Source organism: Citrobacter sp. C348, assembly GCF_047467975.1.
Classification (GTDB): Bacteria; Pseudomonadota; Gammaproteobacteria; order Enterobacterales; family Enterobacteriaceae; genus Citrobacter; species Citrobacter gillenii.
On the sequence record NZ_JASJUJ010000007.1, the window covers coordinates 172,850 to 230,305 of the forward strand.

Annotated in this window: 55 protein-coding genes (2 of these 55 only partly in view); 32 read left to right on the forward strand and 23 right to left on the reverse strand. The window is 53.3% G+C overall.

From position 1 onward, the window contains the following. The 3 genes from QNN86_RS14770 to QNN86_RS14780 form a co-directional block, all read left to right on the forward strand. On the forward strand, positions 1-519 hold the 3' portion of the coding sequence (locus QNN86_RS14770; RefSeq protein WP_181618788.1) for a hydrolase. The gene continues 123 nt to the left of window position 1, outside the view; the window shows 519 of its 642 coding nt (coding positions 124-642); its start codon lies off the left edge, out of view; it ends in the stop codon at positions 517-519. A gap of 173 nt (positions 520-692) precedes the next feature. Beyond that, on the forward strand, positions 693-1,238 hold the full coding sequence (locus QNN86_RS14775; protein ID WP_181618789.1) for an antibiotic biosynthesis monooxygenase: 546 nt from the start codon (positions 693-695) through the stop codon (positions 1,236-1,238). Between the two features lie 21 nt (positions 1,239-1,259). After that, positions 1,260-3,128, forward strand: coding sequence for an amidohydrolase (locus tag QNN86_RS14780; protein WP_414211456.1), 1,869 nt, complete (start codon positions 1,260-1,262; stop codon positions 3,126-3,128). A 68-nt stretch (positions 3,129-3,196) separates the two neighbouring features. Here QNN86_RS14780 and QNN86_RS14785 read toward each other — a convergent pair whose 3' ends face one another. Continuing rightward, entirely contained in the window at positions 3,197-3,799 is a 603-nt protein-coding gene (locus tag QNN86_RS14785; protein ID WP_414211458.1) for a peroxiredoxin, read from the reverse strand. 167 nt (positions 3,800-3,966) lie between these two features. Beyond that, the gene (acpH, locus tag QNN86_RS14790; RefSeq protein WP_414211460.1) at positions 3,967-4,548 is read right to left on the reverse strand and encodes an ACP phosphodiesterase; all 582 of its coding nucleotides are present in this window, start codon (positions 4,546-4,548) and stop codon (positions 3,967-3,969) included. 93 nt (positions 4,549-4,641) lie between these two features. Here acpH and queA point away from each other — a divergent pair, with 93 nt between their 5' ends. From queA to secF, 5 genes are read left to right on the forward strand one after another with little or no spacing between them, the layout of a single operon-like run. Beyond that, a complete protein-coding gene (gene queA / locus QNN86_RS14795; RefSeq protein ID WP_414211462.1) occupies positions 4,642-5,712 on the forward strand; it encodes a tRNA preQ1(34) S-adenosylmethionine ribosyltransferase-isomerase QueA in 1,071 nt (356 codons plus the stop codon). Between the two features lie 53 nt (positions 5,713-5,765). After that, entirely contained in the window at positions 5,766-6,893 is a 1,128-nt protein-coding gene (gene tgt, locus QNN86_RS14800; RefSeq protein ID WP_096758093.1) for a tRNA guanosine(34) transglycosylase Tgt, read from the forward strand. Between the two features lie 22 nt (positions 6,894-6,915). After that, on the forward strand, positions 6,916-7,248 hold the full coding sequence (yajC, locus tag QNN86_RS14805) for a preprotein translocase subunit YajC (RefSeq protein WP_052283894.1): 333 nt from the start codon (positions 6,916-6,918) through the stop codon (positions 7,246-7,248). Positions 7,249-7,275: 27 nt separating this feature from the next. After that, positions 7,276-9,123 carry a protein translocase subunit SecD gene (gene secD, locus QNN86_RS14810; RefSeq protein ID WP_181618793.1) on the forward strand — a complete coding sequence of 616 codons (1,848 nt, stop codon included), beginning with the start codon at positions 7,276-7,278 and terminating at the stop codon, positions 9,121-9,123. A gap of 10 nt (positions 9,124-9,133) precedes the next feature. Then, entirely contained in the window at positions 9,134-10,105 is a 972-nt protein-coding gene (secF, locus tag QNN86_RS14815) for a protein translocase subunit SecF (protein ID WP_181618794.1), read from the forward strand. Positions 10,106-10,288: 183 nt separating this feature from the next. Here secF and QNN86_RS14820 read toward each other — a convergent pair whose 3' ends face one another. Both QNN86_RS14820 and QNN86_RS14825 read right to left on the reverse strand, forming a co-directional pair. Further along, positions 10,289-11,167, reverse strand: coding sequence for a nucleoside-specific channel-forming protein Tsx (locus QNN86_RS14820; RefSeq protein ID WP_181618795.1), 879 nt, complete (start codon positions 11,165-11,167; stop codon positions 10,289-10,291). 298 nt (positions 11,168-11,465) lie between these two features. Beyond that, a complete protein-coding gene (locus QNN86_RS14825) occupies positions 11,466-12,005 on the reverse strand; it encodes a DUF3251 domain-containing protein (protein ID WP_414211466.1) in 540 nt (179 codons plus the stop codon). Positions 12,006-12,159: 154 nt separating this feature from the next. Here QNN86_RS14825 and nrdR point away from each other — a divergent pair, with 154 nt between their 5' ends. The 6 genes from nrdR to pgpA all read left to right on the forward strand — a co-directional run bounded on the left by nrdR (position 12,160) and on the right by pgpA (position 16,262). Further along, positions 12,160-12,609 carry a transcriptional regulator NrdR gene (nrdR, locus tag QNN86_RS14830; protein WP_096758088.1) on the forward strand — a complete coding sequence of 150 codons (450 nt, stop codon included), beginning with the start codon at positions 12,160-12,162 and terminating at the stop codon, positions 12,607-12,609. A 3-nt stretch (positions 12,610-12,612) separates the two neighbouring features. Then, the gene (gene ribD, locus QNN86_RS14835; protein WP_414211469.1) at positions 12,613-13,716 is read left to right on the forward strand and encodes a bifunctional diaminohydroxyphosphoribosylaminopyrimidine deaminase/5-amino-6-(5-phosphoribosylamino)uracil reductase RibD; all 1,104 of its coding nucleotides are present in this window, start codon (positions 12,613-12,615) and stop codon (positions 13,714-13,716) included. 86 nt (positions 13,717-13,802) lie between these two features. Then, the gene (ribE, locus tag QNN86_RS14840) at positions 13,803-14,273 is read left to right on the forward strand and encodes a 6,7-dimethyl-8-ribityllumazine synthase (RefSeq protein WP_003021575.1); all 471 of its coding nucleotides are present in this window, start codon (positions 13,803-13,805) and stop codon (positions 14,271-14,273) included. Between the two features lie 19 nt (positions 14,274-14,292). Further along, entirely contained in the window at positions 14,293-14,712 is a 420-nt protein-coding gene (gene nusB / locus QNN86_RS14845; protein ID WP_096758086.1) for a transcription antitermination factor NusB, read from the forward strand. A 76-nt stretch (positions 14,713-14,788) separates the two neighbouring features. Further along, on the forward strand, positions 14,789-15,766 hold the full coding sequence (thiL, locus tag QNN86_RS14850; protein ID WP_181618797.1) for a thiamine-phosphate kinase: 978 nt from the start codon (positions 14,789-14,791) through the stop codon (positions 15,764-15,766). Then, positions 15,744-16,262 (forward strand): phosphatidylglycerophosphatase A, encoded by a 519-nt coding sequence (gene pgpA / locus QNN86_RS14855; protein WP_414211472.1) that lies wholly within the window; start codon positions 15,744-15,746, stop codon positions 16,260-16,262. Before thiL ends, pgpA begins: the two co-directional genes overlap by 23 nt. Positions 16,263-16,373: 111 nt before the next feature. Here pgpA and QNN86_RS14860 read toward each other — a convergent pair whose 3' ends face one another. Genes QNN86_RS14860 through xseB form a run of 4 tightly spaced genes read right to left on the reverse strand, consistent with a single transcriptional unit; the run spans position 16,374 to position 20,433 of the window. Next, the gene (locus QNN86_RS14860) at positions 16,374-17,348 is read right to left on the reverse strand and encodes an aldo/keto reductase (protein ID WP_181618799.1); all 975 of its coding nucleotides are present in this window, start codon (positions 17,346-17,348) and stop codon (positions 16,374-16,376) included. Positions 17,349-17,403: 55 nt separating this feature from the next. Then, on the reverse strand, positions 17,404-19,266 hold the full coding sequence (dxs, locus tag QNN86_RS14865; protein ID WP_181618800.1) for a 1-deoxy-D-xylulose-5-phosphate synthase: 1,863 nt from the start codon (positions 19,264-19,266) through the stop codon (positions 17,404-17,406). 24 nt (positions 19,267-19,290) lie between these two features. Beyond that, positions 19,291-20,190: a (2E,6E)-farnesyl diphosphate synthase gene (gene ispA, locus QNN86_RS14870; protein WP_414211475.1), complete on the reverse strand. Its 900-nt coding sequence runs from the start codon at positions 20,188-20,190 to the stop codon at positions 19,291-19,293. After that, positions 20,191-20,433 carry an exodeoxyribonuclease VII small subunit gene (gene xseB / locus QNN86_RS14875; protein ID WP_096759458.1) on the reverse strand — a complete coding sequence of 81 codons (243 nt, stop codon included), beginning with the start codon at positions 20,431-20,433 and terminating at the stop codon, positions 20,191-20,193. Between the two features lie 194 nt (positions 20,434-20,627). Here xseB and thiI point away from each other — a divergent pair, with 194 nt between their 5' ends. Next, positions 20,628-22,076, forward strand: a complete 1,449-nt coding sequence (gene thiI, locus QNN86_RS14880) for a tRNA uracil 4-sulfurtransferase ThiI (RefSeq protein WP_414211476.1) — start codon at positions 20,628-20,630, stop codon at positions 22,074-22,076. Positions 22,077-22,176: 100 nt separating this feature from the next. Here the strand turns inward: thiI and QNN86_RS14885 are convergent, their stop codons facing one another. From QNN86_RS14885 to panE, 3 genes are read right to left on the reverse strand one after another with little or no spacing between them, the layout of a single operon-like run. After that, positions 22,177-23,259, reverse strand: coding sequence for a hypothetical protein (locus QNN86_RS14885; RefSeq protein WP_414211478.1), 1,083 nt, complete (start codon positions 23,257-23,259; stop codon positions 22,177-22,179). 33 nt (positions 23,260-23,292) lie between these two features. Then, complete coding sequence (gene yajL / locus QNN86_RS14890; protein WP_182270310.1) at positions 23,293-23,883, reverse strand: protein deglycase YajL; 591 nt, start codon at positions 23,881-23,883, stop codon at positions 23,293-23,295. Further along, positions 23,846-24,757, reverse strand: coding sequence for a 2-dehydropantoate 2-reductase (gene panE, locus QNN86_RS14895; RefSeq protein WP_414211480.1), 912 nt, complete (start codon positions 24,755-24,757; stop codon positions 23,846-23,848). The genes yajL and panE overlap by 38 nt, the downstream gene beginning before the upstream one ends. Before the next feature lie 174 nt (positions 24,758-24,931). Here panE and QNN86_RS14900 point away from each other — a divergent pair, with 174 nt between their 5' ends. After that, a complete protein-coding gene (locus QNN86_RS14900) occupies positions 24,932-25,423 on the forward strand; it encodes a YajQ family cyclic di-GMP-binding protein (protein ID WP_182270309.1) in 492 nt (163 codons plus the stop codon). A 94-nt stretch (positions 25,424-25,517) separates the two neighbouring features. Here the strand turns inward: QNN86_RS14900 and QNN86_RS14905 are convergent, their stop codons facing one another. The 8 genes from QNN86_RS14905 to QNN86_RS14940 form a co-directional block, all read right to left on the reverse strand. After that, positions 25,518-26,882 (reverse strand): MFS transporter, encoded by a 1,365-nt coding sequence (locus QNN86_RS14905; RefSeq protein ID WP_182270307.1) that lies wholly within the window; start codon positions 26,880-26,882, stop codon positions 25,518-25,520. A gap of 221 nt (positions 26,883-27,103) precedes the next feature. Then, on the reverse strand, positions 27,104-27,994 hold the full coding sequence (cyoE, locus tag QNN86_RS14910) for a heme o synthase (RefSeq protein ID WP_100194043.1): 891 nt from the start codon (positions 27,992-27,994) through the stop codon (positions 27,104-27,106). Positions 27,995-28,005: 11 nt separating this feature from the next. Next, positions 28,006-28,335 (reverse strand): cytochrome o ubiquinol oxidase subunit IV, encoded by a 330-nt coding sequence (locus QNN86_RS14915; RefSeq protein WP_096758072.1) that lies wholly within the window; start codon positions 28,333-28,335, stop codon positions 28,006-28,008. Beyond that, positions 28,335-28,949 carry a cytochrome o ubiquinol oxidase subunit III gene (locus tag QNN86_RS14920; RefSeq protein ID WP_096758071.1) on the reverse strand — a complete coding sequence of 205 codons (615 nt, stop codon included), beginning with the start codon at positions 28,947-28,949 and terminating at the stop codon, positions 28,335-28,337. Before QNN86_RS14920 ends, QNN86_RS14915 begins: the two co-directional genes overlap by 1 nt. Beyond that, positions 28,939-30,930, reverse strand: coding sequence for a cytochrome o ubiquinol oxidase subunit I (gene cyoB, locus QNN86_RS14925; RefSeq protein ID WP_096758070.1), 1,992 nt, complete (start codon positions 30,928-30,930; stop codon positions 28,939-28,941). Before cyoB ends, QNN86_RS14920 begins: the two co-directional genes overlap by 11 nt. Before the next feature lie 11 nt (positions 30,931-30,941). Beyond that, positions 30,942-31,898, reverse strand: a complete 957-nt coding sequence (gene cyoA, locus QNN86_RS14930; RefSeq protein WP_096758069.1) for a cytochrome o ubiquinol oxidase subunit II — start codon at positions 31,896-31,898, stop codon at positions 30,942-30,944. 725 nt (positions 31,899-32,623) lie between these two features. Further along, positions 32,624-34,099 (reverse strand): muropeptide MFS transporter AmpG, encoded by a 1,476-nt coding sequence (gene ampG / locus QNN86_RS14935; RefSeq protein WP_414211484.1) that lies wholly within the window; start codon positions 34,097-34,099, stop codon positions 32,624-32,626. Between the two features lie 42 nt (positions 34,100-34,141). Beyond that, complete coding sequence (locus tag QNN86_RS14940; RefSeq protein WP_182270305.1) at positions 34,142-34,720, reverse strand: YajG family lipoprotein; 579 nt, start codon at positions 34,718-34,720, stop codon at positions 34,142-34,144. A gap of 307 nt (positions 34,721-35,027) precedes the next feature. Between QNN86_RS14940 and bolA the strand changes: the two genes are divergently transcribed. From bolA to fadM, 9 genes are all read left to right on the forward strand, one after another. Then, positions 35,028-35,345: a transcriptional regulator BolA gene (bolA, locus tag QNN86_RS14945; RefSeq protein WP_096758066.1), complete on the forward strand. Its 318-nt coding sequence runs from the start codon at positions 35,028-35,030 to the stop codon at positions 35,343-35,345. A gap of 346 nt (positions 35,346-35,691) precedes the next feature. Next, a complete protein-coding gene (gene tig / locus QNN86_RS14950) occupies positions 35,692-36,990 on the forward strand; it encodes a trigger factor (RefSeq protein WP_096758065.1) in 1,299 nt (432 codons plus the stop codon). Between the two features lie 247 nt (positions 36,991-37,237). Further along, a complete protein-coding gene (gene clpP, locus QNN86_RS14955; RefSeq protein ID WP_096758064.1) occupies positions 37,238-37,861 on the forward strand; it encodes an ATP-dependent Clp endopeptidase proteolytic subunit ClpP in 624 nt (207 codons plus the stop codon). 251 nt (positions 37,862-38,112) lie between these two features. Further along, positions 38,113-39,387 (forward strand): ATP-dependent protease ATP-binding subunit ClpX, encoded by a 1,275-nt coding sequence (gene clpX, locus QNN86_RS14960; RefSeq protein ID WP_096758063.1) that lies wholly within the window; start codon positions 38,113-38,115, stop codon positions 39,385-39,387. Positions 39,388-39,574: 187 nt separating this feature from the next. Continuing rightward, positions 39,575-41,929, forward strand: a complete 2,355-nt coding sequence (lon, locus tag QNN86_RS14965; RefSeq protein ID WP_182270304.1) for an endopeptidase La — start codon at positions 39,575-39,577, stop codon at positions 41,927-41,929. Positions 41,930-42,119: 190 nt separating this feature from the next. After that, positions 42,120-42,410, forward strand: coding sequence for a nucleoid-associated protein HU-beta (gene hupB / locus QNN86_RS14970; protein ID WP_219352570.1), 291 nt, complete (start codon positions 42,120-42,122; stop codon positions 42,408-42,410). A gap of 203 nt (positions 42,411-42,613) precedes the next feature. Then, on the forward strand, positions 42,614-44,488 hold the full coding sequence (gene ppiD / locus QNN86_RS14975) for a peptidylprolyl isomerase (protein WP_414211488.1): 1,875 nt from the start codon (positions 42,614-42,616) through the stop codon (positions 44,486-44,488). 146 nt (positions 44,489-44,634) lie between these two features. Then, positions 44,635-45,009 (forward strand): helix-hairpin-helix domain-containing protein, encoded by a 375-nt coding sequence (locus QNN86_RS14980; RefSeq protein WP_096758060.1) that lies wholly within the window; start codon positions 44,635-44,637, stop codon positions 45,007-45,009. A 106-nt stretch (positions 45,010-45,115) separates the two neighbouring features. Next, positions 45,116-45,514, forward strand: a complete 399-nt coding sequence (gene fadM, locus QNN86_RS14985; protein ID WP_096758059.1) for a long-chain acyl-CoA thioesterase FadM — start codon at positions 45,116-45,118, stop codon at positions 45,512-45,514. 104 nt (positions 45,515-45,618) lie between these two features. Here the strand turns inward: fadM and queC are convergent, their stop codons facing one another. Together queC and QNN86_RS14995 are read right to left on the reverse strand one after the other, a co-directional pair. Then, complete coding sequence (gene queC, locus QNN86_RS14990) at positions 45,619-46,314, reverse strand: 7-cyano-7-deazaguanine synthase QueC (RefSeq protein ID WP_115259230.1); 696 nt, start codon at positions 46,312-46,314, stop codon at positions 45,619-45,621. 64 nt (positions 46,315-46,378) lie between these two features. Then, positions 46,379-48,079 (reverse strand): SgrR family transcriptional regulator, encoded by a 1,701-nt coding sequence (locus QNN86_RS14995; RefSeq protein WP_414211491.1) that lies wholly within the window; start codon positions 48,077-48,079, stop codon positions 46,379-46,381. A gap of 123 nt (positions 48,080-48,202) precedes the next feature. Here QNN86_RS14995 and cof point away from each other — a divergent pair, with 123 nt between their 5' ends. Next, entirely contained in the window at positions 48,203-49,021 is an 819-nt protein-coding gene (gene cof, locus QNN86_RS15000; RefSeq protein WP_115259227.1) for an HMP-PP phosphatase, read from the forward strand. Positions 49,022-49,072: 51 nt separating this feature from the next. Here the strand turns inward: cof and QNN86_RS15005 are convergent, their stop codons facing one another. Further along, a complete protein-coding gene (locus QNN86_RS15005; RefSeq protein ID WP_219921364.1) occupies positions 49,073-50,128 on the reverse strand; it encodes a PLP-dependent cysteine synthase family protein in 1,056 nt (351 codons plus the stop codon). 112 nt (positions 50,129-50,240) lie between these two features. On the opposite strand from QNN86_RS15005, the gene decR reads away from it, so the two are divergent. From decR to amtB, 5 genes are all read left to right on the forward strand, one after another. After that, positions 50,241-50,699 carry a DNA-binding transcriptional regulator DecR gene (gene decR / locus QNN86_RS15010; protein ID WP_164496612.1) on the forward strand — a complete coding sequence of 153 codons (459 nt, stop codon included), beginning with the start codon at positions 50,241-50,243 and terminating at the stop codon, positions 50,697-50,699. A 44-nt stretch (positions 50,700-50,743) separates the two neighbouring features. After that, a complete protein-coding gene (locus QNN86_RS15015) occupies positions 50,744-52,516 on the forward strand; it encodes a SmdA family multidrug ABC transporter permease/ATP-binding protein (RefSeq protein WP_182296545.1) in 1,773 nt (590 codons plus the stop codon). Then, positions 52,509-54,287 carry a SmdB family multidrug efflux ABC transporter permease/ATP-binding protein gene (locus QNN86_RS15020; RefSeq protein ID WP_414211494.1) on the forward strand — a complete coding sequence of 593 codons (1,779 nt, stop codon included), beginning with the start codon at positions 52,509-52,511 and terminating at the stop codon, positions 54,285-54,287. Before QNN86_RS15015 ends, QNN86_RS15020 begins: the two co-directional genes overlap by 8 nt. Before the next feature lie 255 nt (positions 54,288-54,542). Further along, complete coding sequence (glnK, locus tag QNN86_RS15025) at positions 54,543-54,881, forward strand: P-II family nitrogen regulator (protein WP_096758051.1); 339 nt, start codon at positions 54,543-54,545, stop codon at positions 54,879-54,881. A 31-nt stretch (positions 54,882-54,912) separates the two neighbouring features. Beyond that, on the forward strand, positions 54,913-56,199 hold the full coding sequence (gene amtB, locus QNN86_RS15030; protein WP_096758050.1) for an ammonium transporter AmtB: 1,287 nt from the start codon (positions 54,913-54,915) through the stop codon (positions 56,197-56,199). A gap of 74 nt (positions 56,200-56,273) precedes the next feature. Here the strand turns inward: amtB and tesB are convergent, their stop codons facing one another. Further along, positions 56,274-57,134, reverse strand: coding sequence for an acyl-CoA thioesterase II (tesB, locus tag QNN86_RS15035; protein ID WP_115259224.1), 861 nt, complete (start codon positions 57,132-57,134; stop codon positions 56,274-56,276). Between the two features lie 212 nt (positions 57,135-57,346). On the opposite strand from tesB, the gene QNN86_RS15040 reads away from it, so the two are divergent. After that, positions 57,347-57,456, forward strand: the 5' end (the start) of a protein-coding gene (locus tag QNN86_RS15040; protein ID WP_115259223.1) for a YbaY family lipoprotein. 460 nt of this gene lie beyond the right edge of the window; 110 of the gene's 570 nt are visible here — the first part of the coding sequence; it begins with the start codon at positions 57,347-57,349; its stop codon lies beyond the right edge, outside the window.

Consider the following 57,456-nt stretch of genomic DNA (forward strand, 5'->3'; position numbering starts at 1 on the left):
TTAGCCAAAGCAGGCAAGATATTTAATGTGCCGGTCATTTATACCTCGGTTGAAACGCAAAGTTTTAGTGGTTATATCTGGCCGGAGTTATTAGCCGTGCATCCTGATGTAAAACCGATTGAACGTACCTCTATGAACTCGTGGGAAGATGCGGCTTTCGTACAAGCGGTGAAAGCGACCGGGCGTAAGAAACTGATTATCTCTGCGTTATGGACCGAAGTCTGTCTGACCTTTCCGGCGTTGATGGCGCTGGAAGAGGGTTTTGAAGTTTATGTGGTGACCGACACCTCCGGCGGTACCTCCGTAGATGCCCATGAGCGCTCTATTGACCGTATGGTGCAGGCTGGCGCGGTACCAGTAACCTGGCAGCAGGTGCTGCTTGAGTACCAACGCGACTGGTCACGTAAAGAAACCTATGATGCGGTAATGAATCTGGTTCGTGAGCATAGCGGTGCCTACGGTATGGGCGTGGATTATGCCTACACCATGGTGCATGGCGCGCCGGAACGTAAAGCTTAAATACACTTCATCCTTCATGTTGCATCTTTGTTGGCTTCGTTTGCGTATCCCGGTCACTTACTTATGTATGCTCCCGGGGATACACAATCTTGCCGCCTCGATGCACCATGAATGATTTTGTGTATTGCTTTCCTGGCCTAAGCGGCCTGTTTCCTCTCAACAAGGAATCCTTCATGGCGCAGAACAAACATGTGACGTTGGTGATTACTCACACCCTGTTGCCTGAGCAGGCGCAGCGGTATGAGCAGTGGCTGGGGAAAATTATGCCGGTGGCTGCAGAATTTCCCGGTCATCTCGGGGCGAATGTGATTCGCCCTGCGGATGGCGAGAATCTGTGGAACATTATTATCCGCTTCGACACGCTGGAACATCTGTACAGCTGGACCCAGTCCGATACGCGCCGTGTGCTGGTGGAAGAGATCGCTCCTCTGCTGGCAGAAGGTGATAAAACCGAAATTCGTACTGAAGCGGCGTTCTGGTTTACGCCTCCCACGGCCCATGTACGCCAGCCCAGGCGCTGGAAACAGTTCCTGATAACACTGCTGGTGATTTTCCCCAGCACGAACCTGGTCCCCTGGCTGACCAGCATGGTGCTGCCCTCATTGAAGGGGTCGTTACTTCTGCATCTGATCAATGATGCTTGTGTGGTTGCGCTGGTGGTCTGGCTGTGGATGCCCATCGTAACCCGTCTGTTTGCCGGATGGCTGAAAAAAGCCTGACCGGTTTATCAGGAGATTGTTATGTCTCAAACTGCCACACTGATTCTGACTCACGGAAAAATTCATACTCTCGACAGACAAAGCCCACAGGTCGAGGCGGTAGCGATCGCCAACGGGAGGATCCTGGCTACCGGTAACCACGAGCAGGTAATGAGCTTTGCCGCCGAAGGGACGCAGGTTGTCGATCTGCAAGGTCATACCGTGATCCCGGGTCTTAATGATTCGCACCTGCATCTGATTCGCGGCGGGTTGAATTACAACCTGGAACTGCGCTGGGAAGGCGTACCGTCACTGGCCGATGCGCTGCGTATGCTCAAAGAACAGGCCGACCGCACGCCGTCGCCGCAGTGGGTGCGCGTGGTCGGCGGCTGGAGTGAATTTCAGTTTGCTGAACGGCGTATGCCGACGCTGGAAGAACTGAACGACGCTGCGCCGGATACCCCGGTGTTCGTTTTGCATCTCTACGACCGGGCGTTGTTAAATCGCGCGGCGCTGAAAGCTGTGGGTTACACCAAAGCGACGCCGGACCCGGCGGGGGGTGAAATTGTCCGCGACAGCAACGGTAATCCGACCGGGATGCTAATCGCCAAACCGAACGCCATGATCCTGTACTCAACACTGGCGAAAGGGCCAAAATTACCGCTGGAAATGCAGGTGAACTCGACCCGCCAGTTTATGCGCGAGCTGAACCGTCTGGGATTGACCAGCGCTATCGATGCGGGCGGTGGCTTCCAGAACTACCCGGAAGATTACGAGATAATCGAGCAACTGCATGCCAACAAACAGATGACGGTACGCATTGCCTATAACCTGTTTACCCAGCGTCCGAAGCAGGAGGTCGAAGACTTTGAACGCTGGACCGATATGCTCAAGCCTGGGCAGGGCACGGATTTTTACCGTGCTAATGGGGCCGGGGAAATGCTGGTCTTCTCGGCGGCCGATTTCGAAGACTTCTTGCAGCCACGCCCGGATTTACCTGAAGGCATGGAAGATGAGCTGGAGCGTGTGGTGCGACATCTGGTGGAACATCGCTGGCCGTTCCGTCTGCATGCCACTTATGATGAGTCTATCAGCCGTATGCTCGATGTGTTCGAGAAGGTAAACCGTGATATCCCGTTCAACGGTCTGCACTGGTTCTTCGATCACGCAGAAACGATCACCGGGCGTAACATCGATCGTGTAAAAGCGCTGGGTGGCGGGATCGCGGTTCAGCATCGGATGGCATTCCAGGGCGAGTATTTTGTCGATCGCTATGGGAAAGATGCGGTGAAACATACGCCGCCGGTGGCGAAAATGTTGGCGGCGGAGGTGCCGGTAGGTTTGGGTACCGATGCGACTCGTGTGGCGAGCTACAACCCGTGGACGGCATTGTACTGGCTGGTGTCCGGGCGTACCGTCGGCGGTATGGCGATGTATGACGACGATAATCGCCTGCCGCGCGACGTGGCGCTTGAGCTGTGGACCGCGGGCAGCGCCTGGTTCTCCAGCGAGCAGGGTAAGAAAGGGCGTATTGCCAACGATCAGCTTGCCGACCTGGTGGTGCTGTCAAAAGATTATTTCAGCGTGCAGGAAGAAGAGATCAAAGGTATTGAATCGGTAATGACGGTTGTGGACGGCAAAGTCGTCTATGCCGCCGGGCATTTCATGCCGCTGGCGCCGCCTGCTATTCCGGTGGTTCCTGACTGGTCGCCGGTGGTGAAGGTGCCGGGGCATTACCGTTCTGCGCCGCCGGTGGCCGCAAGAGTTGGCGCGATGGTGCAAATGCATCAGTGCTGCGGCAGCTGCGGCGTACATGGTCATCAGCATGATATCGCGCGTAAGTCGGGAATTCCTGTGTCAGATGACCGGGCTTTCTGGGGCGCGCTGGGTTGTTCGTGCTTTGCGTTTTAATGAAAATACAGATTCGACAGCCATAAAAAAGGCCCGCAATTTGCGGGCCTTGTTCAATTCATGCCAAATTACAGGCTGGAGACATTTTCGGTCAGGTATTTTGCCACGCCGTCCGGAGACGCGTTCATACCTTCTTTACCTTTTTCCCACTGTGCCGGGCAAACGTCGCCGTGCTCTTCGTGGAACTGCAGCGCGTCAACCATACGCAGCATTTCGTCGATATTACGACCCAGCGGCAGGTCGTTAACCACCTGGTGGCGAACAATGCCGTTCGCGTCGATCAGGAAAGAACCACGCAGCGCAACGCCCGCTTCCGGGTGCTCGATGCCGTAAGCTTTCTGGATTTCGCGCTTGATGTCAGCAACCATTGCGTATTTCACTGCACCGATGCCGCCTTTGTCGACAGGGGTGTTACGCCATGCGTTATGGACAAACTCAGAGTCAAAAGAAACGCCAACCACTTCAACGCCGCGCTTCTGGAATTCTTCGTAACGTTTGTCGAACGCGATCAGTTCAGACGGGCAAACGAAGGTGAAGTCCATCGGCCAGAAGAACAGAACGGTGGTTTTACCGTTGGTATGCTGTTTGAAGTTGAAGTTATCAACAATCTCACCGCTACCCAGTACCGCAGCTGCTGTGAAATCCGGAGCCTGACGAGTTACCAGTACCATATAATTCTCCTGCAAAGTTAAGGGTTTTGTGGAACGCAACGCGGGCCAGTATAGAGAGTGTTCGGGAAGAAGACAAAGAGGCGCTGACAATCAATGAGACAGGTTTTGGCTATCAATGTTTTGCCGGATGGTGGCGTCACCTTATTCGGCCCAGTGCTGTCGGGCGATCAAAGTGCTTTACGGCGGGCCTGTTCCATCATCTGCGGATAAAAACGCCAGAAGCGTTCTTCCAGTGCGTCGTAATGTCTGTCCAGGTCATACCACGAGTCGCGCAGGGCATCGAGACGCGGGCGGCGGCTGGCCATGCCATTGAGCACATCCTGGATAAAATCCATATCCTGATAGCGCTCCAGCCATTTCTCTGACCACATGTAATTGTTCAGATTGACAAAGCGCGGCGGCGATTCTGGCAAAATAGTGGCAACCTGGGTGTGGGCGTAGCGGACAAAGTCGGTCAACGGGAAATCCGGCGAGATTTCTGCCCAGTGACGAGATAAAAAGTGATCCCACATCACATCCAGCGTAATCGGCGCGACGCGGCGCGTTTCGCTGCGAAACCACTCTTTAGCTTCACGGACTTCCGGCAGGTTGTCGGTCATGACGTCTATTCGACGATGCATGAAAATGCCGTCCACCACCTCAGGCGCAAAACTGGATGCCGGGTTTCCGCGAACAAAATCCGCCAGCAGGTTGCCGGAGAGTGAACTGTCGGCTAAATGCGCCAGATGTAAATGTGCAAGAAAATTCATTATCGATTATCTGTCCAAAAGCGGGGTAAAGGTTGCAGGGAAAGCGCCCCGGCACTAGACTACCCGCCTCTTATTTTAGTCTGAGTCAGTGTCATGCGCGTTACCGATTTCACCTTTGAACTTCCTGAATCCCTGATTGCCCACTATCCGCAAGCAGAGCGCAGTAGCTGCCGCTTGCTGTCACTGGATGGGCCAACGGGCGCGCTGACGCACGGTACTTTCACCGATTTGCTCGACAAGCTCAACCCCGGAGATCTTCTGGTCTTTAACAATACCCGCGTGATCCCGGCCCGCCTGTTTGGGCGTAAAGCCAGCGGCGGCAAGATTGAAGTGCTGGTTGAGCGCATGCTCGATGACAAACGTATTCTGGCTCATATTCGCGCATCCAAAGCGCCGAAGCCGGGTGCTGAGCTGTTGCTGGGCGATGATGAAAGCATTAAAGCGACGATGGTTGCGCGCCATGATGCGCTGTTTGAAGTGGCGTTTGACGACGAACGCAGCGTACTGGATATTCTCAACGCCATCGGTCATATGCCGCTGCCACCGTATATCGACCGCCCGGATGAAGACGCCGACCGCGAACTGTACCAGACTGTATACAGCGAAAAACCGGGCGCCGTAGCTGCACCGACCGCGGGCCTGCACTTTGACGATCCGCTGTTGGCAAAATTGCGCGACAAAGGCATTGAGATGGCGTTTGTGACGCTGCACGTTGGGGCGGGGACGTTCCAGCCGGTGCGCGTAGACACCATTGAAGATCACACCATGCATTCCGAATATGCGGAAGTTCCGCAGGACGTGGTTGACGCGGTACTGGCGGCGAAAGCGCGCGGTAATCGCGTGATCGCGGTAGGGACGACCTCAGTTCGTTCGCTGGAAAGCGCGGCTCAGGCGGCGAAAAATGATCTGATTGAACCGTTCTTCGGGGATACGCAAATCTTTATCTACCCGGGCTATCAGTACAACGTCATCGATGCGCTGATAACCAACTTCCATCTCCCTGAATCGACATTGATTATGTTGGTTTCGGCGTTTGCAGGTTATAAAAACACCATGAACGCCTATCATGAAGCGGTTAAAGCGGAATATCGCTTTTTTAGTTACGGTGATGCGATGTTTATCACGTACAATCCGCAGGCTATTTCTGAGCGTGTCGGGGAGTAAGTTCCCGGCATGAGTATTTTACGTCGGACTGTTTTTCTGACGCAGGAGTTAAGATGAAATTTGAACTGGATACCACAGACGGTCGCGCTCGCCGCGGACGCCTGGTTTTTGATCGTGGCGTAGTGGAAACGCCTGCTTTTATGCCTGTCGGTACCTACGGTACGGTGAAAGGTATGACGCCGGAAGAAGTTGAAGCGACCGGCGCACAAATTATTCTGGGCAATACCTTCCACCTGTGGCTGCGCCCGGGGCAGGAAATCATGAAGCTGCATGGCGATTTACATGACTTCATGCAGTGGAAAGGCCCGATCCTCACCGATTCCGGTGGTTTCCAGGTATTCAGCCTGGGCGATATCCGTAAGATTACCGAGCAGGGTGTGCATTTCCGCAACCCGATCAACGGCGATCCGATTTTCCTCGATCCTGAGAAATCGATGGAGATTCAATACGATCTCGGTTCCGATATCGTGATGATTTTCGACGAATGTACACCGTATCCGGCTGACTGGGACTATGCTAAACGCTCTATGGAGATGTCATTGCGTTGGGCGCAGCGTAGCCGTGACCGTTTTGATAGCCTCGGCAACAAAAATGCGCTTTTTGGCATCATTCAGGGCAGCGTTTACGAAGATTTACGTGATATCTCTGTTAAAGGTCTGGTAGATATAGGCTTTGATGGCTACGCTGTCGGCGGTTTGGCTGTGGGTGAACCGAAAGAAGACATGCACCGTATTCTGGAACATGTTTGCCCGCAAATTCCGGCAGATAAACCTCGTTACCTGATGGGCGTCGGCAAACCGGAAGATCTGGTTGAAGGCGTGCGTCGTGGTATCGATATGTTTGACTGTGTGATGCCAACGCGAAATGCCCGTAATGGCCATTTGTTTGTGACTGACGGCGTGGTAAAAATTCGTAACGCGAAACATAAAAGCGACACCAGTCCGCTCGATGCTGAGTGCGATTGTTACACCTGTCGCAATTATTCACGCGCTTACTTGCATCATCTTGACCGTTGCAACGAAATATTGGGCGCGCGACTCAATACCATTCATAACCTTCGCTACTACCAGCGCTTGATGGCGGGTTTACGCAAGGCTATTGAAGAGGGTAAATTAGAGAGCTTCGTAACCGATTTTTACCAACGTCAGGGTCGACCTGTTCCACCTGTGAACGTTGATTAATTTTAATAATGAGGGAATTTGAATGAGCTTTTTTATTTCTGATGCGGTAGCGGCAACAGGTGCTCCGGCGCAGGGCAGCCCGATGTCTCTGATTCTGATGCTGGTGGTGTTTGGTCTGATCTTCTATTTCATGATCCTGCGCCCACAGCAAAAGCGTACCAAAGAACATAAAAATCTGATGAGCTCCATTGCCAAAGGTGATGAAGTCCTGACGAACGGTGGTCTGGTCGGTCGTGTGACCAAAGTAGCGGAAACTGGCTACATCTCTATCGCACTGAACGACACCACTGAAGTGGTTATCAAACGTGACTTCGTAGCTGCCGTTCTGCCGAAAGGCACCATGAAGGCGCTGTAATATTCCGTTTTCCCAAAGGGAACTGCCGTGTTAAACCGTTATCCTTTGTGGAAGTACATCATGCTGGTCGTCGTGATTATCGTCGGCCTGCTTTACGCACTTCCCAACCTGTATGGTGAGGATCCGGCTGTTCAAATCACTGGCGTGCGCGGTGCCGCCGCCAGTGAGCAAACGCTGATCCAGGTCCAGAAAACGTTACAAGAAGAAAAAATCACACCTAAGTCTGTGGCTCTGGAAGAGGGCGCTATTCTTGCGCGCTTCGACTCCACCGATACCCAATTGCGCGCGCGTGAAGTGCTGCTGGGCGTGCTGGGTGATCAATACGTCGTGGCGCTTAACCTTGCTCCGGCAACACCTCGCTGGCTGGCTGCTATTCACGCAGAACCGATGAAACTCGGTCTTGATCTGCGTGGCGGCGTTCACTTCCTGATGGAAGTGGATATGGACACCGCGCTGGGTAAACTGCAGGAACAAAATATCGATAGCCTGCGCAGCGATCTGCGTGAAAAAGGCATTCCTTATACTACCGTTCGTAAAGAAGATAACTACGGTCTGAGCATCACTTTCCGTGATGGCAAAGCGCGTGACGAGGCTATCTCTTACCTGAGCAAGCGTCATCAGGATCTGGTTATTTCCAGCCAGGGCAGCAATGCGCTGCGCGCGGTAATGACCGACGCGCGTCTGAGCGAAGCCCGTGAGTACGCGGTACAGCAGAACATCAATATTCTGCGTAATCGTGTTAACCAACTGGGTGTGGCTGAGCCGGTTGTTCAACGTCAGGGTGCCGACCGCATTGTGGTCGAACTGCCGGGTATTCAGGACACCGCGCGTGCGAAAGAGATTCTGGGCGCAACCGCGACGCTGGAGTTCCGTCTGGTAAACACTAACGTGGACCAGTCTGCGGCGGCATCCGGGCGCGTACCGGGTGACTCGGAAGTGAAACAGTCGCGTGAAGGGCAGCCGGTTGTGCTGTACAAACGCGTGATCCTGACCGGTGACCATATCACCGACTCCACTTCCAGCCAGGACGAATACAATCAGCCGCAGGTTAACATCTCGCTGGATAGCGCAGGTGGTAACATCATGTCTAACTTCACCAAGGACAACATCGGTAAGCCGATGGCGACCCTGTTCGTGGAGTACAAAGACAGCGGTAAGAAAGATGCCAACGGCCGTGCCGTGCTGGTGAAACAGGAAGAAGTGATTAACATCGCCAACATCCAGTCTCGCCTGGGTAACAGCTTCCGTATTACCGGTATCAACAACCCGAACGAAGCGCGTCAGCTTTCGCTGCTGCTGCGTGCCGGTGCGTTGATTGCGCCGATTCAGATTGTTGAAGAACGCACTATCGGCCCTACTCTGGGTATGCAGAACATCAAACAGGGTCTGGAAGCATGTCTGGCTGGTCTGGCTGTTTCTATTCTGTTTATGATCTTCTTCTACAAGAAGTTTGGTCTGATTGCGACCAGCGCGCTGATTGCGAACCTGGTACTGATTGTCGGTATCATGTCGCTGCTGCCGGGCGCTACGCTAAGTATGCCGGGTATCGCGGGGATCGTCTTAACCCTTGCCGTGGCGGTCGATGCGAACGTACTGATCAACGAACGTATCAAAGAAGAGTTGAGTAACGGACGTTCGATTCAGCAGGCGATCAACGAAGGTTATGCGGGCGCATTCAGTTCCATCTTCGATGCGAACATTACGACGCTGATTAAAGTTCTGATCCTGTATGCAGTCGGTACCGGGGCAATTAAAGGGTTCGCGATTACTACCGGTATTGGTGTGGCGACGTCGATGTTTACCGCGATCGTCGGGACACGTGCCATCGTAAACCTGTTGTATGGCGGCAAGCGCGTCAAAAAGCTGTCAATCTGAGGAGTGCGAAGTGGCACAGGAATATACTGTTGAACAATTGAACCACGGCCGTAAAGTCATCGACTTTATGCGCTGGGACTACTGGGCTTTCGGCATCTCTGGTTTCCTGCTGATCGCAGCCATCGTGGTGATGGGTGTACGCGGGTTTAACTGGGGTCTCGATTTCACCGGTGGTACGGTGATTGAAATTACGCTGGAAAAACCGGCGGATATGGACGTGATGCGCGATGCGCTGGAGAAAGCGGGCTTTGTTGAGCCGCTTCTGCAGAACTTCGGTAGCAGTCACGACATTATGGTACGTATGCCGCCAACCGAAGGTGAAAACGGTGGGCAGGTGCTGGGTAGCAAGGTGCTGAGCGTCATTAACGAAGCCACCGACCAGAATGCTGCTGTCAAGCGTATCGAATTCGTCGGGCCTAGCGTCGGTGCCGATCTGGCGCAAAACGGTGCGATGGCGCTGATCGTAGCGCTGATCTCCATTCTCGTGTACGTCGGTTTCCGTTTTGAATGGCGACTGGCAGCGGGCGTGGTTATCTCGCTGGCGCACGACGTGATAATCACGCTTGGGATCCTGTCGTTGTTCCATATTGAGATTGACCTGACTATCGTCGCATCGTTGATGTCGGTTATCGGCTACTCGCTAAACGACAGCATCGTGGTTTCTGACCGTATTCGTGAGAACTTCCGCAAAATCCGTCGCGGGACGCCTTATGAAATCTTTAACGTGTCGCTGACCCAGACGCTACACCGTACGTTGATTACGTCCGGTACCACGTTAGTGGTTATTCTGATGCTGTACCTCTTCGGTGGTCCGGTACTGGAAGGCTTCTCGCTGACCATGCTTATCGGTGTGTCCATCGGTACTGCGTCTTCTATCTACGTAGCATCGGCGCTGGCGCTGAAGCTGGGCATGAAGCGTGAGCACATGCTGCAGCAGAAGGTCGAGAAAGAAGGGGCGGATCAGCCGTCTATTCTGCCGTAACTGACGCGGAGCGTAAGGTAAGAACTGGAATCCCGATCGCAAGGTCGGGATTTTTTTGCCTGAAGAAAGCCTACAAATTGTCTATGGGCTTTCAATAGACAAAAAAGCCAGCGATTAAGCTGGCTTTACGTAGGACGGTAGGCCGGATAAGCATCGCGCCATCCGGCAACAAACTCGCGTCGATTAGAAGTTGTAACCGACTACCAGGTAACCACCCCAACCGGTAGAACGAACGTTTTCTTTCATCCAGTTCAGGTCCGCGTCATCGTTCCACTGACCACCGTTGTGCCAGTAACGGGCAACAACAGAATAGTGCCAGTGGTCATAGTTCAGTGCCAGAATATGGCTGGAGGCGATAGAGTCGTTAGTACGCTGTTTAATGCCATTTTCAGCATAGGCGCTCTTATCACCCAGATCGGAACCCCAGTCAAAGTTGGTGAAACCGATGTAGCTCAGGTTACCGCCCCACAGTTCGGTAATGGGTACAAAGTACTTCACTTTGAAACGGTAGCCGTCCCAATCGTTTTCGTTCTCAGCGCCGTAGTTCTGCCATTGGTATTTAGCGTACACGTTCATGGACAGGCTCATTGGCAGGCCGGTGTCGATGTCGGTACCCAGGCCCATGTACCAGGTGCTCTGGCGGCCATCTTTGTTACGACCCATGTCGTAGATGTAGTTGTTGGCGAAATACCACTCTTTGAATGGACCGAAGCTCAGATCGGTACCGGTCAGTTTGTCGATGGAGAAACGGGGTTCGATTTCCATAAACAGTGGTGAACCGTGGTTCCAGATACCTTTCGCATCGGTGTTACCGCCGAAGAATACCGGTGCATCCATGTAGCCATAGAAGTCGAACCAGTCTTTTTTAGCGAAAGCTTCGTATTCCAGGTAGGTATCGTTACGGATCTGCGGTCCGAAACGGGTGTGGTAGCTGCCGACGACGTTAACGCTCTGGTGCCACCAGTCGGACAGGTATTCCGGTTTGTTGTTTTCTGCTGCATTAGCAGTGAAAGACGAGGAGAGCGCCAGCACTGCACCGGCTGCAAGTAATGTTTTTTTCATATGTATGCCACTGTTTGAAATCCCTTTCGGGAGTGAAAAAGGCGCAATTTGCGTTTCTAAATATTTCGTAATTCTTCGGAGCCTATTATAAAAATCATTGTTCACAAAAATATGTCTTGTTTCACAGTTCTATCATTTACGTAATCGATTGCGTTCACGTTTGCGTACTTTAGGCGGCGAATTGTACTGACTCACATGAATGTTGCCAAGTTTTACTAAAAATATCGGTGATGTCAGCGGAGTAACAAAATGACGGGGATGGGTGTTGCGGAACGCACAAAACGCTCCGCAAAAAAGTTTATTGGGTCACAGGCTGGATGTCATGGATGCGTACAAAGCCGAGTTGGTCAAGTGACAGGCCATTGAGCTGCAGCGGAATGTCTACGTCACTGGGGGCAAGAAGGCTTGCCGGAGCGTTGATCAATTCATTCTTAACGTTCACTTCCTGATAGTTGTCCGTGGTGCCCTGGATTTGCCCGTACTCTACGGTGGCGCTAAATGCCGGTAACGGTGTGTTGGATTCTCCCTGAATGCGCAGAGTCAGGCGCGTACCGTCCGCATTCGGTGCAATATTGACCAGTGACATGCGGAGCGTACCAATCTGGCTGTTCAGGCGGGCGGGGGTTTTCGAACCCGGTAATAAATAGACGCCGCGGGTGGATTTCGCATTCAACATATTTTGTTGCGTTATTTTTACCGTTTCCTGATTGAGCTGGGTCATCTCTTTGCTCAAGGTACTTACGGTTTGATGCATCTGTCGTACTTCGGCTTGCTGTGCGCAGGCATTAAGACTAAAGAGGCTTCCCACCAGGAGAATTCTTAGGTAACGTCTTGTCATTATGATTACTTCCTACATTGTCGCGATAGCATAATGGTAGTGTGCTCAGAGCACGAAGGCATCGATCCTTTGTCTCAAAAGCGCTCTGCCTTTGTTGTCGCGCCAGTTCAGGGTAAAATAGATCTCTATGAACCACTGAGGTACAGGACGCCGTATGCATTGCCCATTCTGTTTCGCCGTAGACACTAAGGTAATTGACTCTCGTCTTGTCGGCGAGGGCTCTTCAGTACGCCGCCGTCGGCAGTGTCTGGTCTGTAACGAACGTTTTACCACTTTTGAAGTGGCAGAACTGGTTATGCCACGCGTTGTAAAAAGCAACGACGTGCGCGAGCCTTTTAATGAAGAGAAGCTGCGCAGCGGCATGCTGAGAGCGCTTGAGAAACGGCCGGTCAGCGCAGATGACGTCGAAATGGCGTTAAACCATATAAAATCACAGCTGCGTGGGACGGGCGAGCGCGAGGTGCCGAGTAAAATGATCGGTAATCTGGTGATGGAGCAACTGAAAAAGCTCGATAAAGTGGCCTACATCCGTTTTGCTTCGGTTTACCGGAGCTTTGAAGATATCAAAGAATTTGGCGAAGAGATTGCTCGCCTACAGGATTAAGCCATGCAGGATGAGTTGTACATGGCGCGAGCGCTGAAGCTGGCCGCGCGTGGACGTTTCACGACCCACCCTAATCCCAACGTGGGCTGTGTCATTGTTAAAGACGGGGAAATCGTCGGTGAAGGATATCATCACCGCGCGGGCGAACCCCATGCCGAGGTCCATGCGCTGCGTATGGCCGGTGTTAAAGCGCAGGGGGCAACCGCCTACGTCACGCTCGAACCGTGCAGTCATCACGGGCGTACGCCGCCGTGCTGCGATGCGCTGATTGCTGCGGGCGTGACGCGTGTTGTTGCCGCGATGCAGGATCCTAACCCGCAGGTGGCGGGGCGTGGACTTTACCGCTTGCAGCAGGCCGGTATTGATGTCAGCCACGGCATGATGATGAACGACGTCGAACAGCTGAATAAAGGTTTTCTCAAGCGGATGCGCACCGGATTTCCGTATGTTCAGCTTAAGCTCGGCGCATCGCTTGACGGCCGTACGGCGATGGCCAGCGGCGAAAGCCAGTGGATAACCTCACCACAGGCACGTCGCGACGTGCAGCGCCTGCGTGCGCAAAGCCATGCTATTTTAACCAGCAGCGCCACGGTGCTGGCTGACGACCCCCAGCTTACCGTCCGTTGGTCGGAGCTTGATGAATCGACCCAGGCGCTGTATCCGCAGGAAAACCTGCGTCAGCCAATCCGCATTGTTCTCGATCGTCAAAACCAGGTCACACCTGAACATCGTATTGTGCAGCAGCCGGGAGAAACCTGGATTGCGCGCAGCAGCGACGATTCGCGTGTCTGGCCGGAGAGCGTCCGCACGCTGAATGTGCCGGAGCATAATGGGAATCTGGATCTGGTAGTGTTGATGATGCAACTGGGCAAGCAGCAAATTAACAGCATTTGGGTTGAGGCAGGCCCAACGCTTGCGGGCGCATTATTGCAGGCCGGGGTGGTGGATGAGCTAATCGTCTATGTTGCGCCTAAACTATTAGGCAGTGACGCGCGAGGATTATGTGTGCTGCCAGGCCTTGAGAAACTGGCCGATGCCCCCCATTTCAAATTCAACGAGATACGCCATGTAGGTCCGGACGTTTGCCTGCATTTAGTGAGCGCATGATCTCCCGGTTCGAAAGGGAAGCAGCGCACAGATTATTATGATAAAATCCGCCCCCCTGCGGGGTCTAGTGAATCCGAAGGAAGAATATGAACATTATTGAAGCTAACGTTGCTACTCCGGACGCTCGCGTCGCCATCACCATTGCGCGTTTCAACAACTTTATCAATGACAGCCTGCTGGAAGGTGCGATCGACGCCCTGAAGCGCATTGGTCAGGTTAAAGATGAAAACATTACCGTCGTTTGGGTTCCAGGCGCGTATGAGCTGCCGCTGGCGGCAGACGCTCTGGCAAAAACCGGTAAATATGACGCGGTGATTGCGCTGGGTACGGTTATCCGTGGCGGTACCGCACACTTCGAATATGTGGCTGGCGGTGCTAGCAATGGCCTGGCGCATGTCGCTCAGGACAGCGGTATTCCGGTAGCCTTCGGTGTTCTGACCACCGAAAGTATTGAACAAGCCATCGAACGTGCTGGCACGAAAGCCGGTAACAAAGGCGCAGAAGCTGCACTGACCGCGCTTGAAATGATTAATGTATTGAAAGCCATTAAGGCCTGATTTTTGTAAGGGGAAATCCGTGAAACCTGCTGCTCGTCGCCGCGCCCGTGAGTGTGCCGTCCAGGCGCTCTACTCCTGGCAGTTGTCCCAGAACGACATCTCCGATGTTGAATACCAGTTCCTGGCGGAACAGGACGTGAAAGATGTCGACGTTCTGTATTTCCGTGAACTGCTGTCCGGGGTGGCGACTAACAGCGCGTACCTGGATGGCCTGATGAAGCCTTACCTGTCTCGTCTGCTGGAAGAGCTGGGTCAGGTAGAAAAAGCCGTACTGCGTATTGCACTGTTTGAATTGTCTAAACGTAGTGATGTGCCGTATAAAGTGGCCATCAACGAAGCGATTGAACTGGCGAAAACCTTCGGTGCCGAAGATAGCCATAAGTTCGTCAACGGCGTACTGGATAAAGCAGCACCTGCGATTCGCCCTAACAAAAAGTGATCGCCAGGCCGGCAGGATGGCGGAATCTATTTCCGCTGCCGCCGGCCTTTTCTTTTTTCCTGCTGAGGCATAACGTATGGCATGTGGCGAATTCTCCCTGATTGCCCGTTATTTTGACCGTGTTAGAAGCTCTCGTCTTGACGTCGAAACCGGCATTGGTGACGATTGTGCACTCCTGAATATCCCTGAAAAACAAACGCTGGCGATCAGTACCGATACGCTGGTGGCAGGCAATCATTTCCTTCCCGATATTGATCCAACGGACCTGGCCTGGAAAGCGCTGGCGGTTAATTTAAGCGATCTGGCGGCGATGGGGGCGGACCCGGCATGGCTGACGCTGGCGCTTACGCTACCTGACGTCGATGAAGCCTGGCTTGAAGCCTTCAGTGATAGCCTGTTTGAACTCCTCAATTACTATGATATGCAGCTGATTGGCGGTGATACCACGCGTGGGCCACTGTCGATGACGTTGGGTATCCATGGCTACGTCCCGGTCGGGCGAGCCTTAAAACGCTCTGGTGCGAAGCCGGGTGACTGGATTTACGTTACCGGTACGCCGGGCGACAGCGCTGCCGGGTTAGCTATTCTGCAAAACCGGTTGCAGGTAACGGATGCCAAAGACGCGGATTATCTGCTTAAGCGTCACCTGCGCCCCACGCCGAGAATTTTACAGGGGCAGGCCCTGCGCGACCTGGCCAGTGCGGCGATCGATCTTTCCGACGGTCTGATTTCCGATCTCGGGCATATCGTTAATGCCAGCGGCTGCGGTGCACGCGTTAATGTCGATGCGTTACCGTATTCCACGGCATTTTCCCGGCACGTTGAGCCGGAGCAGGCGCTGCGCTGGGCGCTCTCAGGTGGTGAAGATTATGAGTTATGCTTTACCGTACCGGAAATAAACCGTGGTGCACTGGACGTCGCGCTGGGGCATCTTGGCGTATCATTTACCTGCATTGGGCAGATGAGTGCGGACGTGGAAGGGATGCACTTTACGCGTGACGGTAAGCCTGTCACGTTTGACTGGAAAGGATATGACCATTTTGCTGCGCCTTAAAAAAGATGTCGCAAAAAGCCGTTTGAGTATGCGTAATCCGTGGCACCTGTTGGCCACCGGATTCGGCAGCGGATTAAGTCCAATTATACCCGGTACAATGGGATCGCTGGCGGCGATCCCATTTTGGTATTTGATGACGTTTCTGCCGTGGCAGCTGTATTCACTGGTCGTCATGCTGGCTATTTGTATCGGTGTCTATCTGTGCCATCAAACGGCGAAAGATATGGGCGTACACGATCACGGCAGTATCGTCTGGGATGAGTTTGTCGGGATGTGGATAACCTTGATGGCTCTGCCGACACTCGACTGGCAGTGGGTCGCCGCCGGATTTGTGATTTTCCGTATTCTGGATATGTGGAAACCCTGGCCTATTCGCTGGTTCGATCGTAACGTACATGGTGGTACGGGGATTATGATCGACGATATTGTGGCGGGGATACTTTCCGCAGGGATCCTCTATTTTATTGGTCATCACTGGCCGATGGGCATTATTTAACCCCTTTTCGGGGCCGTTGTAGGCCGGATAAGCATAGCGCATCCGGCACTGATTGCCCGATGGCGCGGCGCTTATCGGGCCTACAATCTGCAATCGCACAAACGTCAATGATTATTTAAATCCCACCACCGGATGCTGTTTGTACGGCATTTCCAGTTCGGCAATCTGTTCCGGTTTTAGCGTTAAATCGACCGCGTTGAGCAACTCATCCAGCTGTTCTTCGCGCGAGGCGCCAATTATGGGCGCAGCGACGCCCGGTTTGCTCAGCAGCCACGCCAGCGCTACCTGCGCGCGCGAAGCGCCGATTTCTTCACTCACCCCGGTTAACCGTTCCGCTATTGTCGCGTCGTTTTCATCACTCTCGCGGTACAGATTCTTTCCGACTTCATCCGACACGACACGCGCGGTCGTTTCTCCCCAGGGGCGCGTCAGACGTCCCCGTGCAAGTGGGCTCCACGGGATCACCGCCACACCTTCCTGGTAGCACAGCGGCAGCATGTCGCGTTCTTCTTCACGGTAGATAAGGTTGTAGTGATCCTGCATGCTGACAAATTGCGCCCAGCCGTGTTGTTTCTGCAAGGCCAGCGCCTGCGCAAACTGGGAGGCGTGCATCGAAGAGGCGCCGATATAGCGTGCTTTGCCGGACTTCACCACGTCGTTGAGCGCTTCCAGGGTTTCTTCGATAGGCGTGTTGTAATCCCAGCGGTGAATTTGCAGGATATCGACATAGTCCATGCCAAGGCGAGTCAGGCTGTCGTCGATAGAACGCAGGATTTGCGCCCGGGATAACCCTTCCGCTAAATCATCTACCTGGTGAAATACTTTTGTGGCGACCACCACCTCGTCGCGGCGGGCGAAGTCACGCAGGGCACGACCGACAATTTCTTCACTGCTGCCGGCGGAGTAGCTGTTGGCAGTATCAAAAAAGTTAATACCGCCTTCAAGAGCATGTTTGATAATTGGGCGACTGCTTTCTTCCGGCAGCGTCCAGGCGTGGTTGCCGCGATTGGGCTCGCCAAACGTCATGCAGCCCAGACAAAGGCGAGAGACCCGAAGGTCAGTTTTTCCTAAGGTGTTGTATTGCATATTCCGCTCCTGCTTAGCGTGATAATGATTAAGCATAGCAGGAGCGGGGAGGGGATTATGCCAGCCAGGCCTTGATTTTGGCCTCAATGCCGGCGGCATTAAGACCAAGATCGGCGCGCGCTTCGTCCTGCGTCCCCTGAGGGATGAAGAAATCAGGCAGGCCAATGTTCAGCACCGGAACCGGCTTGCGATGTGCCATCAGCACTTCGTTTACGCCGCTGCCCGCGCCGCCCATAATGGCGTTTTCTTCCAGCGTAACCAGCACTTCGTGGCGGGCCGCCATCTCCAGAATCAACGTTTCGTCCAGCGGTTTGACAAAGCGCATATCGACCAGTGTGGCGTTCAGTGATTCCGCAACCTGAGCGGCTTCTGGCATCAGGGTACCGAAGTTAAGGATTGCCAGTTTTGTCCCGTGACGCTTCACGATGCCTTTACCAATAGGTAATTTTTCCAGCGGCGTCAGCTCAACGCCCACTGCATTACCGCGCGGGTAGCGCACCACGGCCGGGCCGTTAGCATAGTGATAACCGGTAAACAGCATCTGGCGGCATTCGTTTTCATCGCTCGGGGTCATAATGACCATCTCCGGGATGCAGCGCAGGAAAGAAAGATCGAACGCGCCCTGGTGGGTTTGTCCATCTGCGCCCACGATCCCCGCGCGATCCACGGCGAACAGGACCGGCAGTTTCTGAATGGCGACATCATGCAGCACCTGATCGTAAGCGCGTTGCAGGAAGGTGGAATAAATAGCGACCACCGGCTTATAGCCGCCAATTGCCAGTCCGGCAGCAAAGGTGACCGCGTGCTGCTCGGCAATCGCCACGTCGAAGTAGCGGTCCGGGAATTTACGCGAAAACTCCACCATACCGGAACCTTCACGCATGGCCGGGGTGATCGCCATTAGCTTGTTATCTTTGGCCGCGGTTTCGCACAGCCAGTCGCCGAAGATTTTGGAGTAGCTAGGCAGGCCGCCGCTGCTTTTTGGCAGACATCCGCTGGACGGATCGAATTTGGGTACCGCATGGAACGTAATTGGGTCTTTTTCCGCAGGCTCATAGCCACGACCTTTTTTGGTCATGATGTGCAGGAACTGCGGGCCTTTCAGGTCGCGCATGTTCTTCAGCGTGGTGATAAGTCCCAGCACGTCGTGACCGTCTACCGGACCGATGTAGTTAAAGCCCAGCTCTTCAAACAGCGTGCCCGGCACCACCATGCCTTTAATGTGTTCTTCAGTGCGTTTCAGTAGTTCTTTAATCGGCGGCACGCCGGAGAAGACCTTCTTCCCGCCTTCCCGCAATGAGGAATACAGTTTGCCGGAGAGCAGCTGCGCCAGGTGGTTGTTCAGCGCGCCGACGTTTTCTGAAATCGACATTTCGTTGTCGTTCAGGATAACCAGCATGTCGGGCTTAATATCGCCCGCGTGGTTCATGGCTTCAAACGCCATACCGGCAGTGATGGCCCCGTCGCCAATCACGCAAACGGTACGGCGCTCTTTGCCTTCTTTCTCGGCGGCAACCGCAATGCCAATACCGGCGCTGATGGAGGTGGAGGAGTGTCCGACGCTTAAAACGTCATACTCGCTCTCGCCGCGCCATGGGAACGGATGCAGGCCACCTTTCTGGCGGATGGTGCCGATTTTATCGCGGCGCCCCGTCAGAATTTTGTGCGGGTACGCCTGGTGTCCCACATCCCAGATGAGCTGGTCAAATGGGGTGTTGTAGACGTAGTGCAGCGCGACGGTCAGTTCCACCGTGCCCAGACCGGAGGCGAAATGCCCGCTGGAACGGCTCACGCTGTCGAGCAAATAGCGGCGCAGTTCGTCGCAAAGCTTGGGCAGGCTCTCTTTTGGCAGCAGTCTTAACTCTTGGGTGGAGTCGACCAGCGCCAGGGTCGGGTATTTGGCTATATCAAAACTCATCGCAAGCTCATTGGATATGTAGGTTTATTTATCACGCTGGATTATGTAGTCCGCTAGCGCTTCCAGTGCCGAGGTATCGAGTGACTGCGCGGCCAGCAGACTGAGCGACTGGCGGGCATCCTCGATTAAATCCCGGGCTTTATTCCGGGCTTGCTCAAGACCCAGAAGTGCAGGATAGGTACTTTTGCCAAGCTGCTGGTCGGCACCCTGACGTTTACCCAATGTTGCAGTATCGCCTACCACATCCAGTATGTCATCCTGAACCTGGAACGCCAGACCAATGCTTTCGGCGTACTTGTCGAGTATCGGCAGGACGTTTCGGCCTTGGTCTCCGGCACTTAATGCCCCCAGACGCACGGCGGCGCGAATCAAGGCCCCGGTTTTATGGCGATGGATTTTCTCCAGCGCCTCCAGCTCAACCTGGAGACCTTCAGCCGCCAGATCCAGCGCCTGACCGCCGCACATGCCGGCAATACCGCTGGCCTGAGCCAGTTCCGAGATCATGGCGATGCGATCACGGTCGGCAACTTCCGGCATCGGGGCGTCGCTGATAATAGAGAACGCCAGCGTTTGCAGCGCATCACCCGCTAAAATCGCATTCGACTCGCCAAACTTAACGTGGCAGGTCGGCAGGCCGCGTCGCAGATCGTCGTCGTCCATCGCGGGTAAATCATCGTGCATCAGCGAATAGGCATGGATGCATTCAACCGCCGCGGCGGGCGCGTCGAGCGTACTCAGGCTGACGCCAAACATCTGGCCGGTCGCGTAGACCAGGAACGGGCGCAGACGTTTACCGCCTAATAATGCGCCATACTGCATGGTCTCGACCACGGGAGTGTTCTGAAAGGGCAGTGGCGCGATAAAACGGCTCAGTGCCTGGTTGGCCTGCTCAACGCAAGCCTGTAGCTGCTGCGTAAAATCCATTTACTCATTATCCGGTGTAAAAGGCGTGAGGGCGGCGTCTTCGGTTTCGGACAGCAGGATTTGCACGCGCTGTTCAGCCTGTTGCAACTTAACTTGTCCCTGACGCGCCAGCTGTACGCCACGTTCGAATTCGTTCAGCGCCTCTTCCAGCGGCAGGTCGCCGCTTTCCAGACGGGTAACAATCTGTTCCAGCTCGCTCAGCGCTGTTTCAAAGCTGGCGGGCGCTTCATTTTTCTTCGGCATAATGAATGTCTGACTCTCAATATTTTCAGCCCAAGCTATGGTAACGGACTTCGGGCAATTATCAAATAATGCGCAATGTGCACAGGAAGCTCGCGTAGTGGTATACTTCCGCGCCTGGATGCAGCCGCAGGTATGGGCTGCTGTATTATTCCCCAATACAAGCCTTTGATGCTTGCCAAAGAACCATTGCCGCCATGAAGTTTATCATTAAATTGTTCCCAGAAATCACCATCAAAAGCCAATCTGTGCGTTTGCGCTTTATAAAAATTCTGACAGGGAACATCCGTAACGTTTTAAAACACTATGATGAAGACCTTGCCGTCGTCCGCCACTGGGACCACGTTGAGGTTCGCGCCAAAGATGAAAACCAGCGTCTGGATATTCGTGACGCGCTGACCCGCATTCCGGGTATCCACCATATTCTCGAAGTGGAAGACGTGCCGTTTACCGATATGCACGATATCTTCGAGAAAGCGCTGGTGCAGTACCGCGATCAACTGGAAGGCAAAACCTTCTGCGTGCGCGTGAAGCGCCGTGGTAAGCATGAGTTTAGCTCTATTGAAGTGGAACGTTATGTTGGCGGTGGGCTGAATCAACATATTGAATCCGCGCGCGTGAAGCTGACCAAGCCTGATGTGACCGTCAATCTTGAAATCGAAAACGACCGACTGCTGCTGGTGAAAGGTCGCTACGAAGGTATTGGCGGCTATCCGATTGGCACCCAGGAAGACGTACTGTCGCTGATTTCCGGCGGTTTTGACTCTGGCGTTTCCAGCTATATGCTGATGCGTCGCGGCTGTCGCGTGCACTACTGCTTCTTTAACCTCGGTGGTGCGGCGCACGAAATCGGTGTTCGTCAGGTGGCGCATTACCTGTGGAACCGCTTCGGGAGTTCGCATCGCGTACGTTTTGTCGCCATCAACTTTGAACCGGTGGTGGGTGAGATCCTCGAGAAAGTTGACGATGGCCAGATGGGCGTGGTCCTCAAGCGTATGATGGTTCGCGCGGCATCTAAAGTGGCCGAGCGCTACGGCGTCCAGGCGCTGGTGACCGGTGAAGCGCTGGGGCAGGTTTCCAGCCAGACGCTGACTAACCTGCGTTTGATTGACAACGTCTCCGACACGCTGATCCTGCGCCCGCTGATCTCGCACGATAAAGAACACATCATTAATCTGGCGCGTGAAATTGGTACCGAAGACTTTGCTCGTACCATGCCGGAATACTGCGGCGTGATCTCAAAAAGCCCGACGGTAAAAGCCATTAAAGCGAAGATCGAAGCCGAAGAAGAAAACTTCGATTTCGCCATCCTCGATAAAGTGGTGGAAGAAGCCAATAATATCGATATCCGCGATATCGCTCAGCAGACCGAGCAGGCCGTGGTGGAAGTTGAAACCGTGAGCGGTTTTGGCCCCAACGACGTGGTTCTGGATATCCGCTCTGTGGATGAACAGGATGATAAGCCGCTGAAAGTGGAAGGCGTGGACGTGGTTTCGCTGCCGTTCTACAAGCTGAGCACCCACTTTGGCGATTTGGACCAGAATAAAACCTGGCTGCTGTGGTGTGAACGCGGTGTGATGAGCCGCCTGCAGGCGCTGTATCTGCGCGAGCAGGGTTTTGCAAACGTGAAGGTGTATCGCCCGTAGTGACTTCTGCCTGATGGCGCTGCGCTTATCAGGCCTACAAACTGTACGTCTTTGTAGGCCTGATAAGGTGTTTACACCGCCATCCGGCAATATCACGATATTATTCAAAACGCACGGGAAGCGTCTTCCCGTTCGATTCCCAGATACCCTGATAGACACCGTCTTTCAATTCCAGCGTCATCTTCTCTTGCGCCTGTTCTGTGTCAGAGGTCTTCAGTTCATAATGTTGATTGTTGGCAGTGTCGCACTTGCCGGTTAATTCAATCGGTGCGCCAAATTTCTGGTAGTAGTAAGCCCCTTCAAAATAATCACCGTATTTGCAGTCCACCTTCAACACAATACGCAGGCTTTTTCCCAGCGTGCCGTACATCACCTTGCCGTCGATGCCGGGCGCGGGCTCAACCGGTGTTGTACCCTTTGCACCAGTCAGATACTGGCCGTATGGCGTGAACTGATTATGCAGTTCTGCGGTCGGGATTTTTGTTGTGAAATCGCCCAGTTCGTCACCCGCGCGGTTGGCGTGGTTGCTACAGCGTCCGTTCAGGAAAGTCAGATGATCTTTTTGCAGGGAGAATTTGTCGATGTAGTACAACCCGTCGGTGTAGGTGGCGCATGAGGCGTAGAAGTCGTCATAGCCCAAATCTTCACCTTCTTCCTCTTTTATTGGCTCCGACTTTTGTGATTTCTGTGCGGCAACAAAGGTATCAATTTGGCTGCGGATATCTTTTCTGATGCGGGTGTTTAATTCGGCCATCGTGGCGCGAGAAAAGAGATCGTTAAGGGTAATTGCCGCGCCATTGGCTAAATCGAAGCTCATCGGCACGTTATACGACTCGCAATAGGCCCCGCAGCCTTCGGCAAACATATTCAGGGTCAGCACGTTGGCGTCGCGATACTCGACCGTGTAGTCAAGGTTGGCGGTGGCATTCATCTCTGATTTCGCAAACTGATTCACTGTCGCCTGCGGGTTATTCCCTGGTAACCGATTGATGAAGCTTGCGAAAATATAATCGTTAATGCGTTTTGCAACCTGCGGGTTATCCGTTGAGGAAAACCATGGCAGGCGATACTGCATTTCAGTGCTGTTGGGATAACGGAACTCAAGGCTCTTAATTTCAAGCTGGGTTGCGGCGGTGGTGCTGGAAAGGAGCAGTAAAACCACTCCGCTCAGATATCCTTTCATAACGGTTCCTTTTAGAGGGAGTGGCCTGAAGTGTTACTCGTAGTAGTTATAAATGCCTGCGGGCATCACCAGTTGTGACGCCACCTCATGGGCTTTTTCGCGCCCCACCAACAGATCGATTATTTTTAACCCGAAATCGATAGACGTCCCTGGTCCCTGGCTGGTCAACAGGTTAACGCGAGGGTCCCATACCACGCGCTTATCCTGCCACTGCCCAGCAGGGATATTATCTTTCAGCGCCGGGAAGCCGGTCATATTGCCGATGGGGAAAATGTCATGCGGAACCAGCACGGTGGCGGCTGTGGCACATATGGCTGCCACAATACGCCCGGAGCGATGAAACTGTTTAACGGTTTCAATTAGCAGCGGGCTGTCGCGAAAACATTCTGCGCCTTTAATACCGCCTGGCAGCACGATAATGTCGTAATCGCCGTCGGCGACTTCAACCAGCGGTGCATCCGCCAGCAACTTGACGCCGCGCGAGCAAACAATCGTCAGGTCGCCATCGCTGGCTACACTGGCGGTTGTCACCTGGATCCCGCCTCGAACCAGCAGATCGATAGTGGTGACCGCTTCGGTCTCTTCACTACCAGGGGCGAGACATACCAGTGCTTGAGCGCTCATATTCACTTTCCTTTCGCTTTACCATTTCAAACAGGTGGGCATTTTCCGGGACGGCGATGCCGTGCGCACGCGCGCGTTTCAACAAATAACCGGTAATGTAATCAATCTCCGTATGGCGCAGAGCACGAATGTCCTGCAGCATGGATGAGATATTTTCTGCCGTACTGTCAATTACTTGCTCAACATAATAGCGTAAATCATCCACGGATGTATGATGACCTTCACGTTCGATAACCGCCGCGACTTCCTCGCATATCAGCGCTATTTTTTCAGGATGCTGGCGTAACTCGCCGTTTTGGCAGTTCCACAGCGCGGTGAGTGGGTTAATGACGCAATTCACCGCCAGCTTACGCCACAGTTCCGCGCGGATGTTGTCGTGCCAGGCAACGTCCGGCAGCACCTCTTGCAGGATTTCCGCCAGGTAGCTGAAATCGCCATCCTGTTCACGCGCCGGGCCGATGCGCGTTGTTCCTTTCGCCACATGGATTATGACGTTGCCATCACGGCGAGCGGCCTGCGTGGTGGTGCCTATCAACAGCGGTTGCGTAATGCTTTGCAGCTCATCAATGGTGCCCATTCCGTTGTGAATCAACAGAATTGGGGTGGTCTTTGGCAGAATAGTTGCCAGGCTTTTTACCGCATCAGAAACCTGCCAGGCTTTCAGCGTCACCAGTAACAGATCGCTTTTTGCCAAAAAGTCGGGATCGTTTGCCGTCAGGGATTCATTAAAAACTGACCCATCCGTGTCAATCAAATTCACGCTGCAATAAGGTTGTGGCACGCGTAGCCACCCTTGAACCTCATGTCCATGTTTGCATAGCGCGGTAAGCCAAAGCTGCCCTAAGGCTCCGCATCCCAGTACGGTAATTCTCATTCATCCTCCTCACCTGCAACAGCACCAGGTGCTAATCCATATCGTCTGCATCCCATTATTGTTCGCCGCTACCATTGGCACGTACAATTAGGGGATACAGCCTAGTATAGCGCTGTCTGTTGAGTAACTTTGCAGGTATTATGCTTCGCATCAAAAACGAAGGGAGAGGAAAAGATGCCATCTTTCGATATTGTCTCTGAAGTTGATCTTCAGGAAGCGCGTAATGCGGTCGATAATGCGAGCCGCGAAGTGGAGTCACGCTTTGATTTTCGTGGCGTTGAAGCCACTTTTGAGCTGAATGAAGCCAATAAGACCATTAAGGTGCTGAGCGAGTCTGATTTCCAGGTTAATCAGTTGCTGGATATTTTGCGCGCCAAGCTGCTGAAGCGCGGGATTGAAGGGACGTCGCTGGACGTACCAGAAACCTTTATTCACAGCGGAAAAACCTGGTTTGTGGAAGCGAAGCTGAAGCAGGGCATTGAAAGCGCGGTACAGAAGAAAATCGTCAAGCTGATTAAAGACAGCAAACTGAAGGTGCAGGCGCAAATTCAGGGCGAAGAAATTCGTGTAACCGGCAAGGCACGTGACGATCTGCAATCCGTCATGGCGCTGGTGCGCGGCGGCGATCTCGGCCAGCCGTTCCAGTTCAAGAACTTCCGCGATTAAGTTCTTATGCCGGATGGCGCCACGCTTATCAGGCCTACAGATAGCACACGCTATTGGTAGGCAGGATAAGACGATAGTCGCCATCCGGCAATCATCACGCCTGGCTTATCGCCTGCTCAATTTCGAATCGATTAGTCACTTTGCTGTCGATTTTCACATAGGCAGAGTGCTCTTTTGCCACGATTAACACCTCACTCACGCCTTCTTTTGCCTGCAGTCGCTGTTTTAGTGTGTCATCTGCGGCAATTTCAGGGGGGATTTCCACGCGCAGGCTGCTGACATACGGCGGCTCTTTCATTGTACTTGCCACCGCCAACCAAACTGCCGCCAGAAGTGCACCGGCCAAAAATACCGCCTGACCGTCAAACATCTCGACCACCCAGCCGCCCAACGAACCGCCGATGGCGACGCCGAGGAACTGGCTGGTGGAGTACACACCCATCGCCGTGCCTTTATAGCCAGCCGGAGACTCTTTGCTGATAAGCGAGGGGAGGAGGGCTTCCATCAGGTTAAAGGCGAGGAAGAATATCTGCACGCCTGCAATCAGCCCCCAGAAACGAATGTTCGCGCTCCACAATACAATTTCTGCGATAAGGATCAGTAGTACGCAGGCGAGAAACACCCGCTTCATTCGACGCTTTACTTCGGCGTAGATGATGAACGGCACCACGGAAACAAAGGACAGCAGCATCGTCACCAGATAAATTTTCCAGTGTTCGGCAGCGGGAAAGCCTGCTTTTGCCAGTTGGCCTGGCAGAGCCACGAAGGTGGACATCAGTAAAATATGCAGGCACATGATGCCGAAATTGAGCTTCAGCAGTTTAGGCTCCGCCAGGACTTTACTGAAGCTGCCTTTGACCATGCCTGATTCGCGGTTCAGCACGTGAGTGGTGCTATTGGGAACCACCCAAATGGTCAGCACGATACCGGTGGTTGCCAGTGCGGCAATCATCCAGAACAGTGCGTGTAATCCCAGCGCGTGGGTGACGATCGGCCCCAGCACCATCGCAATAGCGAAGGTGATACCAAAGCTGACGCCGATAAACGCCATCGCTTTCGTTCGGTTTTGCTCACGGGTTAAGTCAGACAGCAGCGCCATTACGGCGGCGGCAATCGCGCCAGAGCCTTGCAGCGCCCGGCCGAGAATAATTCCCCAGATGGAATCTGAGAGGGCGGCAATCACGCTGCCGAGAACGAATATCGCCAGCCCGCCGACGATAAGCGGTTTACGCCCGATACGATCGGAAAGTAACCCGAACGGGATTTGAAAGACGGCCTGTGCCAGACCGTAAATGCCAATGGCAAGGCCGATCAGCGCTTCGCTGGCACCCTGTAGCGCCATGCCATAGGTGGTCAGAACCGGCAGGACCATAAACATGCCAAGCATACGCAACGAGAATACGGTCCCTAAACCCCAGGTGGCGCGCAACTCACCGGGCGTCATTTTATAATCGTTCATTCCCACCTCTGTATTAATTTCGCGCCTAGTGTAAAGCGGTATGCGGGCGGGGTAAATATGCGCTTCATTAACAAATGTTGGGGTTGTGAGGGGCGTCGGCTGGAGACGAAAATGCCGGATGACGATACTAACGTATCTTATCCGGCCTACAAGCAATGTGCTTTTTTGTAGGCCGGATAAGGCGTCAGCCGCCATCCGGCATAGAAGATGTGACGATTAACTTACCAGACGTAAGTCAGCAGGTTCTGCGAGTTTGGCACCATAAAGTCGACGGACATCATGACGCTCAGTGCGGTAATGGCGATGATGGAGAAACCGAACAGCTTACGCGCCCAGACTCTGTCATCTTCCACTTTATATCCGCGTAGCGCCATGCCTAACCACCAGACGCTCACCGCCGCCGCAACAATCAGGTATTTATAACCTGCATAGCCGCCGAGGGTTAGCATCAGCGTGGCGATAGCAAACGCCACGATGTACAGCGTGATATGGTTTTTCGCCACCGAAATGCCTTTCACCACCGGCAGTACCGGGATGTTGGCAGCCTGATAATCCTTGAAGCGGAAAATCGCAATTGCGTAAGAGTGCGGCATCTGCCACAGGCTGAAAATAGCCAGCAGAATCAGCGCACCGCTATCGAACACACCGGTTACGGCGCAGTAGCCAATCACCGGCGGCGCAGCGCCGGAGAGTGAGCCAATCAGCGTACCGTAAACGGAATGGCGCTTCATATACAGGCTATAGACGCCCACATAGACCACGAAGCCCATTACCCCCAGCCAGCAGGCCAGAGGGTTCGCGCCAAACCACAGCAGCATAAAGCCAGCAATACCCAGCAAGGTGGCGTATACCAGCGAGACCGCAGGAGAAATCAGACCTTTAACCAGCACGCGGTTTTTGGTCCTCTCCATCTTCCTGTCGATATCCCTGTCGATGTAGTTGTTAAATACACAACCCGACGCCACAACCAGTGACACCCCAACCAACGTGTAGATAAACAGGGGATAATCAATGCTGCCTTTCGAGGCCAGCAGGAATCCACCAATCACCGAGATCAGGTTGCCAAAGATGATGCCTGGTTTCGTTACTTGCAGGTATTGCTTAAACATCATAATCGCCGCTCTTAGTGCATCATCATGTTGTAGTTCAGGTTCCACATAATCCAGATGGAGCCCACAACCAGAATGGCGATGATTAGCACAGTAAAGACAAAGGCCGTCATGTTCCAACCTTCATCAGATTTGCTATTCATGTGCAGGAAGCACACCAGGTGAACCAGTATCTGTACCACTGCCATAATGAGGATAGTCCCCAGAATAACAGCAGGAGAGGCAGAACCTGTCATCACCATCCAGAACGGAATGACCGTCAGGATGATAGACAGGATAAAACCTGTCATGTAGGTTTTTACGCTGCCATGGGATGCGCCGCCGCTCACATTTGAATGACTCATTACATCGCCCCCATCAGATAAACAACAGTGAACACGCAGATCCACACCACATCCAGGAAGTGCCAGAACAGGCTCAGGCACATGATGCGGGTACGGTTGGTGCTGGTCAGGCCGCGACGGGCAACTTGCACCATCAGCACCGCCATCCAGATAAGACCGGAAGTGACGTGCAGACCGTGCGTACCAACCAGCGCGAAGAACGCCGACAGGAAGCCGCTACGATCCGGGCCCATATCGTTAACAATCAGGTGATGGAATTCATAGATTTCCATCCCGATAAATCCGGCACCGAACAAGAAGGTCAACGCCAGCCAGGAAATCACCTGGCTCTTGTTGTTCTTGTACATGGCGATCGCCGCCATGCCGTAAGTAATGGAGCTGAATAACAGCAGGAAGGTTTCTACCAGTACGAACGGCAGCTCAAAAATGTCCTTACCTGTTGGGCCACCTGCGGTGCCGTTCACCAGAACGGCATAGGTTGCAAACAGAATAGAGAACAGAATGCAGTCGCTCATCAGGTAGACCCAAAATCCGAAGATTTTGTTCTGACCTGCATCGTGGTGCCCGTGTTCGTGCGCGTGGGCATTCGCGTGCGCTAAAGTATCAGTTGCCATTTTTCAGCCCTGCCTTAGTAATCTCATCGAAATGCTGATTTTCCAGTTTTTCGACTTCCGGGACCGGCACGTAGTAATCCACGTCTTCATCAAAGCTTTTCACGATCCAGCTGATAATCATGCCTGCGAAGCTTGCAATTGCCAGCCACCAGATATGCCAGATCATGGCGAAACCAAACAGTGTTGCGAAGGCGGTAATGACGATACCGGCGCCACTGTTCTTCGGCATATGAATCTCTTCATAGTGCGTAGGTTGCTTGTACGCTTCGCCTTTTTCTTTCATTTCCCAGAAGGCATCACGTTCGTGGACGTGCGGCACAACGGCAAAGTTATAGAACGGAGGCGGGGAAGAGGTTGCCCACTCCAGCGTACGACCACCCCATGGGTCACCGGTCAGGTCACGGTTCTGCTCGCGGTCGCGAATAGACACGTAGATCTGAATCAGCTGGCACAGGATACCCAGTGCAATCAGCGCGGCACCACAGGCGGCAACGACCAGCATCGGATGGAACTGCGGGTCAATCTGCTGGCTGAGACGACGGGTCATGCCCATAAAGCCCAGCACGTACAGCGGCATAAAGGCCACGAAGAAGCCGATGATCCACAACCAGAATGCGCGTTTGCCCCAGGTTTCGTTCAGCGTGTAGCCAAACGCTTTTGGCCACCAGTAGGTCATACCGGCGAAGCAACCAAATACCACGCCGCCGATGATAACGTTGTGGAAGTGCGCAATCAGGAACAGGCTGTTGTGCAGTACGAAGTCCGCACCCGGAACCGCCAGCAGTACGCCGGTCATACCGCCGACTGAGAAGGTCACGATGAAGCCAATCGTCCACAGCATCGCTGAGTGGAATACGATCCGGCCTTGATACATGGTGAACAGCCAGTTGAAGATCTTCACCCCAGTCGGGATGGCGATAATCATGGTGGTAATACCGAAGAAGGCGTTAACGTTAGCGCCTGCGCCCATGGTGAAGAAGTGGTGCAGCCAAACAACGAACGACAGAACGGTGATACACACGGTTGCCCACACCAGCGAGGTGTAGCCAAACAGGCGTTTACGCGAGAAGGTCGCTGCGATTTCGGAGAACACCCCGAAGACCGGCAGAATCAGAATGTACACTTCCGGATGGCCCCAGGCCCAAATCAGGTTGATGTACATCATCATGTTGCCGCCCATATCGTTGGTAAAGAAATGGGTGCCCAGATAGCGATCCAGGGTTAGCAACGCGACGGTGACCGTCAAGATTGGGAAGGAGGCGATAATCAGGATGTTGGCGCACAGAGATGCCCAGGTAAATACCGGCATCTTGAACATCGTCATACCCGGTGCACGCATCTTGATGATGGTCACAAAGAAGTTGATACCGGTTAAGGTTGTACCTATACCGGACAACTGCACCGCCCATATCCAATAATCAACCCCGACGCTTGGACTGTACTCTATTCCCGAGAGCGGCGGATAGGCCAGCCAGCCGGTCTGTGCGAATTCACCTACGCCCAGAGACAGGTTAACCAGGATAACGCCGACAACGGTGAACCAGAAGCTCAGGTTGTTCAGGAAGGGGAAGGCAACGTCACGTGCGCCGATCTGCAGCGGAACCACCAGGTTCATCAGACCGATAACAAATGGCATGGCGACGAAGAAGATCATGATCACGCCGTGAGCCGTGAAGATCTGGTCGTAGTGGTGAGGTGGCAAGAAGCCCGCTTCACCTGCAGACGCCAGCGCCTGCTGACTACGCATCATGATGGCGTCAGCAAAGCCACGAATCAACATGACGATGGCGACGATGACATACATGATGCCAAGGCGTTTGTGGTCAACCGAAGTCAGCCACTCTTTCCACAGGTAGGTCCACTTACCGAAGTAAGTAATGAGGCCCAGTAAGGCCGCCCCACCGATGATAATGGCAGCGATCGTAACCATGACGATTGGTTCATGGAACGGGACTGCATCCAGTGTCAATTTTCCGAACATCGTATTCTTCCTCAGCCCCTTGAGTTCGCGGATTCCGCGTGGCTCATGTCCATGCCTTCCATTCCTTCGTGTGCGCTGTGCTCACCTTCTGGTTTGGCCATGTCCATGCTCTTACCGTGAGCCATAAATTTGTTAATAACGTCTTTAAACAAATCCGGTTTCACGTTGGAGAAATATTCCACCTGGTTGTATTCGCTTGGTACAGCAACTTTCTCGAACGCTGCCATGTCACTCATGGTGTTCGTGGACTGTTTAGCTTTAGCAACCCATTGGTCGAATTCTGCGCGGTCCTTTGTTGCGATAGCCTTGAACTTCATACCGGAGAAGCCAGGTCCGCTGTAGCTTGCGGAGATACCATCATAAGTACCGGCTTCGTTGGCGATCAGATGCAGTCGAGTCTGCATACCGGCCATGGCATAAATCTGGCTACCCAGACGCGGGATAAAGAAGGAGTTCATCACGGAGTTGGATGTCACTTTGAATTCAACCGGAGTGTTCGCCGGGAAGGCGATTTCATTCACGGTAGCGATACCCTGTTCCGGATAGATGAAGAACCATTTCCAGTCCATGGAAACCACTTCGATGGTAATGGGCTTCTCGTCATGCGCCAGCGGTTTGCTTGGCTCAAGCGCGTGCGTGGTTTTCCAGGTCAGTACGGCAAGGAAAATGATGATTAAGATAGGCACCGTCCAGACCACAGCTTCCACTTTATTGGAGTGTGACCAGTTCGGGCTGTACTTCGCATCTTTATTGCTTGCACGGTACTTCCAGGCAAAACCAACAGCCATCAAGATGGCAGGAATAACGACGATCAACATCAGGCCAAATGCCGTCAGTATCAATGAACGTTGTTCCAGACCAATCTGTCCTTTAGGGTCAAGCAGCGCAGAATTACAGCCACTGAGTAATGCAGTGCCTGCAATTAATGACAACCATCCCAAACTTTTATTGTATTTCCTGAGTCTCATTTAACGACCTCAATTCCACGGGACCGGGTGGCGTTTAAAGTGTGAGGGCATTTTACGGGAAGGTTACATTACTGTAAACATCATTGGATCTGTGTTACCGGGTTCTGCCGTGCATGTCACATATGTTGCAATATATACCGCGTTGACTTTAAGAACCTGTTGCAACATCACGTTATAACGAAAGCGGGCATGCGGGGGCAGTGCGAAGGGCAATTGGTATAACCAATGCTAAAATAAAACAATTAATTAACAATTGATTATCATTAAAAGGACAATTAGAGAACAAAAAATAGAATGGCGTTGGCTGAATCGAGTAAGGAAAATAGAATTTATAAAAGGCGTCAATAATTTCCAAAATCTATGGCGCACAAAACAACAAATAATATTTTTATTAAGTGTTGTTTATTTAGCCGTTATAATTACGCAGAGTTATTACAACGGCCAAATATGCTCGTCATACTTCAAGCTACGGGTGTGTTGGCAATAACTCGGCCCATCCTGGGCCTCACCCTTACGGGCGCTGTGAACAGCGTTCAAATTCGTTCCCGACGAATTTGTCCTCGCTCACCCCAGTCACTTACTTATGTAAGCTCCTGGGGATTTGCTGCGTCGCCGCGTGATTCGGCCTTTCGGCCTCTCCCCTACGGGGCCAGCGCAAGCGCTGTTCAAAACGCTCACGCCTTTTGTCCCGTAACTCGAATTATTTAGAGCATAAATATGCAACATCACGCCAGACGCGTTTTGCGCAGCGCCAGATAATCCAGCAATCCACCGAATACCACACCGCAGACTGCGACCACGACCGCAACTTCAAGCAGTTCCGGCAGGAAGGAGAAGTTAGTATAGTCCAGGGCGTTCATTGTCAGCAGTAACAGCCAGACCACCAGCAAACAACAGCCCGCCACCAGCGTCATCAATGCCAGGTTGTACGCGCTACGAAACTCCGTGCGCGGGATAAAACTTTCGTTTTTCCAGCTATGTTCCAGCGTCTGGCGACAGACCAGCAACAGAATAAGGCCAGGGATCGCGGCAAAGACGGAGAACAGATAAAACGTGGGCCAACCGTGTGCTTCGACAAACCAGCCTGCGACCGGGCCGACATAAACGCGCCCCACAGCGGAAAGCGCGGAGAGCAGGGCAAACTGCGTTGCGGAGAAGGATTTATTGCACAACGTCATCAGCAAAGCGACAAATGCTGCTGTCCCCATCCCACCGCACAGATTTTCGAAGAATACTGCCGCTCCCATGCTAAACATGTGCTTGTCCGTAATGGAGAGCAACCAGTAACCCGCGTTCGATGCGCCCTGCAAAATGCCGAAAATCAGCAATGCGCGAAACAGCGACAGGCGCTGCATCAGGATCCCGCCGTACAGTGCGCCAACAATTGTTGCCAGCAGCCCCAGCGTTTTATTGACCACGCCGACTTCACCGGCATCAAATCCAACGCCGCGGATTAAAAATGTGGTCGTCAGGCTCATGGCGAAGGCATCGCCAAGCTTGTACAGCACAATCAGCAGCAGGATAAGCCAGGCGTTGTTACGGCCAAAGAAATCGCGCAGCGGCGCGGCAACGGCTTGTTCCAGCGTTTTTGGGACCGGAATCGCATCGGTGGGTTCGGGGGCTAACAGGGTGGCAATAATACACGGTATCAGCAGGGTCGCCATCAGCCAGTACATACCCTGCCAGCCTAACCAGCGATCGGCCATCCACAGCGCCAGTCCACCGGAAACCAGCATCCCTAAGCGGTAGCCGAGCACGCTGATGGCCGCACCGGTACCGCGTTCTTCGGCAGGTAAAACGTCTGTTTTCCAGGCATCAAAGACAATGTCTTGCGACGCCGAGCAAAAGGCGATCACTACCGCCAGTGCAGCCATCCAGCGCAACTGTGTACCGGGTTCGAGAAAACCCATTGCGGCAATAGAAATCAGCAGCAATATCTGCGTGGTCAGCAGCCAGCCGCGACGCCGCCCCAAAAAAGGTGGCGTGTAGCGGTCCATCACCGGGGACCAGAGAAACTTAAAGACATAGGCCTGACCGACCAGAGAAAAGAAGCCGATAGTTTTAAGATCGATGTTCTCGACCGTCATCCAAGCCTGGAGCGTACCGGAGGTCAGCGCGAGCGGTAAACCGGAAGCAAAACCCAGTATCAGCAGAATCGCTGACTTCGGTTGCTGAAAAATACGTAAGTAGTGACTGGACATGGCGTCTTTAGGCCCGACGTGCGCCGGGCCATAGGGCAGAAATTAACGTGCGTTCTGCTTGATGAAATCGTGAACGCTGGTGTCCTGAGACATGTCAGCGATGGTGTCGGTCAGGACGCTGTTAACGGCTTCAGCAATATTTTTGTTAGAGGCCTGCAGCGCGCCTTCAACAGAATAGCTTGCACGGTAGTTTTTGGTCATCTTGTTGCCGTTGGCTGCGGTCGCAATAATGGCGATGTCTGCCTTGGTGGCGATGTTGTAACGCACGCTACCCTGAGACACGTCGGCGTACAGCTGGCTCACGATGATTTGCAGGTTAACAGCACCGTTTGGACCAATCATATAACCGCGCGCGGTCATCTGTTTTTCCAGCACTTCTTGCAGAAGGAAACGCAGATCGCGGGATGCAGTCAGCGTTACCAGTTGATTGTCGCGGGTGACTTTGGCCAGAGCCTGATCCTGACGCTGATCGGCCCCATTAATGCTGAGGGTCACACCCATCAGGCTAGGGTCCTGCTGCGGCAGAGTAATTTTTGGCGAAACGTCAATGGTGGTCGGTGGCGTTGCGCAGCCAGCCAACATAAACAGCGCGACTAACGGAAAGAGGATTTTTTTAAACATGCCAGGGGTTCTCAGTGGATCTACATTTTATGGTTAGAGAAAATTCCCGTCATCATAACATTGCCAGAGACGAGGGGAAGTGGGTAACGCATGTAAATTCATTGCGTTGTCCGTTTATCTACTTTGATGAGACCATTAATGGACTTTTTGCAATAAACCGAACGGTTGAATCAGTGAACTTCATTCGTTTGGCTGAGAAAATCAGATAAACGCTAATTTTTTGTTGCTAAGGTGTAATGGAAACGGTAAAAGCGGCTAGTATTTAAAGGGATGGGTGACATCTCAGCGTTGTCGGAGGAAAAATTTCATGATGATTCGTGAGCAAATAGAAGAAAAATTAAGGGCAGCGTTCCAACCCGTGTTCCTCGAAGTTGTGGATGAAAGCTATCGTCACAATGTTCCGGCAGGTTCTGAAAGCCACTTTAAGGTTGTGCTGGTCAGCGATCGCTTTACAGGTGAACGTTTTCTTAATCGTCATCGGATGATTTACAGTACGTTAACGGCGGAACTCTCCACAACCGTACATGCGTTAGCCTTGCATACCTACACCACCAAGGAGTGGGAAGCGTTGCAGGACACGATTTTTGCATCGCCTCCCTGTCGTGGAGCGGGAAGCATCGCGTAGAAAAACGGATTTGCAACAACCGGCGCTTTTCCAGTATGTTGCTACAGATTATGTGAAAACGGCCTGCGGGCCGTTTTGTTTTGTCTGAATTCTGAGTCAGTCGTACAGTATTCAGACAAAAATTAGCCGGGAATTGTGAAAAAAGCCGCAGCAACGCGCGATAACCGTTCTCGACTCATAAAAGTGATGCCGCTATAATGCGCGTCTTATTTTTCGGAATGTCTTCGGGATGATTCTGACGACAGGGAATGTGATTGATTTTGAGAACATCCCGGTTCCGCGAAGCCAACAACCTGTGCTTGCGGAGAAGAGTTGACCGAGCACTGTGATTTTTTGAGGTAACAAGATGCAAGTTTCAGTTGAAACCACTCAAGGCCTTGGCCGCCGTGTAACGATTACTATCGCTGCTGACAGCATCGAAAACGCTGTGAAAAGCGAGCTGGTCAACGTAGCGAAGAAAGTGCGTATTGACGGCTTTCGCAAGGGAAAAGTACCGATGAATGTTGTTGCTCAGCGTTATGGCGCTTCTGTTCGCCAGGACGTTCTGGGCGACCTGATGAGCCGTCACTTCGTTGATGCAATCATCAAAGAAAAAATTAATCCGGCTGGCTCTCCGAACTACGTTCCGGGCGAATACAAACTGGGTGAAGATTTTACTTACGCGGTAGAGTTTGAAGTTTACCCGGAAGTTGAGCTGAAGGGTCTGGACGCAATCGAAGTTGAAAAACCGGTTGTTGAAGTCACCGACGCTGACGTTGACGTCATGCTGGACACCCTGCGTAAGCAGCAGGCGACCTGGAAAGACAAAGACGGCGCTGCTGATGCAGAAGACCGTGTCACCATCGACTTCACCGGTTCTGTAGACGGCGAAGAGTTCGAAGGCGGCAAAGCGTCTGACTTCGTACTGGCAATGGGTCAGGGTCGTATGATCCCAGGCTTCGAAGAAGGCGTTAAAGGTCACAAAGCTGGCGAAGAGTTCACTATCGAAGTGACCTTCCCGGAAGACTACCACGCTGAAAACCTGAAAGGTAAAGCGGCTAAATTCGTTATCAACCTGAAGAAAGTTGAAGAACGTGAACTGCCGGAACTGACTGAAGAATTCATCAAGCGTTTCGGCGTGGAAGATGGTTCTGTTGCCGGTCTGCGTGCTGAAGTGCGTAAAAACATGGAACGCGAGCTGAAAGGCGCCGTGCGTAACCGCGTTAAGTCTCAGGCGATCGAAGGTCTGGTAAAAGCGAATGACATCGACGTTCCTGTTGCCATGATTGACAACGAAATCGACGTTCTGCGTCGTCAGGCTGCACAGCGTTTCGGTGGCAACGAGAAACAAGCTCTGGAACTGCCGCGTGAACTGTTCGAAGAACAGGCTAAGCGTCGCGTTGTTGTTGGCCTGCTGCTGGGCGAAGTTATTCGTACCAACGAGCTGAAAGCTGACGAAGAACGCGTAAAAGGCCTGATCGAAGAGATGGCTTCTGCTTACGAAGATCCGAAAGAAGTGGTTGAATTCTACAGCAAGAACAAAGAGCTGATGGAAAACATGCGTAACGTCGCTCTGGAAGAGCAGGCTGTTGAAGCGGTTCTGGCGAAGGCAAAAGTGACTGAAAAAGCCACTACCTTCAACGAACTGATGAACCAGCAGGCGTAATTCGTCGCGTTTTTAGCACGAAATTCGCACATAAGCCCGTCACCTTCCGGTGGCGGGTTTTTTTTTGTCACGCATTTTGCATGGGAAGGGTGCGAAAACAGCGTTTCAGTGTTAGCGTTACAACAAAAGATTGTTATGCTTGAATTATGGCGATGTCGTACCCATTACTGAGGGACTAGCTGATAATCCGTCCATAAGGTTACAATCAGCACAGCAGGTTTTTTCAAATTTTATCCAGGAGACGGAAATGTCATACAGCGGCGAACGAGATAACTTTGCACCCCATATGGCGCTGGTGCCGATGGTCATTGAACAGACCTCACGTGGCGAGCGCTCTTTTGATATCTATTCTCGTCTACTTAAGGAACGCGTCATTTTTCTGACCGGCCAGGTCGAAGACCATATGGCTAACCTGATCGTGGCGCAGATGCTGTTCCTGGAAGCGGAAAACCCAGAAAAAGATATCTACCTGTACATCAACTCCCCGGGTGGGGTAATTACCGCAGGGATGTCTATCTATGACACCATGCAGTTTATTAAGCCGGACGTTAGCACCATTTGTATGGGCCAGGCGTGCTCAATGGGCGCGTTCCTGTTGACTGCAGGGGCAAAAGATAAACGCTTCTGCCTGCCTAACTCTCGCGTCATGATCCACCAGCCTCTGGGCGGTTACCAGGGCCAGGCAACGGATATTGAAATTCATGCCCGTGAAATCCTTAAAGTGAAAGGGCGCATGAATGAACTTATGGCGCATCATACGGGTCAATCGCTTGAGCAGATTGAACGTGACACCGAGCGCGATCGCTTCCTCTCTGCTTCTGAAGCAGTAGAGTACGGTCTGGTCGACTCGATTTTGACCCATCGTAATTGATGCCCAGGACGCAAGTGTGTCGCTATACACTTCATCCTTCACGCTACCTCTTTGTTGGCTGCCAGCGCTCCCCCCAGTTACTTACTTATGTAAGCGCCTGGGGAGTCGCTTAGTTGCCGCCTCGATGTAGCTCGAATGATTTTGTGTATATACTAATGAAGGGCGGCACAACGCTGACAAGCGGCTTGCGCCTGAGAATGGCATTTGCGTCGTCGTGTGCGGCACAAAGAACAAAGAAGAGGTTTTGACCCATGACAGATAAACGCAAAGATGGCTCGGGCAAATTGTTGTACTGCTCTTTTTGCGGCAAAAGCCAGCATGAAGTGCGCAAGCTGATTGCCGGACCATCCGTGTATATCTGCGACGAATGTGTTGATTTATGTAATGACATCATTCGCGAAGAGATTAAGGAAGTCGCACCGCATCGTGAACGCAGTGCGCTGCCGACGCCGCATGAAATTCGCAACCACCTGGACGATTACGTTATCGGTCAGGAGCAGGCGAAGAAAGTGCTGGCGGTCGCGGTATACAACCATTACAAACGTCTGCGCAACGGCGACACCAGCAATGGCGTCGAGTTGGGCAAAAGTAACATCCTGCTGATCGGCCCGACGGGTTCCGGTAAAACGCTGCTGGCTGAAACGCTGGCGCGCCTGCTGGACGTTCCGTTCACTATGGCCGACGCCACCACCCTGACCGAAGCAGGTTATGTGGGTGAGGACGTTGAAAATATCATTCAGAAATTGTTGCAGAAGTGCGATTACGACGTACAGAAAGCGCAGCGCGGTATTGTCTATATTGATGAGATCGACAAGATCTCGCGTAAATCAGACAACCCGTCCATCACGCGTGATGTTTCCGGCGAAGGCGTACAGCAAGCGCTGTTGAAATTGATCGAAGGTACGGTTGCCGCTGTGCCACCGCAGGGCGGACGTAAACATCCGCAGCAGGAGTTCTTGCAGGTTGATACCTCTAAGATCCTGTTTATCTGTGGCGGCGCATTTGCCGGTCTGGATAAGGTGATTGCTAACCGTGTTGAAACCGGCTCCGGCATTGGTTTTGGCGCGACGGTAAAAGCCCAGTCTGATAAAGCCAGCGAAGGTGAACTGCTGTCGCAGGTTGAGCCGGAAGATCTGATCAAATTTGGTCTGATCCCCGAGTTCATCGGACGTCTGCCGGTGGTGGCAACGTTGACCGAGCTGAGCGAAGATGCGCTGATCCAAATCCTGAAAGAGCCGAAAAACGCCCTGACCAAGCAGTATCAGGCGTTGTTCAATCTTGAAGGTGTAGATCTGGAATTCCGTGACGAAGCGCTGGATGCTATCGCCAAGAAAGCGATGGCGCGTAAAACCGGTGCACGTGGTCTGCGTTCTATCGTTGAAGCTGCACTGCTCGACACCATGTACGATCTGCCTTCTATGGAAGACGTCGAAAAAGTGGTTATCGACGAGTCCGTTATCGGTGGTCAGAGCAAGCCATTACTGATTTACGGTAAGCCGGAAGCGCAGCAGGCATCTGGCGAATAATTAACCATTTTATACAATCGGTTAATCAAAAAGGGGGGATTTTATCTCCCCTTTTATTTTTCCGTAAACATGGCGTTGAATGTGTGGGAAACATCCCCATATACTGACATACATGTTAAAGGTGGTAATAAGAAGCACAGCAATGCCACCTGATTACCTGGCGGACACTAAACTAAGAGAGAGCTCTATGAATCCTGAGCGTTCTGAACGCATTGAAATCCCCGTATTGCCGTTGCGCGATGTGGTGGTTTATCCGCACATGGTCATACCCTTATTTGTAGGGCGGGAAAAATCTATCCGTTGTCTGGAAGCGGCCATGGACCATGATAAAAAAATCATGCTGGTCGCACAGAAAGAAGCATCAACGGATGAGCCGGGTGTAAACGATCTTTTCACCGTCGGGACCGTGGCCTCTATTTTGCAGATGCTGAAACTGCCTGACGGCACCGTAAAGGTGCTGGTCGAGGGGTTACAGCGCGCGCGTATTTCTGCGCTGTCTGATAACGGTGAGCATTTCTCTGCGAAAGCGGAGTACCTTGATTCGCCGGCCATTGATGAGCGCGAACAGGAAGTGCTGGTGCGTACCGCAATCAGCCAGTTCGAAGGCTATATCAAGCTGAACAAGAAAATCCCACCAGAAGTGCTGACGTCGCTTAATAGCATTGACGATCCTGCACGTCTGGCGGACACCATCGCTGCGCACATGCCACTAAAACTGGCGGATAAGCAGTCCGTGCTGGAGATGTCAGACGTTAACGAACGTCTGGAATATCTGATGGCAATGATGGAATCTGAAATCGATCTGCTGCAGGTTGAGAAGCGTATTCGCAACCGCGTGAAAAAGCAGATGGAGAAGTCCCAGCGTGAGTACTATCTGAACGAGCAAATGAAAGCCATTCAGAAAGAACTCGGCGAGATGGACGACGCGCCGGATGAAAACGAAGCGCTGAAACGTAAAATCGACGCGGCGAAAATGCCGAAAGAGGCAAAAGAGAAAGCGGAAGCAGAACTGCAGAAGCTGAAAATGATGTCTCCGATGTCGGCAGAAGCGACCGTGGTTCGCGGCTACATCGACTGGATGGTGCAGGTACCGTGGAACGCGCGTAGCAAGGTCAAAAAAGACCTGCGTCAGGCGCAGGAGATCCTCGATACCGATCATTATGGTCTGGAGCGCGTGAAAGACCGCATCCTTGAGTATCTTGCGGTTCAAAGCCGAGTCAACAAAATCAAGGGGCCGATCCTGTGCCTGGTAGGGCCGCCGGGGGTGGGTAAAACCTCTCTGGGGCAGTCCATTGCTAAAGCGACCGGGCGTAAATACATCCGTATGGCGCTGGGTGGCGTGCGTGACGAAGCGGAAATCCGCGGTCACCGCCGGACCTATATCGGTTCAATGCCGGGCAAACTCATCCAGAAAATGGCCAAGGTGGGCGTTAAAAACCCGCTGTTCCTGCTCGATGAGATCGACAAAATGTCTTCCGACATGCGTGGCGATCCGGCGTCCGCACTGCTTGAAGTGCTGGATCCCGAACAGAACGTGGCGTTCAGCGATCACTACCTGGAAGTGGACTACGATCTCAGCGACGTGATGTTTGTTGCGACCTCTAACTCCATGAACATTCCGGCACCGCTGCTGGATCGTATGGAAGTGATCCGTCTGTCCGGTTATACCGAAGACGAGAAGCTGAATATTGCTAAACGCCACCTGCTGCCGAAGCAGATTGAGCGTAACGCGCTGAAAAAAGGTGAACTGACGGTCGACGATAGCGCCATTGTGGGCATTATTCGTTACTACACCCGTGAAGCGGGCGTGCGTAGTCTGGAGCGTGAAATCTCCAAACTGTGCCGCAAAGCGGTGAAACAACTATTGCTTGATAAGTCACTGAAACATATCGAGATCAATGGCGATAACCTGCACGACTACCTGGGTGTGCAGCGCTTTGACTACGGCCGTGCGGACAACGAAAACCGCGTAGGTCAGGTCACTGGTCTGGCGTGGACTGAAGTGGGTGGCGATCTGCTGACCATCGAAACCGCCTGTGTGCCGGGTAAAGGCAAGCTGACCTACACCGGTTCTCTGGGCGAAGTGATGCAGGAATCCATTCAGGCAGCGCTGACCGTGGTACGCGCACGTGCGGAGAAACTGGGTATTAACCCGGACTTCTACGAAAAACGTGATATTCACGTTCACGTCCCTGAAGGGGCAACGCCGAAAGATGGTCCAAGCGCAGGTATTGCTATGTGTACCGCACTGGTATCGTGCCTGACCGGTAACCCGGTTCGTGCGGATGTTGCCATGACCGGCGAGATCACCCTGCGTGGTCAGGTTTTGCCGATCGGTGGTTTGAAAGAAAAACTGCTGGCAGCACACCGTGGTGGTATCAAAACGGTCTTAATTCCTGATGAAAACAAACGTGACCTGGAAGAGATGCCGGACAACGTTCTCGCCGATCTGGACATCCATCCGGTGAAGCGCATTGAGGAAGTTCTGACTCTGGCACTGCAAAACGAACCTTCAGGTATGCAGGTTGTGACGGCAAAATAGTGACCTCGCGCAAAGAGCGTCAATAAAAACAGGGCTGGCAGGCCATTTCGGGCTTGCCAGCCTTTTTTTGTATAGCTAATTTAGATGACGGATTAGGCTTGCCATCATTAACGGGTGTTGTAAGGGCATGGCAGGCCTGATATAACTGCTGCGCGTTCGCACTTTGAAGGATTCAGGTGCGATATAAATTATAAAGAGGAAGAGAAGAGTGAATAAATCTCAACTGATCGACAAAATTGCTGCAGGGGCTGATATCTCTAAAGCTGCGGCTGGACGTGCGTTAGATGCAATTATTGCTTCTGTTACCGAATCCCTGAAAGAAGGTGATGACGTAGCGCTGGTAGGTTTTGGTACTTTTGCCGTTAAAGAGCGTGCTGCCCGTACTGGTCGCAACCCGCAAACTGGTAAAGAGATCACTATCGCCGCGGCTAAAGTACCGGGTTTCCGTGCAGGTAAAGCACTGAAAGACGCGGTAAACTAAGTGATTCCCCCTTTGGGGATGTGACTAAGTACAAGGGCGCATCAACAGATGTGCCTTTTTTATTTGTGATTCCGGGACTTTCTACGTGTTGTGGGCTGACAATCGCCCCTGTTTCTTGTCACAATAGACCTTTCCACGCAGCGTTCAGAAAACGCTATGCTGCGTGAGGTATACAGTCACCTACAGCGGAGTGTGGTTACACCATGATGGACAGCTTACGCACGGCTGCTAACAGTCTCGTGCTCAAGATTATTTTCGGTATCATTATCGTGTCGTTCATTTTGACCGGCGTGAGTGGTTACCTGATTGGCGGAAGCAACAACTACGCCGCAAAAGTGAATGGCCAGGAAATTAGCCGCGGGCAGTTTGAGAATGCGTTTAACAGTGAACGTAATCGCATGCAGCAGCAGCTGGGCGATCAGTTCTCTGAGCTGGCGGCGAATGAAGGCTACATGAAAACGCTGCGTCAGCAGGTGCTGAATCGTCTGGTAGACGAAGCGCTGCTGGACCAATACTCTCGCGAACTGAAGCTCAGCATCAGCGATGAGCAGGTTAAACAGGCTATCTTCTCAACGCCTGCTTTCCAGGTTGACGGTAAATTTGATAACAACCGCTATAACGCAATTGTCAATCAGATGGGGATGACCGCAGACCAGTATGCTCAGGCGCTGCGTAACCAGCTCACCACCCAGCAGTTGATCAACGGCGTAGCCGGGACAGAGTTCATGCTGAAGGGTGAAACGGACGAACTGGCGGCTCTGGTTGCACAGCAGCGTATCGTGCGTGAAGCGACTATTGACGTCAACGCACTTGCAGCGAAACAGTCGGTGACCGAGCAGGAAGTTGCCAGCTACTACGAGCAGAATAAAAACCACTTTATGATGCCGGAGCAGTTCCGTGTGAGCTACATCAAGCTGGATGCTGCAGCTATGCAGGAAACAGCCAGCGATGCGGATATTCAGTCTTATTATGACCAGCATCAGGATCAGTTCACTCAACCGCAGCGTAATCGCTACAGCATCATCCAGACCAAAACGGAAGATGAAGCCAAAGCGGTACTGGATGCGCTGAACAAAGGTGGTGATTTTGCCGCCCTGGCGAAGGAAAAATCTGCCGACATTATCTCTGCCCGTAACGGCGGTGATATGGGATGGCTGGAAGAATCCACCACACCAGAAGAGCTGAAGAATGCGGGTCTGAAAGAAAAAGGCCAACTGTCAGGCGTGATCAAGTCTTCTGTGGGTTTCCTGGTTGCTCGTCTTGATGATGTCCAGCCAGCGCAGGTTAAACCGCTGAGCGAAGCACGTGACGAGATTGCGGCGAAAGTGAAGCAGGAAAAAGCGCTGGATGCCTACTATGCGCTGCAGCAGAAAGTCAGCGATGCGGCAAGCAACGATAACGAATCCCTCGCGGGGGCTGAGCAGGCAGCGGGTATGAAAGCCGTTGAAACGGGCTGGTTTAGCCGTGACAGCCTGCCTGAAGAGCTGAATTTCAAACCGGTTTCAGACATCATTTTCAATGGTGGCCTGGTTGGTGAGAATGGCACTCCGGGCAGCAACTCTGACATCATCACCGTGGATGGCGATCGCGCGTTTGTGCTGCGTATTGCAGAGCACAAAGCGGAAGCTGTTAAGCCGCTGGCTGAAGTGAAAGATCAGGTAACCGCGCTCGTTAAGCACAACAAAGCAGAGCAACAAGCGAAGCTGGATGCCGACAAACTGCTGGCTGCGCTGAAAGCCGGTAAAGGCGATGAAGCAATGAAAGCGGCAGGTCTGAGTTTTGGTGAAGCGAAAACCCTGAGCCGTACAGGTCAGGATCCGCTGAGCCAGGCGGCGTTTGGTCTGGCGCTGCCGGCGAATGACAAGCCGAGCTACGGCGTAGCGAACGATATGCAGGGCAACGTTGTTCTGCTGGCGCTCGACGCGGTGAAAGCGGGTTCGATGCCAGAAGAGCAGAAGAAAGCAATGGTTCAGGGGATTACTCAGAACAACGCGCAGATCGTCTTCGAAGCGCTGATGAGTAACCTGCGTAAAGCGGCAAAAATTAAAGTCGGTGACGCGCTGGAACAGCAGCAATAATCGAGACGCTTCGCAAAAAATTGCAAAAAGTTGTATACACCAAAGGCCGCTTTCGCGGCCTTTTCCATTTCTGAATTTTGCCATTTGTCTGCCGTTCTCCACCTCGCTATCGTGATTCCACTGTTAACAAACAAGGAGAAAACAGTATGAAACATGGAATCAAAGCACTGCTTATCACCCTTTCATTAACCTGTGCTGGCGTGAGCCAAAGTACTCTGGCCGCGGAACCGGTCGCTAAAAGCCAGGCAGTCCAGACCAAAGCAGAGGGGGCGGGTGCGGCGCATAGCAAAGCAACGGTACCGACGAAAGCCAGCGATGATGAAGGCACCAGGGTAAGCATCAATACCGCGTCGGCGGAGGATTTAGCGCGGGTCATGAATGGTGTCGGGCTAAAGAAAGCGCAGGCGATTGTCAGCTACCGGGAGGAGTACGGGCCGTTTAAAACGGTTGATGACTTAAAACAGGTGCCGGGAATGGGCAGTTCACTGGTGGAGCGTAACCTGGCTGTTTTAACACTTTAATAACTTGCAGAGCGCTGAAAATTTGCCAGACTGTAGAGGTCATACCAGTTATGACCTCCTTATCCTCAAGTCTATTCCTATAAAAACAAATTAGGGTTCCTGCGCTATGCAAACACAAATCAAAGTTCGTGGTTTTCATCTCGATGTCTATCAACATGTTAACAATGCCCGCTACCTTGAGTTTCTGGAAGAAGCCCGCTGGGACGGTCTGGAAAACAGTGATAGCTTCCAGTGGATGACCGCGCACAACATCGCTTTTGTGGTGGTTAACATTAATATTAACTACCGGCGCCCCGCCGTGCTGAGTGATCTGCTGACGGTCACCAGTCAGGTACAACAGTTAAATGGCAAAAGCGGTGTGTTAAACCAGACCATCACGTTAGAGCCGGAAGGGCAGGTCGTGGCCGATGCGTTGATTACCTTCGTCTGTATCGATTTAAAAACGCAGAAAGCGCTGCCGCTGGAAGGGGAGTTGCGCGAAAAGCTGGAGCAGATGGTGAAGTAAGGGAAGATTGCCGGGCCTGCAAACATCAGGCCTGCAAATGATACCGATTTGTAGGCCGGATAAGACGCATTAGCGTCGCCATCCGGCATTATCATCGCGATAAATTACTTTAACCCGGTTTTCTGCTTCATGGCCGCCATCACTGCCGGTTTATCCGCCAGATAATGGTTCAGGCCGTTGGCACGCAGGTTACAGGCGGCACACTGGCCGCAACCGTCGCCCTTAACGCCGTTATAGCAAGTCAGCGTCTCTTCACGCACCAGATCCAGCTTGCCCCAGTAGTCGGCCAGTGCCCAGGTTTCGGCTTTATCAAGCCACATCAACGGGGTTTCAAAGCGGATATCTTTTGCCATGCCCAGACTTACGGCATGATTCAGCGCTTTGACAAACTCATCGCGACAATCAGGATAGCCGGAGAAATCGGTCTCGCAAACGCCAGTAATGACTGCTTCCGCTTGCACCTGATATGCATAAATCGCTGTCAGCGTTAAGAACAAAATATTACGTCCGGGCACAAAGGTGTTGGGAATGCCGTTGGCTTCCGGTTCGTAATCCGGTACCGGAATGTTATCTCGGGTCAAGCTACTGACCGCCAGTTCGCTAAGCAGCGTGACGTCGAGAACTTTGTGTGCGCGTGCGCCGAGTTTTAAGGCCAGGTCACGTGCGACATCAATCTCAGCGCGATGGCGCTGACCATAATCAAAGGTCACACAGTGCACTTCATCATATTGATGCAGCGCCTGCGCCAGACAGGTGGTGGAGTCCTGACCTCCACTAAATACGACAACGGCACGTTTCATGGTTTTTCCTGACAAATAACGAAAACCCTATGGTAGCGCCTGGGCGCGGCGTCGACCAGCTTCTTCACGATGAAGGCGGCGGCAGCCAGGCCTCGGTGAATTCAAACCAGCCTCTGGGGTTGAGCCGCACGCCGTTGACACCCGGTGGGGCGCTAATGCGGTAATGGTAATTAAACAGCGGCGTTAGCGTGGCGTCATTCATCAGGTTAGTGAAAACCTGCTGTAACGCCGCGTGACGATGATCCTCATTAGCCTGGATTTGCAGCGCATCCAGCGTGGCCTGTAGATGAGAGAATGCCGGGGCGTCCAGAACATGCGGCCAGAGCTGATCACAGCGTAGCCACTGTTCAAGTGTATATTCTGGTGCTTCGCCAATCAGACGGTCGCCCATCATCAGATCTGCCTGGGCCAGCGGATGGTCACCGTCCCAGTTCTTGGCATTGTGAAAAATCAGCGTTAACTCGCAGCCCAGCGTTGCCAGCACCTGGCGAAGCTGTTCGGCCATGGCGTGCAACTCTACTGGCAGGTGATATACCAGCGTCAGTTTTTCCGGCAGGGCCACTTCATCCAACTGATCCCATTGCGGAATGGTCCACCCTGGCAGCAGCGCATTGCTTGGGGTAATCAGATTCTCTTCCACCTCAAGCGTCTGCAACAGGGAAGAGCGGTGGATGATATTGACCAGCCGACGCGCCTGAAGCACGTTCAGTCGCGCGCTTTTCCTGAGTGTTAAATAACAAAATCCGAGGCTGATCCCGCTACTAACCTGGCTAAGCATCGGCAGTTCCTCAGGCTTGCCAATGGCAATTTGCACCGGATGGCGGCAGCTGGTACCCAGATCCTGGTCGAAAAGCTGCGGTGTTATCCAAAATTCAATGGCTTTCAGCAACGGGTGGCTGAGGTGATAGTGGTCATGGCTCTCGATACGGACCAGCTCCGGTGTAAACAGCGTCAGCCTAAACGGACCGGTGCCGACGAGCGGCTGTTCCGGGTGCGCCAGATGACTGCTGTAGCTGGCCAGACGGTGTGCCAGCCAGAAGTCGGGGCGATGTAAAATAAACGTCAGGCATTGAGGGTGAGTCACCTCAATACGCTTCACGCTGATAAATAATTTATTGAGCGCGGGCAGCTCCAGCAGCTGTTGCAGGCGTTGATGTAGCTGCGAGGTGCTAAGCGCGTCACCGTTATGCCAGTGCAGCGTGGAGCGAATATAGAAATCCCAGCGCAGGCCGTCGGCGGAGATATCCCAGTGGTGGGCCAAATCGCCGCAAGGGCGCTGGGTTGTACTGTCAAAACGCGTCAGTCCGGAGAAGACTTGCCCGGCAAGGTGCTGTTCGGCGCGGCCGGGGAGGAAGCCGGGGCGGAGGGGATCAAGTGGGCGGTAATAGGGAATACGCAACGTTGGCGTATCGTTTTGCCACTGGCCACCCATAAACGGCTGCAGCAGCGTTCTTAATTCTCCGGGAGCCAACTGCGCCAGCTCCAGCACGCTACGCTGTTCTCCCTTTTGCAACGCCTGCTCCATCATCGTATTGCGCAGCGAGTCGGGCGTGACCAAAAAGCGCAGTTGCCCTCGTTTCCCGCGTCCTGAGCGTGCTTCCCATGCCAGCCAGCCCGCCTCCTGTGCCTGGCGTAGCAGCGTACGGACATGGCGCTCGCTGCAAAAACAGCGTTCAGCCAGTTCGCCGACGGTGACCGACTGCGGCTCTCCGTTTGAGGGCTGCCAGAGGCGTTGGTACTGATTCAATCGATTCAAAAGCCGCATTTGCACTTTATCCTTCAGGCAACATAAACCCGGAACAATTCGTTTTATCTATTCACTATTACTTCCGTATATCTCAGGTGATACTGAACCACAAGTTAACCGCGTCACAGTGTGGAGAAAGAAATGGCTCGTCTGGCTGCATTTGATATGGATGGCACCCTGCTGATGCCGAATCACCATTTAGGTGACGAAACACTCTCGACGCTGGCGCGCCTGCGTGAACGCGACATCACTCTGACGTTTGCCACTGGCCGCCATGTGCTGGAGATGCGTCATATCTTAGGGACCCTCTCACTGGACGCATTTTTGATAACGGGTAACGGGACGCGTATTCATTCGCTGGAAGGGGACGTACTGCATCGTCAGGATCTGGCACCCGAGGCAGCAGATATCGTCCTGCATCAGAAGTGGGATACCCAGGCCAGCATGCATGTCTTCAATGACAATGGCTGGTTCACCGGGCAGGAGATCCCGTCGATCCTCAAGGCGCATGTGTACAGCGGATTCCGTTATCAGGTCGTGGATGTGAAACGTATCCCCGCGCATCAGGTGACGAAGATCTGCTTCTGCGGCGATCATGACGACCTGATACGCCTGCGCATTCAATTGAATGAGGCGCTGGGTGAGCAGGCAAATCTCTGTTTTTCCGCCGTAGACTGTCTTGAAGTGCTGCCGCTAGGCTGTAACAAAGGCTCCGCGCTGGCGGTACTGAGTGACCATTTAGGTTTTTCTATGGCTGAGTGCATGGCATTTGGTGACGCGATGAACGATCGCGAGATGCTGGGCAGCGTGGGGCGAGGTTTGATTATGGGCAACGCCATGCCGCAATTAATTGCTGAGCTTCCTGATTTACCGGTGATTGGACATTGTCGCAATCAGGCGGTATCGCACTTTTTAACACATTGGCTGGATAATCCGCATCTACCTTATTCCCCCGAATGAGAGATCCCTTCCAGCAAGCCAGACCATTAGGTCTGGCTTTTTTTTGCCGGTTTACTGGGTATTCAGCAGTTGGGCGATTTCCGCTTTCCATGGTGTCAAATCGCCAATGTGCGCATTAACCCACTCTGGGTTGTAGTAGGTCTCAAGATAACGTTCGCCGCTGTCGCACAGTAACGTTACCAGTGAACCTGTTTCTCCAGCCTCACGCATGCGGGCGGCAAGTTGCAGCGTACCCCACATATTGGTCCCGGTTGAAGCTCCGACTTTGCGGCCCAACTGCGTTTCCAGCCAGTGCGCGGTAGCGACGCTGGCGGCATCCGGCACGCGCAGCATTTCATCAACCACGTCCGGAATGAAAGAGGGCTCGACGCGCGGGCGACCGATACCTTCGATTTTACTGCCCACCGGGCTGCGTAATGTGGCGTCACGCGCCTGCCAGTATGGCAGAAAAACAGAGTTTTCCGGATCGACCACCATCAGCCTGGTGTCGTAACCCTGGCAGCGAATGTAGCGCCCAATGGTTGCTGACGTGCCGCCGGTTCCGGCGCTCATCACAATGTGGCGGGGAACGGGATGTGGCTCGCATGACATCTGGCGGAAGATACTGTCGGCAATATTGTTATTGCCGCGCCAGTCGGTAGCGCGCTCAGCGTAGGTGAACTGATCCATATAATGGCCGTTGAGTTCACGGGCCAGCTGTTCAGACGCGGCATAAATTTCGCAGGCGCTTTCCACGAAATGGCAGCGACCGCCGTAAAACTCAATCTGCTCAACTTTGCGTTTTGCCGTGCAGGACGGCATGACGGCGATAAACGGTAGCCCCAGCAGGCGGGCGAAATAGGCTTCAGAAACCGCCGTGGAGCCGGAAGACGACTCAATAATGGTGGTGCCTTCTTTGATCCAACCATTGCACAGTCCGTACAGGAACAGTGAACGCGCCAGTCGATGTTTCAGGCTACCGGTCGGATGTGTACTTTCATCTTTCAGGTACAGCTGAATCCCCGGGAACGCCGGAAGTGACAGGCGGATAAGATGAGTATCTGCGGAGCGTTGATAATCCGCATTGATTTCATTGATGGCGTTTTTAACCCAGGAGCTATTCATCATTAATATCCATTTGTCATTTTGTGCCTAGAGTAACGAAAAGCACGGAAAAAATTGTTGCCATTTAGCCTTTAAAATAGAATGTAGGGAGAAAATTCTTCTCTGTGGAGTGGATATGTTAGACAAAATTGACCGCAAGCTGCTCAGCTTGCTGCAACAGGATTGCACCCTTTCTTTGCAGGCACTCGCAGATGCCGTTAATCTGACAACCACCCCCTGCTGGAAACGACTCAAGCGACTTGAGGATGACGGCGTTCTGCTTGGCAAAGTCGCGCTGCTGGATCCCGAAAAGCTGGGACTTGGGTTAACGGCCTTTGTGCTGATCAAAACGCAGCATCACAGCAGTGAATGGTACTGTCGCTTTGTGACTGAAGTGACCGGGATGCCAGAGGTACTGGGATTCTGGCGCATGGCCGGGGAGTATGACTACCTGATGCGAGTGCAGGTCGCCGACATGAAACGCTATGATGACTTCTACAAACGGCTGGTGAACAGCGTGCCGGGGTTGTCGGACGTTACCTCAAGCTTTGCGATGGAACAGATTAAATACACAACTGCTCTACCTATTGAATAATTCTCCCGGCGCTCATTGTCGGAAATCATGTCAGGACATAACGCGTGCGATTATTTGCTCAATTAAGCTGGTACTTTCGCCGGGAGTGGCGTCGCTACCTCGGGGCAGTGGCCCTGCTTATCATCATCGCTATCCTTCAACTTATTCCGCCTAAAGTGGTCGGTATTATTGTTGATGGCGTGACGGCTCAACGCTTCACGACCGAACGCCTGCTAATGTGGGTTGGCACAATTGCGCTGATTGCGGTGGTGGTCTATTTGCTGCGCTACGTCTGGCGCGTGCTGCTGTTTGGGGCATCCTACCAGCTGGCAGTTGAGCTGCGCGAAGATTATTACCGTCAGTTGAGCCGTCAACATCCTGAATTTTATCTGCGCCATCGCACGGGCGATCTGATGGCGCGCGCCACCAACGATGTTGACCGGGTGGTGTTCGCCGCCGGAGAAGGTGTGCTGACGTTGGTCGACTCGCTGGTGATGGGCTGTGCGGTGCTTATCGTCATGTCTACGCAAATAAGCTGGGAGTTGACGCTATTTGCCTTGCTACCGATGCCGGTGATGGCGCTGATGATTAAGCGTTACGGCGATCGGCTTCATAATCGCTTTAAGCAGGCGCAGGCGGCATTCTCCAGTCTCAACGATCGTACTCAGGAGAGCCTGACCAGCATTCGCATGATTAAAGCCTTTGGTCTGGAGGACCGGCAGTCGGCCTTATTTGCCGCAGATGCGCAGGATACCGGTAAGAAAAATATGCGCGTCGCGCGCATCGACGCCCGCTTCGATCCCACCATTTATATCGCTATTGGTATGGCGAACCTGCTGGCGATTGGCGGTGGAAGCTGGATGGTGGTTCACGGTTCGCTGACGCTCGGTCAGCTGACCAGCTTTATGATGTATCTCGGTCTGATGATTTGGCCGATGCTGGCGTTGGCGTGGATGTTTAATATCGTCGAGCGCGGTAGCGCCGCCTACAGCCGTATTCGCGCCATGTTGGCGGAAGCTCCCGTTGTTAATGATGGCACGGAACCCGTGCCGGAAGGGCGCGGGGAACTGGCGGTTGCGATTCGTGAATTCAGCTACCCGCTGATGGCGCGCCCGACGTTGGAAAACGTTAATTTCCAGCTTAAGCCTGGGCAGATGCTGGGTATTTGTGGGCCGACCGGTGCGGGAAAAAGTACCATTCTGTCGCTGATCCAGCGCCACTTTGATATTACCCAGGGCGACGTGCGCTTTCATGACATTCCGCTGACGCGCTTACAGCTTGATAGCTGGCGCAGTCGGCTGGCAGTTGTTAGCCAGACGCCGTTCCTGTTTTCGGACACCGTCGGCAATAACATTGCACTTGGACGCCCGCAGGCGACACAGGCCGAAATCGAACATGTGGCGCGCCTCGCCAGCGTGCATGAGGATATTTTACGTTTGCCGCAGGGATATGACACCGAAGTGGGCGAGCGGGGCGTGATGCTCTCGGGCGGGCAAAAACAGCGAATTTCTATTGCCCGCGCGCTGCTGCTTAATGCGGAAATTCTGATTCTTGACGATGCGCTGTCGGCGGTAGACGGCCGTACCGAACATCAGATCCTGCATAACCTGCGCCAGTGGGGCGAGGGAAGAACGGTTATTATCAGCGCCCACCGCTTGTCGGCGCTGACAGAAGCCAGCGAGATTATCGTGATGCAGCACGGACATATTGCCCAGCGTGGCGACCATGACACGCTGGTTCAGCAACCCGGTTGGTACAGTGATATGTATCGCTATCAGCAGCTGGAAGCGGCGCTGTCTGATGCCCCTGCGTTAAATGAGGAGGCGGCGAATGCGTAGTTTTGGGCAATTATGGCCGACGCTGAAACGGCTACTACGCTATGGTTCACCGTGGCGAAAACCGCTGGCCATTGCGGTGGTGATGCTGTGGGTGGCTGCGGCGGCGGAAGTCAGCGGTCCGCTGCTGATAAGCTACTTTATTGATAACATGGTGGCGAAAAACAATTTGCCGTTGGCGATGGTGGCTGGTCTGGTTGCGGCTTATGTCGGTCTGCAACTGCTGGCGGCGGGACTGCACTATGCGCAGTCGCTGTTGTTTAACCAGGCTGCCGTCGGTGTGGTGCAACAGCTACGCACGGATGTCATGGATGCTGCGCTGCGCCAGCCGTTGAGTGAATTTGACATCCAGCCCGTCGGACAGCTTATCTCTCGTGTAACCAACGATACCGAAGTGATCCGCGACCTGTACGTGACGGTCGTGGCGACGGTACTGCGCAGTGCGGCTCTGATTGGTGCCATGCTGGTGGCGATGTTTAGCCTCGAATGGCGTATGGCGCTGGTCGCGATGGCTATTTTCCCGGCGGTGATGGTGGTGATGGTGATTTATCAACGTTACAGCACACCGATTGTGCGCCGTGTTCGTGCCTATCTGGCCGATATCAACGATGGTTTCAATGAAGTCATCAACGGTATGAGCGTGATCCAACAGTTTCGTCAGCAGGCACGCTTTGGGGAGCGTATGGGCGAGGCTAGCCGTTCGCACTATATGGCACGCATGCAGACCCTGCGACTGGACGGTTTTTTACTGCGTCCGTTGCTGAGCCTGTTTTCCGCCCTGATCCTCTGCGGTTTACTGATGTTGTTCAGCGTGACCTCTGGCACATCTATCGAGGTTGGCGTGCTGTATGCGTTTATCAGCTATCTCGGGCGTCTGAACGAGCCGTTGATTGAGCTGACGACTCAACAATCCATGCTGCAGCAAGCGGTTGTCGCCGGTGAACGCGTCTTCGAACTGATGGACAGACCGCGGCAGCATTATGGCGACGATGATCAACCGCTGAAGAGTGGCAACATTGAGGTTGATAACGTGTCATTTGCTTATCGCGATGACAATCTGGTGCTGAAAAATATCAGCCTGTCCGTGCCTTCACGTAGTTTTGTGGCGTTGGTTGGGCATACCGGCAGCGGCAAGAGTACGCTCGCCAGCCTGATGATGGGCTACTATCCGCTGACGCAAGGGGAGATCCGTCTGGACGGGCGCCCCCTCTCCTCGTTGAGTCACGGCGTCTTACGTCAGGGCGTCGCGATGGTGCAGCAGGACCCGGTTGTGATGGCGGACACCTTCCTGGCAAACGTCACGCTGGGCCGCGATATTTCTGAAGATCGAGTGTGGCAGGCGCTGGAGACCGTACAGCTGGCTGAGCTGGCACGCGGTCTGAGTGACGGTATTCACACCCGATTGGGCGAACAGGGCAATAATTTGTCCGTGGGGCAGAAACAGCTGCTGGCATTGGCGCGGGTTCTGGTCGAAACGCCGCAGGTACTGATTCTGGATGAAGCCACCGCCAGTATTGACTCCGGCACGGAGCAGGCCATTCAGCAGGCGCTGGCTGCTGTGCGCGAACACACTACGCTGGTGGTGATTGCCCATCGACTCTCCACGATCGTGGAAGCAGACACCATTCTGGTGCTGCACCGGGGGCAGGCCGTCGAGCGCGGCACACATCAGCAATTACTGGCGGCGCAAGGCCGCTACTGGCAAATGTATCAGCTGCAACTGGCTGGTGAAGAGCTGGCGGCCAGTGCGCATGAGGATTCCATTATTGCCTGATGGCGCTGCGCGTATCAGACCGTGACCAACGCGGTATCGTAGGCCGGATAAGGCGTTTACGCCGCCATCCGGCAATCAACAATCTGGTGCAAAAATGTAACGCACTATGCACCGTTATAGTGCGTTTTTTCTTTTTCTACCCCGGCCGCGCCCTGCGAGCCTGAATCATCCCGCGTTTTTCATTCCTGGCACACCCCTTGCAATATTCATCCTGTGTATCTGCAGCCACTACTGAATTCTGACTGGAGGGGATCTATGAAGCTGGTTACCGTGGTAATCAAACCGTTCAAACTGGAAGACGTCCGTGAAGCACTGTCTTCTATTGGTATTCAGGGGCTGACCGTCACCGAAGTGAAGGGCTTTGGTCGACAGAAAGGCCATGCCGAGTTGTATCGGGGAGCCGAATACAGCGTCAATTTTTTACCGAAGGTGAAGATTGATGTGGCGATTGCCGACGATCAGCTTGATGAGGTGATCGACGTCATCAGCAAGTCGGCCTACACCGGAAAAATTGGCGACGGCAAAATTTTTGTCGCCGAGCTGCAACGTGTGATTCGTATTCGTACCGGCGAAGCCGACGAAGCCGCACTGTAACTTCTGGCACACAGTGATAGGAAACCAAAAAATGAAGATAGCAACGATGAAAACGGGTATCGCTTCACTGGCACTGCTGCCGGGGCTGGCGATGGCAGCGCCAGCCGTCGCGGACAAAGCTGATAACGCCTTTATGATGATATGTACCGCGCTGGTGTTGTTTATGACCATTCCGGGCATCGCGCTGTTTTACGGCGGTTTGATTCGTGGCAAGAACGTTCTGTCGATGCTGACGCAGGTGACGGTGACGTTTGCACTGGTCTGCATTTTATGGGTGGTGTATGGCTACTCGCTGGCCTTTGGCGAGGGGAATAGTTTCTTCGGCAACTTCAACTGGGTGATGCTGAAAAACATTGCCCTGACGGCGGTAACGGGGAGTTTCTACCAGTACATTCACGTTGCGTTCCAGGGCTCATTTGCTTGCATCACCGTTGGACTTATCGTTGGGGCGCTGGCTGAACGCATTCGCTTCTCTGCGGTACTGATTTTTGTGGTGGTATGGCTGACGCTGTCCTACATTCCGATTGCGCATATGGTCTGGGGTGGTGGTCTGTTGGCCTCCCATGGCGCGCTGGATTTTGCGGGCGGGACGGTGGTGCATATCAACGCCGCGATCGCCGGGCTGGTGGGTGCTTATCTGATTGGCAAGCGTGTGGGTTTTGGCAAAGAGGCTTTCAAACCGCATAACCTGCCGATGGTCTTTACCGGGACCGCGATTCTCTACATCGGCTGGTTTGGTTTTAACGCAGGTTCTGCTGGGACGGCAAATGAAATCGCTGCACTGGCCTTTGTGAATACTGTGGTGGCGACCGCTGCTGCCATTCTCGGCTGGATCTTCGGTGAGTGGGCGCTGCGCGGTAAACCGTCGCTGCTGGGGGCGTGTTCTGGTGCCATTGCGGGCCTGGTTGGCGTGACCCCTGCTTGTGGTTACATTGGCGTCGGCGGTGCGTTGATCATCGGGGCAATTGCCGGTCTGGCGGGGCTGTGGGGCGTGACGATGCTGAAGCGTTTTCTGCGCGTTGATGACCCGTGCGATGTGTTCGGTGTGCACGGCGTTTGCGGCATTGTCGGCTGTCTTCTGACCGGGGTGTTCGCCGCCAGTTCGCTGGGTGGCGTAGGCTTTGCTGAGGGCGTGACCATGGGGCATCAGGTGCTGGTGCAGCTCGAAAGCGTGGCGATTACCATTGTCTGGTCCGGCGTGGTGGCCTTCATCGGCTATAAGCTGGCGGACATGACGGTAGGGCTGCGCGTACCGGAAGAGCAGGAGCGCGAAGGGCTGGACGTGAACAGCCACGGTGAAAACGCCTACAACGCTTGATATTTCACTCTGCCGGATGGCGCTAAACGCTTATCCGGCCTACGACAGATGTAGTCTGTAGGCCGGATAAGACATCAGTTGCGATTGCGCATCACCCCTTCCTGTACGGTAGAGGCAACCAGCACGCCGTCCTGTGTATAAAATTCCCCGCGCACAAAGCCCCGGGCACCGGAGGCAGAGGTGCTCTCGACGTTATACAGCAACCACTCATTGATATTGAAAGGACGATGGAACCACATCGAATGGTCGATAGTGGCTATCTGAATCCCTTTCTCCAGAAAACCAATCCCGTACGGCTGTAGCGCCACGGGCAGGAAGTTCAGGTCGGAGGCGTAGCCCAGCAGATACTGATGCACGCGTAGGTCGTCCTGCACCGTACCGTTGGCGCGGATCCACACCTGGCGTGCCGGTTCGGCGACATGGCCTTTGAGCGGGTTATGAAACTCCACCGGACGCACTTCCAGTGGGCGGTCATTGATAAATTTCTCTTTCAACAGCGGCGGCAGCAGATGCGCTACTGAACGGGCAATTTCGGTTTCGGATTTCAGCGCGTCGGGCCCAGGTGCGTGCGGCATGGTTTTTTGATGTTCAAAGCCATCTTCCGGCGCCTGAAAAGAGGCGGTCATGTAGAAAATGGGCTTCCCGTTCTGGATGGCGGCAATGCGGCGAGCGCTGAAACTGTTACCATCGCGCAGCACTTCGACATCGTAAATTATCGGTTTTTGGCTATCGCCGGGACGTAAAAAGTAGCTGTGAAAGGAGTGCACCAGCCGCTCTTCTGGCACGGTTTCTTTAGCGGCATACAGCGCCTGTCCGACGACCTGCCCGCCAAAAACCTGACGTAACCCTAAGTCCTCACTTTGGCCGCGAAAGAGTCCTTCTTCAATTTTTTCCAAATTCAATAATGTCAGCAAACTTTTTAGTGCCAGACTCATAGATGCTCTCCAGGTCATGTCGATGTCGCAGCGAAGTAGGCAGAGTATAACGCAATTTTGAAAGTGGTCCGATGGGTGCAATTGTCTGAATTACCGGTCGATTGCAGGCAAAAATAGCTACTTTGTACCACACTTAGTCACGTTATGTTTTTGTTAACCACTCTTCTGGCGAGGAAAGTTCTCGCTGGTGCATTGACGATAAGGAGAATTTAATGAAACTCGTGCACATGGTAAGTGGTTTAGCCGTTGCGGTCGCGCTGGCGGCCTGTGCTGATAAAAGTGCAGATATTCAGACACCTGCGCCAAGCCCTACTACGTCAAT

What these genes read in the sequence shown, in the direction of transcription:
- QNN86_RS14775 (WP_181618789.1), top strand. Translation starts at nt 693, where the DNA reads ATGGCGCAGAACAAACATGTGACGTTGGTGATTACTCACACCCTGTTG.
- QNN86_RS14780 (WP_414211456.1), top strand. Translation starts at nt 1,260, where the DNA reads ATGTCTCAAACTGCCACACTGATTCTGACTCACGGAAAAATTCATACT.
- QNN86_RS14785 (WP_414211458.1), bottom strand. Translation starts at nt 3,799, where the DNA reads ATGGTACTGGTAACTCGTCAGGCTCCGGATTTCACAGCAGCTGCGGTA.
- acpH (WP_414211460.1), bottom strand. Translation starts at nt 4,548, where the DNA reads ATGAATTTTCTTGCACATTTACATCTGGCGCATTTAGCCGACAGTTCA.
- queA (WP_414211462.1), top strand. Translation starts at nt 4,642, where the DNA reads ATGCGCGTTACCGATTTCACCTTTGAACTTCCTGAATCCCTGATTGCC.
- tgt (WP_096758093.1), top strand. Translation starts at nt 5,766, where the DNA reads ATGAAATTTGAACTGGATACCACAGACGGTCGCGCTCGCCGCGGACGC.
- yajC (WP_052283894.1), top strand. Translation starts at nt 6,916, where the DNA reads ATGAGCTTTTTTATTTCTGATGCGGTAGCGGCAACAGGTGCTCCGGCG.
- QNN86_RS14820 (WP_181618795.1), bottom strand. Translation starts at nt 11,167, where the DNA reads ATGAAAAAAACATTACTTGCAGCCGGTGCAGTGCTGGCGCTCTCCTCG.
- QNN86_RS14825 (WP_414211466.1), bottom strand. Translation starts at nt 12,005, where the DNA reads ATGACAAGACGTTACCTAAGAATTCTCCTGGTGGGAAGCCTCTTTAGT.
- nrdR (WP_096758088.1), top strand. Translation starts at nt 12,160, where the DNA reads ATGCATTGCCCATTCTGTTTCGCCGTAGACACTAAGGTAATTGACTCT.
- ribD (WP_414211469.1), top strand. Translation starts at nt 12,613, where the DNA reads ATGCAGGATGAGTTGTACATGGCGCGAGCGCTGAAGCTGGCCGCGCGT.
- ribE (WP_003021575.1), top strand. Translation starts at nt 13,803, where the DNA reads ATGAACATTATTGAAGCTAACGTTGCTACTCCGGACGCTCGCGTCGCC.
- thiL (WP_181618797.1), top strand. Translation starts at nt 14,789, where the DNA reads ATGGCATGTGGCGAATTCTCCCTGATTGCCCGTTATTTTGACCGTGTT.
- pgpA (WP_414211472.1), top strand. Translation starts at nt 15,744, where the DNA reads ATGACCATTTTGCTGCGCCTTAAAAAAGATGTCGCAAAAAGCCGTTTG.
- QNN86_RS14860 (WP_181618799.1), bottom strand. Translation starts at nt 17,348, where the DNA reads ATGCAATACAACACCTTAGGAAAAACTGACCTTCGGGTCTCTCGCCTT.
- dxs (WP_181618800.1), bottom strand. Translation starts at nt 19,266, where the DNA reads ATGAGTTTTGATATAGCCAAATACCCGACCCTGGCGCTGGTCGACTCC.
- ispA (WP_414211475.1), bottom strand. Translation starts at nt 20,190, where the DNA reads ATGGATTTTACGCAGCAGCTACAGGCTTGCGTTGAGCAGGCCAACCAG.
- xseB (WP_096759458.1), bottom strand. Translation starts at nt 20,433, where the DNA reads ATGCCGAAGAAAAATGAAGCGCCCGCCAGCTTTGAAACAGCGCTGAGC.
- thiI (WP_414211476.1), top strand. Translation starts at nt 20,628, where the DNA reads ATGAAGTTTATCATTAAATTGTTCCCAGAAATCACCATCAAAAGCCAA.
- QNN86_RS14885 (WP_414211478.1), bottom strand. Translation starts at nt 23,259, where the DNA reads ATGAAAGGATATCTGAGCGGAGTGGTTTTACTGCTCCTTTCCAGCACC.
- yajL (WP_182270310.1), bottom strand. Translation starts at nt 23,883, where the DNA reads ATGAGCGCTCAAGCACTGGTATGTCTCGCCCCTGGTAGTGAAGAGACC.
- panE (WP_414211480.1), bottom strand. Translation starts at nt 24,757, where the DNA reads ATGAGAATTACCGTACTGGGATGCGGAGCCTTAGGGCAGCTTTGGCTT.
- QNN86_RS14900 (WP_182270309.1), top strand. Translation starts at nt 24,932, where the DNA reads ATGCCATCTTTCGATATTGTCTCTGAAGTTGATCTTCAGGAAGCGCGT.
- QNN86_RS14905 (WP_182270307.1), bottom strand. Translation starts at nt 26,882, where the DNA reads ATGAACGATTATAAAATGACGCCCGGTGAGTTGCGCGCCACCTGGGGT.
- cyoE (WP_100194043.1), bottom strand. Translation starts at nt 27,994, where the DNA reads ATGATGTTTAAGCAATACCTGCAAGTAACGAAACCAGGCATCATCTTT.
- QNN86_RS14915 (WP_096758072.1), bottom strand. Translation starts at nt 28,335, where the DNA reads ATGAGTCATTCAAATGTGAGCGGCGGCGCATCCCATGGCAGCGTAAAA.
- QNN86_RS14920 (WP_096758071.1), bottom strand. Translation starts at nt 28,949, where the DNA reads ATGGCAACTGATACTTTAGCGCACGCGAATGCCCACGCGCACGAACAC.
- cyoB (WP_096758070.1), bottom strand. Translation starts at nt 30,930, where the DNA reads ATGTTCGGAAAATTGACACTGGATGCAGTCCCGTTCCATGAACCAATC.
- cyoA (WP_096758069.1), bottom strand. Translation starts at nt 31,898, where the DNA reads ATGAGACTCAGGAAATACAATAAAAGTTTGGGATGGTTGTCATTAATT.
- ampG (WP_414211484.1), bottom strand. Translation starts at nt 34,099, where the DNA reads ATGTCCAGTCACTACTTACGTATTTTTCAGCAACCGAAGTCAGCGATT.
- QNN86_RS14940 (WP_182270305.1), bottom strand. Translation starts at nt 34,720, where the DNA reads ATGTTTAAAAAAATCCTCTTTCCGTTAGTCGCGCTGTTTATGTTGGCT.
- bolA (WP_096758066.1), top strand. Translation starts at nt 35,028, where the DNA reads ATGATGATTCGTGAGCAAATAGAAGAAAAATTAAGGGCAGCGTTCCAA.
- tig (WP_096758065.1), top strand. Translation starts at nt 35,692, where the DNA reads ATGCAAGTTTCAGTTGAAACCACTCAAGGCCTTGGCCGCCGTGTAACG.
- clpP (WP_096758064.1), top strand. Translation starts at nt 37,238, where the DNA reads ATGTCATACAGCGGCGAACGAGATAACTTTGCACCCCATATGGCGCTG.
- clpX (WP_096758063.1), top strand. Translation starts at nt 38,113, where the DNA reads ATGACAGATAAACGCAAAGATGGCTCGGGCAAATTGTTGTACTGCTCT.
- lon (WP_182270304.1), top strand. Translation starts at nt 39,575, where the DNA reads ATGAATCCTGAGCGTTCTGAACGCATTGAAATCCCCGTATTGCCGTTG.
- ppiD (WP_414211488.1), top strand. Translation starts at nt 42,614, where the DNA reads ATGATGGACAGCTTACGCACGGCTGCTAACAGTCTCGTGCTCAAGATT.
- QNN86_RS14980 (WP_096758060.1), top strand. Translation starts at nt 44,635, where the DNA reads ATGAAACATGGAATCAAAGCACTGCTTATCACCCTTTCATTAACCTGT.
- fadM (WP_096758059.1), top strand. Translation starts at nt 45,116, where the DNA reads ATGCAAACACAAATCAAAGTTCGTGGTTTTCATCTCGATGTCTATCAA.
- queC (WP_115259230.1), bottom strand. Translation starts at nt 46,314, where the DNA reads ATGAAACGTGCCGTTGTCGTATTTAGTGGAGGTCAGGACTCCACCACC.
- QNN86_RS14995 (WP_414211491.1), bottom strand. Translation starts at nt 48,079, where the DNA reads ATGCGGCTTTTGAATCGATTGAATCAGTACCAACGCCTCTGGCAGCCC.
- cof (WP_115259227.1), top strand. Translation starts at nt 48,203, where the DNA reads ATGGCTCGTCTGGCTGCATTTGATATGGATGGCACCCTGCTGATGCCG.
- QNN86_RS15005 (WP_219921364.1), bottom strand. Translation starts at nt 50,128, where the DNA reads ATGATGAATAGCTCCTGGGTTAAAAACGCCATCAATGAAATCAATGCG.
- decR (WP_164496612.1), top strand. Translation starts at nt 50,241, where the DNA reads ATGTTAGACAAAATTGACCGCAAGCTGCTCAGCTTGCTGCAACAGGAT.
- QNN86_RS15020 (WP_414211494.1), top strand. Translation starts at nt 52,509, where the DNA reads ATGCGTAGTTTTGGGCAATTATGGCCGACGCTGAAACGGCTACTACGC.
- glnK (WP_096758051.1), top strand. Translation starts at nt 54,543, where the DNA reads ATGAAGCTGGTTACCGTGGTAATCAAACCGTTCAAACTGGAAGACGTC.
- amtB (WP_096758050.1), top strand. Translation starts at nt 54,913, where the DNA reads ATGAAGATAGCAACGATGAAAACGGGTATCGCTTCACTGGCACTGCTG.
- tesB (WP_115259224.1), bottom strand. Translation starts at nt 57,134, where the DNA reads ATGAGTCTGGCACTAAAAAGTTTGCTGACATTATTGAATTTGGAAAAA.